The organism is Methylobacterium goesingense (assembly GCF_022179225.1).
Lineage (GTDB): Bacteria > Pseudomonadota > Alphaproteobacteria > Rhizobiales > Beijerinckiaceae > Methylobacterium > Methylobacterium goesingense.
In genome coordinates this window covers 1-42,555 of record NZ_BPQL01000005.1, presented here as the reverse complement: position 1 = coordinate 42,555, position 42,555 = coordinate 1, and the positions used below count along the sequence as shown (strand labels likewise).

The 42,555-nt window shown below is 70.3% G+C and carries 38 protein-coding genes and 2 pseudogenes; 19 read left to right on the top strand and 21 right to left on the bottom strand.

All coding sequences use genetic code 11. The features are described 5' to 3' along the window. From MFF30_RS00770 to MFF30_RS00745, 6 genes are all read right to left on the bottom strand, one after another. Nucleotides 1-1,364 (bottom strand): FAD-binding oxidoreductase (locus tag MFF30_RS00770; RefSeq protein WP_238275309.1); only part of this gene is annotated, 1,364 nt, incomplete at its 3' end. Between the two features lie 109 nt (nt 1,365-1,473). Next, complete coding sequence (locus MFF30_RS00765; RefSeq protein WP_238275307.1) at nt 1,474-3,084, bottom strand: ABC transporter ATP-binding protein; 1,611 nt, start codon at nt 3,082-3,084, stop codon at nt 1,474-1,476. A gap of 2 nt (nt 3,085-3,086) precedes the next feature. After that, nucleotides 3,087-4,508, bottom strand: coding sequence for a M20 family metallopeptidase (locus tag MFF30_RS00760; RefSeq protein ID WP_238275305.1), 1,422 nt, complete (start codon nt 4,506-4,508; stop codon nt 3,087-3,089). Between the two features lie 42 nt (nt 4,509-4,550). Next, on the bottom strand, nt 4,551-5,504 hold the full coding sequence (locus MFF30_RS00755) for an ABC transporter permease (protein WP_238275303.1): 954 nt from the start codon (nt 5,502-5,504) through the stop codon (nt 4,551-4,553). Further along, nucleotides 5,501-6,415 carry an ABC transporter permease gene (locus tag MFF30_RS00750; protein ID WP_238275302.1) on the bottom strand — a complete coding sequence of 305 codons (915 nt, stop codon included), beginning with the start codon at nt 6,413-6,415 and terminating at the stop codon, nt 5,501-5,503. The genes MFF30_RS00755 and MFF30_RS00750 overlap by 4 nt, the downstream gene beginning before the upstream one ends. Before the next feature lie 247 nt (nt 6,416-6,662). Further along, nucleotides 6,663-8,189 (bottom strand): ABC transporter substrate-binding protein, encoded by a 1,527-nt coding sequence (locus tag MFF30_RS00745; RefSeq protein WP_373320811.1) that lies wholly within the window; start codon nt 8,187-8,189, stop codon nt 6,663-6,665. Between the two features lie 152 nt (nt 8,190-8,341). Here MFF30_RS00745 and MFF30_RS00740 point away from each other — a divergent pair, with 152 nt between their 5' ends. Continuing rightward, the gene (locus MFF30_RS00740) at nt 8,342-9,250 is read left to right on the top strand and encodes a LysR family transcriptional regulator (RefSeq protein ID WP_238275301.1); all 909 of its coding nucleotides are present in this window, start codon (nt 8,342-8,344) and stop codon (nt 9,248-9,250) included. Nucleotides 9,251-9,256: 6 nt separating this feature from the next. On the opposite strand, the gene MFF30_RS00735 is transcribed toward MFF30_RS00740, so the two are convergent. Then, nucleotides 9,257-10,267: a 1-aminocyclopropane-1-carboxylate deaminase gene (locus tag MFF30_RS00735; protein ID WP_238275299.1), complete on the bottom strand. Its 1,011-nt coding sequence runs from the start codon at nt 10,265-10,267 to the stop codon at nt 9,257-9,259. A gap of 155 nt (nt 10,268-10,422) precedes the next feature. On the opposite strand from MFF30_RS00735, the gene MFF30_RS00730 reads away from it, so the two are divergent. Both MFF30_RS00730 and dsdA read left to right on the top strand, forming a co-directional pair. Continuing rightward, complete coding sequence (locus tag MFF30_RS00730; protein WP_238275290.1) at nt 10,423-10,887, top strand: Lrp/AsnC family transcriptional regulator; 465 nt, start codon at nt 10,423-10,425, stop codon at nt 10,885-10,887. Between the two features lie 38 nt (nt 10,888-10,925). Further along, nucleotides 10,926-12,188 carry a D-serine ammonia-lyase gene (gene dsdA, locus MFF30_RS00725; protein ID WP_238275289.1) on the top strand — a complete coding sequence of 421 codons (1,263 nt, stop codon included), beginning with the start codon at nt 10,926-10,928 and terminating at the stop codon, nt 12,186-12,188. 27 nt (nt 12,189-12,215) lie between these two features. Here the strand turns inward: dsdA and MFF30_RS00720 are convergent. Continuing rightward, nucleotides 12,216-12,593, bottom strand: a pseudogene (locus tag MFF30_RS00720) (ATP-binding cassette domain-containing protein); the annotation flags it as partial. Between the two features lie 696 nt (nt 12,594-13,289). Between MFF30_RS00720 and MFF30_RS00715 the strand changes: the two are divergent. Continuing rightward, nucleotides 13,290-13,448 carry a hypothetical protein gene (locus tag MFF30_RS00715; protein WP_238275287.1) on the top strand — a complete coding sequence of 53 codons (159 nt, stop codon included), beginning with the start codon at nt 13,290-13,292 and terminating at the stop codon, nt 13,446-13,448. A gap of 118 nt (nt 13,449-13,566) precedes the next feature. Here the strand turns inward: MFF30_RS00715 and MFF30_RS00710 are convergent, their stop codons facing one another. Genes MFF30_RS00710 through MFF30_RS00690 form a run of 5 tightly spaced genes read right to left on the bottom strand, consistent with a single transcriptional unit; the run spans nt 13,567 to nt 18,359 of the window. Further along, nucleotides 13,567-14,529 carry an aliphatic sulfonate ABC transporter substrate-binding protein gene (locus tag MFF30_RS00710; RefSeq protein ID WP_238275278.1) on the bottom strand — a complete coding sequence of 321 codons (963 nt, stop codon included), beginning with the start codon at nt 14,527-14,529 and terminating at the stop codon, nt 13,567-13,569. 14 nt (nt 14,530-14,543) lie between these two features. After that, nucleotides 14,544-15,080 (bottom strand): cupin domain-containing protein, encoded by a 537-nt coding sequence (locus tag MFF30_RS00705; RefSeq protein ID WP_238275276.1) that lies wholly within the window; start codon nt 15,078-15,080, stop codon nt 14,544-14,546. 29 nt (nt 15,081-15,109) lie between these two features. Then, nucleotides 15,110-16,066 (bottom strand): ABC transporter substrate-binding protein, encoded by a 957-nt coding sequence (locus MFF30_RS00700; RefSeq protein ID WP_238275274.1) that lies wholly within the window; start codon nt 16,064-16,066, stop codon nt 15,110-15,112. Next, nucleotides 16,066-17,169, bottom strand: coding sequence for an LLM class flavin-dependent oxidoreductase (locus tag MFF30_RS00695; protein WP_238275273.1), 1,104 nt, complete (start codon nt 17,167-17,169; stop codon nt 16,066-16,068). The genes MFF30_RS00700 and MFF30_RS00695 overlap by 1 nt, the downstream gene beginning before the upstream one ends. A gap of 26 nt (nt 17,170-17,195) precedes the next feature. After that, nucleotides 17,196-18,359, bottom strand: coding sequence for an acyl-CoA dehydrogenase family protein (locus tag MFF30_RS00690; RefSeq protein ID WP_238275271.1), 1,164 nt, complete (start codon nt 18,357-18,359; stop codon nt 17,196-17,198). Nucleotides 18,360-18,705: 346 nt separating this feature from the next. Between MFF30_RS00690 and MFF30_RS00685 the strand changes: the two genes are divergently transcribed. The 3 genes from MFF30_RS00685 to MFF30_RS00675 all read left to right on the top strand — a co-directional run bounded on the left by MFF30_RS00685 (nt 18,706) and on the right by MFF30_RS00675 (nt 23,301). After that, the gene (locus MFF30_RS00685) at nt 18,706-20,184 is read left to right on the top strand and encodes an FAD/NAD(P)-binding protein (protein WP_238275269.1); all 1,479 of its coding nucleotides are present in this window, start codon (nt 18,706-18,708) and stop codon (nt 20,182-20,184) included. 279 nt (nt 20,185-20,463) lie between these two features. Next, the gene (locus MFF30_RS00680; protein WP_238275259.1) at nt 20,464-22,410 is read left to right on the top strand and encodes a heavy metal translocating P-type ATPase; all 1,947 of its coding nucleotides are present in this window, start codon (nt 20,464-20,466) and stop codon (nt 22,408-22,410) included. 75 nt (nt 22,411-22,485) lie between these two features. Continuing rightward, a complete protein-coding gene (locus tag MFF30_RS00675) occupies nt 22,486-23,301 on the top strand; it encodes a universal stress protein (RefSeq protein WP_238275257.1) in 816 nt (271 codons plus the stop codon). 71 nt (nt 23,302-23,372) lie between these two features. Here MFF30_RS00675 and MFF30_RS00670 read toward each other — a convergent pair whose 3' ends face one another. The 3 genes from MFF30_RS00670 to MFF30_RS00660 all read right to left on the bottom strand — a co-directional run bounded on the left by MFF30_RS00670 (nt 23,373) and on the right by MFF30_RS00660 (nt 25,962). Continuing rightward, nucleotides 23,373-23,600: a hypothetical protein gene (locus MFF30_RS00670; protein ID WP_238275255.1), complete on the bottom strand. Its 228-nt coding sequence runs from the start codon at nt 23,598-23,600 to the stop codon at nt 23,373-23,375. Between the two features lie 288 nt (nt 23,601-23,888). Then, complete coding sequence (locus MFF30_RS00665) at nt 23,889-25,292, bottom strand: sensor histidine kinase (protein WP_238275253.1); 1,404 nt, start codon at nt 25,290-25,292, stop codon at nt 23,889-23,891. Further along, complete coding sequence (locus MFF30_RS00660) at nt 25,285-25,962, bottom strand: response regulator transcription factor (RefSeq protein WP_238275251.1); 678 nt, start codon at nt 25,960-25,962, stop codon at nt 25,285-25,287. Before MFF30_RS00660 ends, MFF30_RS00665 begins: the two co-directional genes overlap by 8 nt. Nucleotides 25,963-26,119: 157 nt before the next feature. On the opposite strand from MFF30_RS00660, the gene MFF30_RS00655 reads away from it, so the two are divergent. The 7 genes from MFF30_RS00655 to MFF30_RS00625 all read left to right on the top strand — a co-directional run bounded on the left by MFF30_RS00655 (nt 26,120) and on the right by MFF30_RS00625 (nt 33,692). Further along, nucleotides 26,120-27,499 (top strand): efflux RND transporter periplasmic adaptor subunit, encoded by a 1,380-nt coding sequence (locus MFF30_RS00655; RefSeq protein ID WP_238275249.1) that lies wholly within the window; start codon nt 26,120-26,122, stop codon nt 27,497-27,499. Nucleotides 27,500-27,506: 7 nt separating this feature from the next. Beyond that, entirely contained in the window at nt 27,507-30,635 is a 3,129-nt protein-coding gene (locus tag MFF30_RS00650) for an efflux RND transporter permease subunit (RefSeq protein WP_238275247.1), read from the top strand. A 118-nt stretch (nt 30,636-30,753) separates the two neighbouring features. Continuing rightward, nucleotides 30,754-30,969, top strand: coding sequence for a hypothetical protein (locus MFF30_RS00645; protein ID WP_238275238.1), 216 nt, complete (start codon nt 30,754-30,756; stop codon nt 30,967-30,969). A 20-nt stretch (nt 30,970-30,989) separates the two neighbouring features. Further along, nucleotides 30,990-31,637: a BON domain-containing protein gene (locus MFF30_RS00640; RefSeq protein WP_238275236.1), complete on the top strand. Its 648-nt coding sequence runs from the start codon at nt 30,990-30,992 to the stop codon at nt 31,635-31,637. Between the two features lie 497 nt (nt 31,638-32,134). Continuing rightward, the gene (locus MFF30_RS00635) at nt 32,135-32,950 is read left to right on the top strand and encodes a universal stress protein (RefSeq protein ID WP_238275234.1); all 816 of its coding nucleotides are present in this window, start codon (nt 32,135-32,137) and stop codon (nt 32,948-32,950) included. After that, nucleotides 32,950-33,282: a c-type cytochrome gene (locus MFF30_RS00630; RefSeq protein WP_238275224.1), complete on the top strand. Its 333-nt coding sequence runs from the start codon at nt 32,950-32,952 to the stop codon at nt 33,280-33,282. The genes MFF30_RS00635 and MFF30_RS00630 overlap by 1 nt, the downstream gene beginning before the upstream one ends. Before the next feature lie 206 nt (nt 33,283-33,488). Next, on the top strand, nt 33,489-33,692 hold the full coding sequence (locus MFF30_RS00625; protein WP_238275222.1) for a hypothetical protein: 204 nt from the start codon (nt 33,489-33,491) through the stop codon (nt 33,690-33,692). 262 nt (nt 33,693-33,954) lie between these two features. Here the strand turns inward: MFF30_RS00625 and MFF30_RS00620 are convergent, their stop codons facing one another. The 3 genes from MFF30_RS00620 to MFF30_RS00610 all read right to left on the bottom strand — a co-directional run bounded on the left by MFF30_RS00620 (nt 33,955) and on the right by MFF30_RS00610 (nt 37,571). Further along, nucleotides 33,955-35,193, bottom strand: coding sequence for an MFS transporter (locus MFF30_RS00620; protein WP_238275220.1), 1,239 nt, complete (start codon nt 35,191-35,193; stop codon nt 33,955-33,957). Nucleotides 35,194-35,322: 129 nt separating this feature from the next. Continuing rightward, nucleotides 35,323-35,769, bottom strand: coding sequence for a GNAT family N-acetyltransferase (locus MFF30_RS00615; RefSeq protein ID WP_238275218.1), 447 nt, complete (start codon nt 35,767-35,769; stop codon nt 35,323-35,325). Then, complete coding sequence (locus MFF30_RS00610) at nt 35,766-37,571, bottom strand: PHA/PHB synthase family protein (RefSeq protein ID WP_238275215.1); 1,806 nt, start codon at nt 37,569-37,571, stop codon at nt 35,766-35,768. The genes MFF30_RS00615 and MFF30_RS00610 overlap by 4 nt, the downstream gene beginning before the upstream one ends. 144 nt (nt 37,572-37,715) lie before the next feature. On the opposite strand from MFF30_RS00610, the gene MFF30_RS00605 reads away from it, so the two are divergent. The 3 genes from MFF30_RS00605 (at nt 37,716) to MFF30_RS00595 (ending at nt 39,919) form a co-directional block, all read left to right on the top strand. Beyond that, nucleotides 37,716-38,054 carry a hypothetical protein gene (locus tag MFF30_RS00605; protein WP_238275213.1) on the top strand — a complete coding sequence of 113 codons (339 nt, stop codon included), beginning with the start codon at nt 37,716-37,718 and terminating at the stop codon, nt 38,052-38,054. A gap of 243 nt (nt 38,055-38,297) precedes the next feature. Continuing rightward, the gene (locus MFF30_RS00600) at nt 38,298-39,515 is read left to right on the top strand and encodes an LL-diaminopimelate aminotransferase (protein WP_238275211.1); all 1,218 of its coding nucleotides are present in this window, start codon (nt 38,298-38,300) and stop codon (nt 39,513-39,515) included. A gap of 191 nt (nt 39,516-39,706) precedes the next feature. Beyond that, nucleotides 39,707-39,919, top strand: a complete 213-nt coding sequence (locus MFF30_RS00595) for a hypothetical protein (RefSeq protein ID WP_238275311.1) — start codon at nt 39,707-39,709, stop codon at nt 39,917-39,919. Between the two features lie 22 nt (nt 39,920-39,941). Here MFF30_RS00595 and MFF30_RS00590 read toward each other — a convergent pair whose 3' ends face one another. Continuing rightward, the gene (locus tag MFF30_RS00590; protein WP_238275202.1) at nt 39,942-40,655 is read right to left on the bottom strand and encodes an OmpA family protein; all 714 of its coding nucleotides are present in this window, start codon (nt 40,653-40,655) and stop codon (nt 39,942-39,944) included. A 204-nt stretch (nt 40,656-40,859) separates the two neighbouring features. Between MFF30_RS00590 and MFF30_RS00585 the strand changes: the two genes are divergently transcribed. After that, nucleotides 40,860-41,189: a hypothetical protein gene (locus MFF30_RS00585; protein WP_238275200.1), complete on the top strand. Its 330-nt coding sequence runs from the start codon at nt 40,860-40,862 to the stop codon at nt 41,187-41,189. Nucleotides 41,190-41,195: 6 nt separating this feature from the next. Here the strand turns inward: MFF30_RS00585 and MFF30_RS00580 are convergent, their stop codons facing one another. Next, nucleotides 41,196-41,573 (bottom strand): ribosomal maturation YjgA family protein, encoded by a 378-nt coding sequence (locus MFF30_RS00580; protein WP_238275196.1) that lies wholly within the window; start codon nt 41,571-41,573, stop codon nt 41,196-41,198. 103 nt (nt 41,574-41,676) lie between these two features. On the opposite strand from MFF30_RS00580, the pseudogene prfB reads away from it, so the two are divergent. Then, a pseudogene (gene prfB, locus MFF30_RS00575) lies at nt 41,677-42,555 on the top strand (peptide chain release factor 2); the annotation flags it as partial.

Here is a 42,555-nt window from a genome sequence, read left to right as displayed (position 1 = left end):
ATCAGGCGCAGGCGCTCGGGATCGGAATAGCGCACCAGCAGGTCGCGCTTGAACCGGCCGATGCCGTACTCGGCGCTGAAGCTGCCCCCGAGTCCGATCGCGGCGGCGTAGAGTTCATGGGCGAAGCCGGCCTCGACCGCGCGGGTGAAGTCGAGGCGATCCCGGCCGGCCGGCACCACGAGGTTGTAGTGCAGGTTGCCGTCCCCGACATGGCCGTAGACGGAGAGGCGCACTCCCGGCATCCGCTCCGCCAGGAGCGCGGCACCCCGGTTGAGGAAATCCGTCAGGCGCGAGACCGGCAGGGCGATATCGTGCTTCACCGAGCCGCCGGCATGCTTCTCCCCCTCGGGGATCGTCTCGCGTACCGCCCAGAAGGCCCGGCGCTGCGCCTCCGACTGGGCCAGCACCGCGTCCTCCACCCAGCCGCGCTCCATCAGCATCTCTAGGCAGCCCATCAGCACGTCGTCGAGGGGGATACGCTCCGAGGAGGCGGTGAGTTCGAGGAGCACGGCGCCGCCGGGGCCCGCCTTCAAGCCGGTCTCGGCGCCGCGCATCTCGGCCACGAGACCGAGGGAGGAGGCCGAGATCAGCTCGAAGGTCGAGGCGAGGTCGGAGGTCTCCCGGCGCACCAGGGCGGCCATCTCGGGGATCGGCGCGTCCTCCGCGAGTTCGAGCCAAGCCGTCGCCCGCTGCCCCTGCGCCGGCCAGAGCTTGAGCACCACGCCCGTGATGATGCCCAGCGTCCCTTCCGCGCCGATGAAGAGCTGCTTGAGGTCGTAGCCGACGTTATTCTTGCGCAGGGTCCGCATGTCGGAGAACAGCGTTCCGTCCGGCAGCACCACTTCGAGGCCGAGCACGAGGTCGCGGGCCATGCCGTAGCGCAGCACCTGCAGGCCGCCCGCATTGGTGCCGAGGTTGCCGCCGAGGCGGCAGCTTCCCTCCGCCCCGAGGCTCAAGGGCAGGAACAGGCCCTCGGCGTCCGCCGCCCGCTGCGCATCCGCCAGGATGCACCCTGCGTCGCAGGCCAGGGTGAAGTTCAGGGGGTCGACGGCGCGGATCCCCGTCATCCGCTCCAGACTGACGACGAGTTGGCGCCGGCCGGGCTCCGGCGTCGCCCCGCCGACATAGCCCGTGTTGCCGCCCTGAGGCACGAGACCGAAGCCGTGGCGGCGGGCGAGCCGCACGAGTTCCTGAACCTCTTCGACGCTGCGCGGGCGCAGCACCGCCGGGGTCTCGCCCTGCATCAGGTCGCGCTGGTCGCGGGTGTAGCGCGCCGTCATCGCGGGATCGGCGAGGACCCCGCTCTCCCCGAGGAGGTCCCGGAACGGGGCGAGGTCGTGCGGGTCCGGCGCGGTATCCGTCATGGTTCGGGGCTCTTCAGGTGTTGGCCGGAGCGGTCCGGCCGTCGGGGAGCGACCATGTCGCGCCGGACCGGCCAAAGGAAGTCCCGGCCTTGCGATCCCCGACCGCCTGTCAGGCCCGCCCGGCCAGCAATCCCGGCACGGCGCCCAGAAGATCGCGCGTGTAGGCATGCTCGGGTGCGCGGAACAGCTCGGCGGTTGGCCGCATCTCGACGATGCTGCCGCGATGCATCACGGCGATGCGATCGCAGATCTTGGCGGCCACGCGCAGGTCGTGGGTGATGAACAGCATCGCGAGGTTCAGGCGCTGCTTGAGGTCTTCCAGGAGGTCGAGCACCTGGGCCTGGACCGAGACGTCGAGGGCCGAGACCGCCTCGTCGGCCACGAGCACGTCGGGCTCCATGGCCAGCGCCCTGGCGATGCCGATGCGCTGGCGCTGGCCGCCCGAGAAGGCGTTGGGGTAGCGCTCGGCGGCGCTCGGGGAGAGGCCCACGAGGTCGAGGAGTTCGCGGGCCCGGGCGCGGGCCTCGTGGCGGGGCGTGCCGTGCGCGATCGGACCGGCGGTGATGATCTGCTCGACCGTGCGGCGCGGGTTGAGGGACGCGAAGGGGTCCTGGAAGATCATCTGGATGCGCTTGCGCTCATCGCGCAGGGCGCGTGGCCCGAGGGCCGTGTAGTCAAGGCTGCCGAGGCGCACCGTCCCCCGGTCGGGTTCGATCAGCCGGATCGCCAAGCGGGCGGTGGTGGACTTGCCGGAGCCGGATTCGCCGACGAGGCCGAGGGTTTCGCCGCGCCGGACGTCGAAGGCTACTTCCTTGACCGCCGCGACCACGCGCGGCTTGCCGAACAGGCCGGCGCGGCTGGTGTAGGTCTTGGTCAGGCCTATGGCCGACAGGGCGAGGGGCGCGGCCTCGCGGGAGGCGCGCGCCGGCGGCACCAGGCTCGGCACCGCCGCGAGCAGGGCCTTGGTGTAGGGGTGCTGCGGGTCCTTCAGCACCGCCTCGGCGCTGCCCTGCTCCACCAGCCGGCCGCGCTGGAGCACGGCGACATGGTCGGCGATGTCCGCCACCACGCCGAAATCGTGGGTGATGAACAGGACGCTCATCCCGCGCCGCCGCTGAAGGTCGCGGATCAGCTTGAGGATCTGCGCCTGGGTGGTGACGTCCAGCGCCGTGGTCGGCTCGTCGGCGACGAGGATGGAGGGTTCGAGGGCGAGCGCCATGGCGATCATCGCGCGCTGGCGCTGGCCGCCGGAGAGCTGGTGCGGGTAGGCCCGCACGATCTGGGCCGGGTCGGGCAAGCCGACCTCGGTGGCGAGCGCGATCGCCCGGGCCCTGCGCTCGGCCGGCGTGAGGAGGCCGTGCGCCTCGAACATCTCGGCGATCTGGTCGCCGATGCGCATGACCGGGTTCAGGGCTGTCATCGGCTCCTGGAACACCATGGCGATGCGGCGCCCGCGAAGGCTGCGCCAGCCGCGCTCGTCAAGGGTGAGGAGGTCCTGGCCCTCGAACAGAATCTCGCCGCCAACGGGCTTGAGGGCCCGGGGCAGCAGGCCGGTGAGCGCGTAAGCGCTCATCGACTTGCCCGAACCCGATTCGCCGACGACGCAGAGGATCTTGCCCGGCATCAGGTCGAGGGAGAGGTCCTCGACGGCGTGGGGCCGGTCCGAGCCCTTCGGCAGCGCCAGGGTGAGGTTCCGGATGCGGACGACGGGCTCGCTCATGGTCAGGCTCCCTTGAGGGCTTCGCGCCGGGCCAGCACCGCCGGCCCGGTCTCGGCGAGGTCCCAGTACAGGCCCGCCATCAGCATCAGGGCCTCGCGCGAGGGCGGGCCCAGGAGGTGCTCGTCGGGGCCGTGCTGGAGGCAGGCCGGGTAGGAATGGGGCACCCACAGGGTGGGCAGGCCGAGAATTTCCGAGAAGGCATCGTTGGGCAGGGAGCCGCCGAGATTCGGCAGCAGGGCCGGACGCTTGCCGGTGCTCTCGGCGATCGAGGCCAGCGCCCAGTCGACCCAAGGATCCTCGACGGGAAGACGGGTCGCGCGGAAGACCTCGGTGCGGGCGGCGCGGACCTCGACCATCGGATAGCCGTGCGCGTCGAGATGAGCCCGCAGGGCCGGCAGGATCGCCTCCCAATCGGTGCCGACGACGAAGCGCAACTGAAGCGTCGCCTTGGCGGTGGGCGGCACGGCGTTGAGGGGGCCGTCCGGGTCGCCGGTCTTGAAGGCCAGGACTTCGAGGGTGTTCCAGGCGAAGACCCGCTCGGCGGCGGTCAGCCCGGGCTCGCCCCAATCCGCGTCGATCGCCGGCGCGGTCGGATCGGTGCCGACGGCGATGTCGGCCAGCGCCGCGCGGACGTTGTCGGGGATCGCGGGCGGGCGCAGGGCGTCGAGCAGGATGGTGCCGCGCCCGTCGACGAGCGTGGCGATGGCGTTGGCCAGCACCGTGCCGGGGTTGCGCAGGAGGCCGCCCCAATTGCCCGAATGGTGGCTGCCCGCGCGCAGATCCAGCAGCATCTCGAAGGTGAAGCCGCCCCGCGAGCCGAGGAAGATGGTCGGCCGCTCGGCGCTCACGCGCGGCCCGTCCGACGCGATGAGCACGTCGGCCTTCAGGGCCTGGGCTTCCGCCCGGCAGAGGTCACGCAGGCCCGGCGAGCCGGCTTCCTCGCCCATCTCGATCAGCAACTTGGTGTTGAAGCCGAGGCGCCCGTCGCGCGCCTCCATCACCGCCGCCAGCGCCCCGAGGTTGAGGATGTGCTGGCCCTTGTTGTCGGCGGTGCCGCGCCCGTACCAGCGCTCGCCCTCGATGGTGATGGACCAGGGATCGAGACCTTCGCGCCACTGCTCGGGGTAGCCCCGCACGGTGTCGCCGTGGCCGTAAATCAGGACCGTCGGCAGGTCGGCACCCTCGATCCGCTCGGCGATGAGGAAGGGCCCGTGCGTGCCGTCCGGGTTGTCGAGGAAGCGGCTGGCAAAGCCCAGCGGCGCGATCAGGGGCACGAGAAAGTCGGCGAGATAAGCGCGCAGCTTCGGCAACTGCCCCGAAGTCTGGCTCTCGGTCGGACGAGCGACGGCCTCCTGCAGGACCTTGAGGAAACCGCCCTCGTCGTAGTGGCGCGCGGCGCGCGCGATCGCATCGTGTCGGGACATGGCTGCACTCGGGATGGGGTTGGGTCGGATGCGGAGCGGCGCTCAGCGCCGCCCCTCGGGGGCGGTGACGTCGCGGATGCCGTCACCCAGCAGGTTGATCGCCAGGACGAGGACCAGCAGGGCGACGCCCGGGATGGTGATGACCCACGGCTGGAAGAACATGTACGGCTTGCCCTCGGCGATCATCAGACCCCAGGAGGGCAGGGGCGGCTGCACCCCAAGGCCGAGGAAGGACAGGGCGGCTTCGAGCAGGATGGCGTGCGCCATCTCCAGGGTCGCCACCACGATCAGAGCATTGAGGATGTTGGGTAGGACTTCTTGGAACAGGATGCGGGCCGGGGAGAATCCGGTGGCGCGGGCCGCCGCGATGAAGTCCTGGTCGCGGATCTGCCGGGCCGCCGCGCGGGTGACCACGGCGAAGCGGTCCCAGAGCAGGAAGCCCAGGACGAGCACCACCACCTTCAGCGAGCCACCGACGAGGGACGCCATGGCGAGCGCCACCAGCACCACCGGCATGGCGAGCCGCGTGGTCACGATGTAGCTCACCACCGCGTCGACCCGGCCGCCGAAATAGCCGGCGCAGATGCCGAGCGTGGTGCCGATCACCCCCGAGATGGCGGCCGCCGCGATCCCGATGAGCAGCGAGATCTGGCTGCCGTAGATCAGGCGGCTGAGGTAGTCGCGCCCGAGCTTGTCGGTGCCGAGCACGTGGTCCCAGTTGCCCTTGGCCTGCCAGATCGGCGGGATCAGGCGCCGCGAGACGTCCTGCGCGTAGGGATCGTGGGGGGCGATCAGCGGGGCGGCCAGCGCGCAGAGCACGATGGCTCCGAGGAGACCGGCGCCGATGAGGAAGCCGCCGTGGTGGAGGCCGCGCCGCAGCGCCAGGGCGGTGGGCGAGCGGGCGGCGGGGAGCGCCGCCGCGGTGTCGACCGGGAGGGTCGTCGGCGTCTCGGGCAAGCCGGCGGAGATCGGGGAGGCGGAGGGCTGGAGGGTCATTGGCGCAGCCGGGGATCGAGGAAGGCGTTGAGGAGGTCGGCGGCCAGCGTCAGGGCGATGTAGATCATCGCCAGCACCAGCACGATCGCCTGCACCACGGGGAAGTCGTTGCGGGCGATGGATTCCCAGGCGAGCTGGCCGAGGCCCTGGAGCGAGAACACCGCCTCGATCACGATGGAGCCGCCGAGCATGAAGCCGAATTGCACGGCGGCGAGCGCGATGACCGGGATGACGGCGTTGCGCAGGGCGTGCCGGATCAGGATTTTTCGCGGTGGCAGACCTTTCGCCCGTGCCGTGCGGACGTAATCCGAGGCCAGGACTTCGAGCATGCCGTTGCGGGTGAGCCGCATCACCGCCGGCATGGCGTAGTAGCCGAGCGCGATCGCCGGCAGCACGAAGTGCTTCCAGGTCGTGTTGCCCGAAACCGGCAGCCAGCGCAGGTTCACCGAGAAGATCATGATCAGGGTCAGACCGAACCAGAAGCTCGGCATGGCCTGCCCCAGCACCGAGACCGAGAGGGCGGCCCGGTCGATCCAGGTGTCGCGCTTGACGGCGGCGAGCACCCCGAGGGGGATCGCCACGAAGAGCGCCACGGCGAGGGCCACCACCCCGAGGAACAGGGTGATGGGCATGCGCGCCGCGAGGAGGTCGATCACACTCTCTCGGAAGTAGAACGAGTTTCCGAAGTCGAGCTGGATCGCCCGGGCGGCCCAGGCGAAGAACTGCGTCAGGAGGGGCTGATCGAGCCCGTACTGGGTCCGGATCGCCTCCACCTGCACGGAGGTCGCCTCCGGCCCCGCGATAGCGGTGGCGAGATCGCCTGAGAGGTGCAGCAGCATGAAGCTCGCCACCGACACCGTCACGGCGACCGCCAGGGCGACCAGACTTCGTTGGATCATGAACCTGAGCATGGCCGGGTTCCTTCGTTCAATTGCGCCAATCGCGACGCGGCCTCCCTCCCCAGCGGATCTCGGGCCTGCCCGAGATCCGTCGTACTTTTGGGGAGGCGTTGGGGGTGGGGCGGCTCCGCCAACCGCCGCACCAAGAGGGTCGTCCATTCACCCCCATTCCTGACCTCTCCCCACAAGGGGGAGAGGGACGCGGACTGCTTGCAGAACCGCGATGGCGCCCGCCCTCAAGCCGTCGCCGTTCGACCCCTCACTTCCACGACGCCGCGTAGAAGCGCGGCAGTTCGTCGGGCTGCGCGGTGAAGGCGAGGTCCGTGGTGAAGGCGTAGTTCGTCGAGTAGGAGAACATCGGCAGGGCATAGGCCTGACCCGCGATGCGCTTGAGGGCTTCCGAATACTTCGCTTTGCGCAGCGCCGGATCGGTGGCGCCGTCGCCGGCCTGGAGGGCCGCGATGGTCTCCGGGTCCTTGGTCAGGTCCTCGTCGCCGCCCTTGAAGTACACGCCCGTGAAGGCCGAGACGTCGAGCACCGAGAACGAGCCCCAGGTCTGGAAGGCGATCGAGACCTTGCCGCCGCGGATCAGGTCGCGCAGGGCCGCGTAGCGAAGGTAGTTCAGGCGCGCCTTGATGCCCACCGCGCGCAGGTAGCCGATCACCGCCTCCGCGTAGTCGCGCTCGCGATAGGCGCCGAGATCGATCTCGAACCCGTCCGGATAGCCCGCCTCCTTGAGGAGCGCTTTTGCCTTGGCCGGATCGTAGGCGTAACGCGGCACGCCTTCGTCGGTGCAGCCGAATTGGTCGATGAAGCAGGCCGCGTTCATCACCCGGCTGCCGCCGCGCACGAGGTTGTCGACCATGGCCTTGCGGTCGATGGCGTAGGAGATCGCCTGGCGGACGCGCACGTCCTTCAAGGGCGAATTGGCGGCGGCCCGCCCCAGGGTGTCGAACTGCAGGAAGCCGACCCGCATGGTCTCGGCGCTGAGCACCGCGACGTTCGGCGCGGCCTTCAACTGGTCGGCCTGGTCACTCGGCACGCGCCAGATCCAGTCGATGCCACCGGTGACGAGCTCGGCCATGCGGCTGTCGGCGTCGGGGATGACGCGGAATTCGAGCTTGCCGATCTTTGGCGTACCGATCGGGCTGCCGGGCCAGTACTTGGCGAAGCGCTCCATCTTCACGCCGCGCCCGTTCTCCACCGCGGTGATGCGATAGGGACCGGTCCCCACGGGCGCCTTGGCGAAGCCGTCGAGGCCGACGCGTTTGAAGTAGGCGGCGGGAAAGATCGGGGTCGGGCCGGCGAGGTATTCGAGCGCCGCCGGGAAGGCGGTCTTCAGATGGATACGGACTGTACGGGCATCCACCACCTCCGCCGACTTCATCCAGTCGACGTTCTGCTTCGTGACCGTGCGGGCTTCCGGCGTCAGCACGTAGTTGAAGGTGAAGGCGACGTCCTCGGGCCCGAACGGGTCGCCGTTGTGGAATGTCACGCCCTCGCGAAGGGTCAGTTCGAGGGTAACGGGGTCGACCCATTTCCAGGCGGTGGCCAGCATCGGCTGGTACGCGCCAGTTTTCGGGTCCCGGTAGAGCAGGGTGTCCCAGACGTTGCGGGCCAGGATGACGCCCTCGCGGGCACTGTTATGATACGGGCTGACGTTTTCCGGCTCGGTGTCGGAGGCGTAGACCAGGGTGTCGTTCGCCTTGCCGGCGAGTGCCGGGACGCTGGTCGCCAGCATCAGCAGGGTGAGCGCGGTGCGCGCCGCAGAGCCGTGTCGCGTCATGATCCCGGGTCCTCTCGCTGTTCACGCAACGGCATCGCGCCGCTTGCATCCGTCTGCCGCTTTTTTTGTCGTGCCAGGATGTTGTGCATTTTGCATCGCAACAAGTAGAATTTAGCGATTGCTGCCGTGCCGTTTCGGCAATGGAGGAAGATATGCAAGTCGCGAGCCTGCGTTATTTCCTGGCGGTCGCCCGCACCGGCTCGATCGCGGCGGCCTCCGCGCAGCTGAACGTCGCCGCCTCGGCGATCAGCCGGCAGATCGCCAATCTCGAGGCCGAACTCGACTGCGTGCTGTTCGAGCGTCGTCCGCGCGGCATGGTGCCGAGCCCGGCGGGCGAGCTTCTGGCCGCGCACGCGCACCAGACCCTGATGCGGGCCGAGCAGGTCGCGGCCGAAATCCAGGAATTGCAGGGGCTTGCGCGCGGCTTCATCCGCATCGCCACCTCGGAGGGGTTCGCCCTCGATCTCCTGCCGAACGCGATCGCGGAGTTCCACGCCGCCCATCCGGGCATCCGCTTCGAGGTGCAGATGCTGCCCCCCGCCCAGGTCACGCATGTGGTGGCGGCGGGTGATGCCGATATCGGCATCACCTTCGCGCTCGCCCCATCGAGCCTCGTCGCGGTCGCGTACGACAACGCGGTGGAGATGGTGGCGCTCAGCGCCCCCGATCATCCCCTGGCGCGCCGGCCCTCGATCCAGCTGAGCGACCTCCAGGCCTATCCGATCGCGGTGCCGACCCTCGACACCACCGCCCGGCGGGTCTTCGACGCGGCCTGCCTCGCGGAGGGCATCACCATCGAGCCGACGCTCACGGCCAACATCCTCTCCGCCCTGCTGCCCTTCGTCCGGCGGACGAAGGGGTTGGCGCTGATGTCGGCCCTCTCGGTGCAGACGCCGGTGCGCTTGGGCGAACTCGTCTGCATCCCGGTGCGCTCGCGGGCGAGCCTGACGCGCGGCATCCAGGTCCAGGTCATGCGCGACCGCCGGTTGCCGCACGCCGTCCAGGCCTTCCTGCGGCAGCTGGTGGCGGCCCTGCCGCCAATCGAGCCCGGCGGCCTGTAACACGGCTCAGCCGTTCCGGAAGGTGTAGCTGTAGCCGTTCAGCGCCGGGGCGCCGCCGAGATGGGCGTAGAGCACCCGCGAGCCCTTGGGGAAGAACCCCTTCTGCACCAGGTCGATCATGCCCTGCATCGACTTCCCCTCGTAGACGGGGTCGGTGATCATGCCCTCCAGGCGGGCCGAGAGGCGAATGGCCTCGACGGTCTCCTTCGAGGGCACACCGTAGACCGGGTAGGCGTAGTCCTCGTTGAGTACGATGTCATCGGCCGTGATGGCCGGGGCGCCGATCAGTTCGGCGGTGTTCCGAGCGATCTCCAGCACCTGCGCCTTGGTCTGGGCCGGGGTGCAGGAGGCGTCGATGCCGATGACGTTGCGGGCGCGCCCGTCGGCGGCAAAGCCCACCACCATGCCCGCATGGGTCGAGCCCGTGACGGTGCAGACCAGGATATAATCGAAATGCAGGCCCATCTCGGCCTCCTGGGCGCGGACCTCTTCCGCGAAGCCCACGAAGCCGAGGCCGCCGAACTTGTGCACCGAGGCGCCGGCGGGAATCGCGTAGGGCTTGCCACCCTTGGCCTTTACGTCCTCAAGGGCCTTCGTCCAGCTCTCGCGGATGCCGATGTCGAAGCCGTCGTCGACGAGCTGCGTCTCCGCGCCCATGATGCGCGAGAGCATGATGTTGCCGACCCGGTCGTAGACGGCGTCCTCGTGGGGCACCCAGGCCTCCTGGATCAGGCGGCACTTCATGCCGATCTTGGCCGCCACCGCCGCCACCATGCGGGTGTGGTTGGACTGCACGCCGCCGATGGTCACCAGGGTGTCGGCGCCGCTCGCGATGGCATCCGGCACGATGTATTCGAGCTTGCGCAGCTTGTTGCCGCCATAGGCCAGGCCGGAATTGCAGTCCTCGCGCTTGGCGTAGATCAGCACGTCGCCGCCCAGATGCGCGGTAAGGCGCGGCAGGTGCTCGATCGGGGTCGGGCCGAAGGTGAGGGGATAACGCTCGAATTTCGACAGCATGGGCCGGGGTCCTCGGTGGTCAGCCCGGAAAAGCTAGCAAAGAGCCCGCGAAAGGTGCTCTCGAAGTTGGGGCTCGATTTTTGCGTTCCGGCTTGCCGGATGCTTCCAGGCGCCTCAAAATTTCGCGAGATACTTGCTCAACGAAAGGATCTTCCATGCCCGAAGGTCTGGACCGGATGGACCTGAAGATTCTGCGCCTGCTCCAGGCGGACGGGCGCATGGGCAACGCCGAGATCGCCAAGCGGGTGAACACCAGCGCGGCCACCTGCCATCGCCGCATCCAGCGTCTGTTCGACGAGGGTTACGTGCGCGGCGTGCGGGCGCAGGTGGCGCCCGAGAAGGTCGGACGAGGTTCCCTGGTCATGGTCGGCGTGGTGCTCGACCGCTCGACGCCCGAGAGCTTCGCGGCCTTCGAGGCCGCCGCGCGCGCCATGCCGATGGTGCTCGACTGCCATCTGGTGGCCGGCGATTTCGACTACTTCCTCAAGATCCGCGTCTCCGATATGGCGGATTTCAACCGCCTTCACAGCGCGACGCTGATCGCCCTGCCGGGGGTGCGCCAGACCCGGACCTTCTTCGTGATGAAAGAGGTCGTCGACAACGCGCCCCTCGACATCTGAGCGCGCCCGCATCCACCATCCGAGAAGGGAAGCCGCCCATGTCCGATCAGCACGCAAGCATCCCGGAGGCCGTGCGCGCGGGGCGGCCGACTGTCTGGCTCAATCCGCATCGCCGCCCGACGGCCGAGGTGCTGCCCGGGCTCGCCTACGGCCTCGCCGACGTCCAGGCGGCGGAGGCGCGCTGGCGCCGCTTCGATCCGCTGCTGAAGGCCCTGTTCCCCAACCTGGAGACCGGCCGGATCGATTCTGCGCTGCTCGCCCTAACGCCGGAGGTCGCGGCCCATGTCGGCGGCGGCGCCGACGCGGCCCTGTGGGTGAAGGCCGACCACGACTTGCCGGTGACGGGCTGCATCAAGGCGCGTGGCGGGGTCTACGAGGTGCTGGTCTATGCCGAGGCGCTCGCCCTGCAGGCCGGCTGGCTGACGACGAGCGATTCCTATGCCCGGCTCGCCACGCCAGAGATCGCCCGAGCCCTATCGGGCCACACCGTGGCGGTGGGCAGCACGGGCAATCTCGGCTTCAGCGTCGGGGTGATGGCCCGCGCCCTCGGCTTCCAGGTCGAGGTCCACATGTCCCACGACGCCAAGGCCTGGAAGAAGCGGCGCCTGCGCGATCTCGGCGCCCGCGTGGTCGAGCATGCGGGCGATTACGGCAGCGCCGTCGCGGCGGCGCGGGCGGCCTTCGCGGGGCGGGCCGACGCGCATTTCGTCGACGACGAGAGCTCCGTCGACCTGTTCCTCGGCTACGCGGCGGCGGCATTCGACCTCGAGCGCCAGTTGCGGGCCGCGAACGTCACGGTGGACGCGCAGAACCCGCTCCACGTCTACCTGCCCTGCGGGGTCGGCGGCGCGCCGGGTGGCGTGACGCTCGGCCTGAAGCTCCTCTACGGCGACGCCGTGCGCTGCATCTTCGTGGAGCCGGTGGCGGCCCCCTGCATGCTGGTGCAACTCGCCGCCGGTCTGGACTATCCGGTCGATGTCTACGCGATCGGCCTGGACAACCGTACGGCGGCCGACGGGCTCGCGGTCTCGCAGGCGTCGATGCTGGTCGCCGGCACGGTGGGCGCTCTCATCGACGCGGTGGTCACAGTGGAGGACGCCGCCCTGTTCCGCTGGGTGCGCGACCTCTGGGACCGCGCCGCCCTGCGCCTCGAACCCTCGGCGGCCGCCGCTTTCGCGGCCGTGGCCCCGAGCCTCGCGGCCCGACCGGACGCGCGCGGCGCCACGCATGTGGTCTGGACCACCGGGGGTGCGCTCCTGCCGGAAGCAGAGTTCCAGGCAGCGCTCGGCATGGGTTCCTAGATCCGCGCGTGCGGACGAGAATCGGTCCTAATCGTGCAGCGAGGACAGGAACTGGCGCAGTTCCAGGGTCTTCGGCGTCCCGAAAATCTCGGCGGGCGGTCCGATCTCGTGGACCGAGCCCTGGTGCATGACGATAACCCGGTCGGCCACCTTGCGAGCGAAGCTCATCTCGTGGGTCACCATCAGGAGGGTCACCATCGGGAGGGTCATGCCCTCCTCCGCCAGCGATTCCACCACCCGCAGGACCTCGCCGACGAGTTCGGGGTCGAGGGCGCTGGTGATCTCGTCGCAGAGCATGATCGCCGGGTCCATGGCCAGCGCCCGGGCGATGGCAACGCGCTGCTGCTGGCCGCCGGAGAACAGGTTCTGGTAGCGTCCCGCTCCGCCGCGAGGCCGAGTTCGGCGGCGAAGCCTTCGATCGCCTGCATCGCCCGCTCCTCGCCGCCCCGTAGGCCTCGCGGGTCACGCCGAACGCGTCCCGCGACAGGTCGCCGACCGCCGCGAGGATGCGGTCCGCCCGATCGCGCGACCGGCTCATGCGCCGACCCCCATGGGCGATCGACCACGCCACCGGGTCCGCCGTGAAGGCGTCCAGGGTCGCCTCGGTGTCCGGGCTGAGTTCTCCGGCCTCCCGCAGGGCGGTGAGCAGATCGCGCCAAGTGGTCAGGCCGTGCAGGGCGAGGTCGTGCTCGGCCCAGCGCGCGGCGGTGTCGGGATAGTGGCCGTAATCCATCGGCTTCTTGCGCAGGTAGAGGAGCGGCAGCCGAAGGCGCTCGGCAATCCAGGCCGCTAAGGCGATGCTGGAACTCTCCGCGCCGATGATCGCATTGACGGCGCGTTCCGCGACGACGTCCGCCAGCCGTGCAGCCGCGATGTCCATCGCCAGGGTGCGCAGGGCGACATCCGACATCAGCAGGCGGATGTCGACATCGAGCGGGCTCGCCCAACCGGAAGTTTAGATGAAGGGCTGGCCGGCAGCGAGGCGCACGGCGCCGACCCGGACGAGGGCCCGGGCCACCTGCGCGGAGGGCACGGCCGGCGGGGACAGGGGGGACATCAGGGCGATCTTCCGGTGCGGCCGAACTCACCGACGCCTGGGCGGTGAGCGCCCTCAACCACTACGCCCGCGATTTCTCCGAGCTGTCGGGGCCGGCCTCGCGGTTCGTCGAGGACCTTCTCGCCCGAGGCTCATTCGGCGAACCCCTGCGCCGGGCTGCGAACGCGGCTCCGATCCTGCGCGCGCAGTTCTCCCTCTCCTAAAAGGAGAAGGTCGGCCGCGGTGTGGTTGATCTCCAGGAAGGCCCACACCGAACCCTGTTGCTCCCTCGGAGGAGAGGCGACCCGCGCCGGGACCCGAACGATCCGGCCGCAAACCGCCTCAGAGGGCGGGCGGCGCCCAGATCGGCAGCGCCGCGGCGTCGACGGGGCGGGGCAGCAGGCCCTCGGCGCGGAAAGCGTCCGCGATGGTCTGCTGCTCGGATAGCCCCGCGCGAGTCACCGGCTCGACGGCGTAGCTGCGCCGGGCATTCGCCTGGGCGACGATGGCCGGGTCGAGCTTCCACAGGGCTCCGAGGCGGGCGGCGGCGGCCTCTGGGTCGGCCTTTACCCAAGCGCCGGTCTCACGCAGCTTGCCGAACAGGATCGCCAACACGTCCGCGCGCCGCGTCGCGTAGTCGGCGCCGGCCAGATAGTAGCGCTTGTACTGGGACAGGCCGGTGCCGTCGCGCAGGGTCCGGGCGCCCGTCTGCCGCTCGGCCGCCGACAGGAACGGATCCCAGGCGACCCAGGCCTCGACGCTGCCGCTGGCGAGCGCCGCGCGGCCGTCCGAGGGCGTGAGATAGGCGGGCTGAATCGCCTTGAACGACAATTTCTCCGAGGTCAGGGCCGCCAGCAGCAGGTAGTGGCTACCCGCGCCCTTGGTCACCGCGACCTTGCGGCCCTTCAGGTCGGCCACCGACCGGATCGGCGAATCGGCGGCCACCAGAATGGCTTGTGCCGTCGGCGAGGCCGCCTCCTGCGCCACGTAGATGATCCGCGCCCGCGCCGCCTGGGCGAAGATCGGCACGGTGTCGGCGACATCCGCCGACACGTCGATCTGCCCGGCATTGAGCGCCTCCATGATCGGCAGGCCGCTGGTGAACTCGTGCCACGAGACCGTGACGTTCAGCGGCGCCAGGGCCTTCTCCAGGGCGGCATCCTCCTTGAGCAGGGCGATCAGCGTCGAGGATTTCTGGAAGCCGATGCGGAGTTTGTCCGCATCGGCGGCCCGCCCGGCGCCGGGCACCAGGGCGAGGAGGCTCAGGCCGGCGGCGGCGCGCAGGGCTTGGCGGCGATGGATCATGGCGTCTCGTCTCGTCAGGGATGCTTGTGGATCGGGTCGACCCAGTGGACGGTCTCGGGCCGCTCGACCGGCTCGACATCGGTGATGTTGACCACCACGGCCTCGTTGTCGGAGCGCACCAGCACGCAGTTTAAGGGCTGGTCCGGATCGGCGTTGATCTCCTGGTGCGGCACGTAAGGCGGCACGAAGATGAAATCGCCGGGGCCGGCCTCAGCCACGTATTCGAGCTGGTCGCCCCAGCGCATCCGGGCGCGGCCCGAGACCACGTAGATCACGCTCTCCAGGGCGCCGTGGTGGTGGACACCGGTCTTGGCGTCCGGGGCGATCGCCACGGTACCGGCCCAGATCCTCTGGGCGCCGACGCGGGCATGGTTGATCGCCGCCTGCCGGAACATGCCCGGCGTCTGGGCCGTGTTGGCGTCGAGCTTGTCGCCCGGGATCACCCGCACGCCGTCGTGCTTCCAGCGTTCGGCCGGAGCCGCGTGCGCTTGGTCGTCGGGGTGGTGGGCATGATCGTCGTGCGGGTGGGGATGGTCGTGGTCGCCGTGCATGGATCGCCTCTCGCGCTTTGGGTGGCGGCCTATCGTACCGCAGCCGCGCCCGGTTCGAAGCTGCGATCGAGGATCGCCTCGGCCTTCGGCGCGCGGCCCGCCGGGATGAGGCCCGCGCGCACGTAGAGGTCGATGTTGCGCTGCTCGTCGGTGATCACGGCGTCGTCGATCGGCACGGCCCGGTACTGGGCCCGCGCGAACCAGCGCAGGGGTACCGCCTCGGGCAGGCCGATGAGCTTCGACCAGACGGCGGCGTAGGGGGCGGGGTCCTTCAGGGCCCAGTCCCGCGCCGCCACGAGGCGCCGGCCGAAATCGGCGAGCTGCGCCCGCTTGGACTTCAGTGCCGCGTCGCTCGCCACCGCGAAGCTCAGGCCCGGGGTGATGCCGTTGCCGTCCCGTACCACCCGGGCGAGGCCGGCAAGCTCGGCGGTGGAGGTGTAGGGCTCCCAGGTCGCCCAGGCGTCGACGCTGCCGCTGGCGAGCGCGATCTTGGCATCCGCCGGGGGCAGGAAGCGCAGGGTCACGGCGCTCGCCGGCAGGCCCGCCTCTTCCAGAGCCGCGAGCACGACCTGATGGCCGATCGAGCCGCGGTTGGTGGCGATGCTCTTCCCCTTCAGGTCGGAGACGGATCGGATTGGCGAATCCTTGCCGACCAGGATGGCGAGGCCGTCCTGCCGGTTGCGGAAAGCCAGATACGCCTTCACCGGCACCCCGGCGGCCGCCGCGAAGGTGAAGGGCGCGTCGCCCACCCCGCCGGCATCGATCGCCCCGGCATTGAGCGCCTCCAGCAGCGGGGCCGCGGCGGGGAACTCGCTCCAGTCGAGGCGGTAGGGCAGGTCGGCCAGCACGCCGGCCGCCTCCATCAGTGCGCGGGCATTGCCGCGCTGGTCGCCGACGCGCAGCACCGTCTCGTCGGCGCGGGCGAGCCCCGCGAGGGCCACCAATGTCGGGGCGAGGAGCGCGAGGACCGCGAGGCGGAACCGCATCACGCCGCCTCCGCTCGGGAAGCGCGCCGGGCCAGCAGCCGGCGGACGGCCGGGATGAGGTCGCGGCCATACGCGATGGCGTCCTCCAGCGGGTCGAAGCCGCGGATCAGGAAGGTGCGCACCCCGAGGTCGTGATAGGCCAGCAAGGCTTCGGCGACCTGCTCGGGCGTGCCCACGAGGGCGGTGGAGTTGCCCGAGGCCCCGGTCTCCCGCGCGATGGCGGTGTAGAGGCGCGCGTCGAGGCGGTTCCCCTGCGCGGCCGCCGCCAGCAACCGGCGCGAACCCTCGTTCTGGGGGGCGGCCGCGGGGCCGAGCCCCTGCGCGGTCCGGGTAGCGCGGGTGCGGGCCAGGATGTCTTCCGCCCGCGCCCAGGCGGCCTCCTCGGTGTCGGCCAGGATCGGCCGGAACGACAGGCTGAAGCGCGGGTCGCGCCCGTGCGGGGCCGCCGCCGCGCGGACCCGCGCGATAGCCTCACGAACCTGGTCGAGGCTCTCGCCCCAGAGGGCGTAGGTGTCGGCATGGCGGCCTGCCACCGCGATGGCGGCCGGAGAAGCGCCGCCGAAAAAGACCGGGATGCCGCGCGGATCGACCGGCTTCACCTCGGAGAAGGCCCGCTCCACCCGGTAATGGGCGCCGGCGAAGTCGAACGGGCTCGCGGCGGTCCAGACCTGCCGGGCGATCGTCAGGAACTCGTCGGTGCGCGCGTAGCGCTGGTCCTTGGTGAGGTGGTCACCGTCCTGGGCGAGCTCGCGGTCGTCGCCGCCGCTGATCGCGTGGATGGCGACGCGCCCGCCCGTGAGCTGGTCGAGGGTCGCGAACTGGCGTGCGGCCACGGTCGGGGCGGTGAAGCCGGTGCGATGGGCGATCATCAAGCCGATCCGGTCCGTCACCGCCGCGATCTGTGCCGAGAGCAGAAGCGCGTCGGGCGCGGTGGCGTAGAACGCCACCAGGATGCGGTCGAACCCGCCCCATTCGTGGGCCTGGGCGAGGAGGCGCAGGTAATCCCGGTCGATGGCCGGGCCTTCCGGCGCGTGGGTCTCCGACTGATAGCGGGGGGCGGCGAAACCGATGAACTCGATCGCGTCGGGGCTGGGAAAGCGCATGGGATCTCCTTCGCTCAAGGGTTCGGTCAGAGGCCGAGGGCGGCCCGGCCGGCGGCGGCGCGCACGGCATCGCCCTGCGGCCAGTGGATGCGCCCGCACAGCACGTCGCGCAGGTGCCGCTCCAGCGGGTTGGCCCGCGACAGGCCGGGATTGCCGGCAAGCTCCACTGCGCGCTGCACCACCGCGACGGCGTTCTCCGTCACGGTGAGCTTGAGGAAGCCGGATTCCTGCACGGAGGGCGGCTGCCCGCGATCCGTCTCCTCGGCGAGGGCGCGGATCAGGCGGGCGTCGAGGGCGAGCAGCCGGGCGATCTCGCCCGCTGCCTCCTGGAAACGGGGCAGGGCCGCCAGATTCTGGCCGAGGCTGCCGGGCCGGCGCTCCTGTGCGAAGGCCGTGAACCAGTCTTGCGCCGCCCGCGCCACGCCGTCGTAGAGGGCGGCGAGCAGCACGGCGTTCCAGGCCTGCTGGACGGGGTCGGGCGCGCCCCAGCCTTCGGGTGCGCGCAGATCCACGGCATGGTCGGCGGGAACAAGGACATCGTCGAAGACGACGTCGTGGCTGCCGCTGGCACACAGGCCGAGGTGGTCCCAGGTTTCGACTATACGCAGGCCCGGCGCGTTCATCGGCACCAGCAAATTGCCGATGCGCGGCTCGGCCTCGTCGGTCGCCACGAAGACGAGGCCGTAGGCCAGGGCCTCGCAGCCCGTGGAGTAGATCTTTCGCCCGCTGACGCGCCAGCCCTCCGGGGTTGCCCGCGCCACGGTTGCGGGGCGGCCGCCGCGCGCGGGCGTGCCGAGTTCGGGCTCCACCCGGAGGGCGTTGATGAGCGCGCCATCGGTCACGGCCGCGCGGCCGACTCGGTCGGCGAGGGCGGGGGGCCAGGCCTCGCGCCGATGGATCAGCCCGTGCTGGATGAGGTGCATGGTCAACACCAGGGCGGTGGAGGGATCGCCCTGCGCGAGCATGCCGATGACCTCGGCCGCCCGCGCCAGCCCGGCACCGGCGCCGCCGAGGCGCTCCGGCACGGTCAGCCCCATCAGGCCCACCGCCCGCAGATCCGCGATGTTGTCCTGCGCGAGGCGCCCCGCGCGGTCATGCCCGGCCGCCCGCCCGGCGAGGAGCCGGGCGAGGTCGCGCAGGACGGTGTCGTGCTGATGGGGGGCGGGAAACGTCGGGATGGGACGGCTCAAAGGTGACAGGGGGCCAGGGAACCCGGGGACGAAAACGTCCGGGGAGAAAGCGCCCGCATCGTCCCGCCGGCCGCCGCCCGAGTCAACGGGAACGTTCTTTCTTTAGAACTAACCCCTGGGGAATACTCTTCCGATCCAGCGTCCACGACAAGGATTATCTTGTGGTCCAGGGGTATTCACGGGCCGATAATGGTTCTGTCGTATTCAAGATACTCCGCACGACCATGCCGGGAGAACCTTCCCCCCGTCGTCTTGTTCTCTATAACGAACGCTCCCAAGTGACGCGCCACGGATTGAAGACCCCGGACGCGCAACAGCGAGCACCACTGGACATGGAGCACACGCGATGACAGCGATCGAGGGGCCCGATCCCGTTCTGGTCGTGGGGGGCGGCTTCAGCGGGCTGATGGCGGCGACGCAGTTGCTGCGCGTGCTGCCGCCCGAGTGTTCGGTGCTGCTCTATGAGCGCGCCCATCCACCCGGCCTCGGCCTCGCCTACGGAACCCCGAACCCGGACCACCTGCTCAACCTCAGGGCGGCGCAGATGAGCGCCGATCCCGAGCGACCGCAGGATTTCGCGGACTGGCTTGCCCGCACGGTGTTCGATGCGGCCGAGCGCGCCGGCATCCGCATCACACCGGCCGGCACCTTCGCGGCGCGGGGGCTCTACGGGCGCTACCTCTCCGAGCACATCGCCCGCCTGGAGGCGAGGGCCGGCGCGCGACTGCGCGTTGTGCGCGAGACCCTCTGCGATCTGGAGCTCCGCGCGGGCGGCCTCGTCGCCCACGCGGCGGACGGCACGCGCCGTGCCGTCTCGGCCGCAATCCTCGCCATGGGCAACCTGCCCGGCCCCGTCGCCGCGCAGAGCCGGCACCAGCGCGATCCCTGGGACGCCGGGGCACTCACCGACCTCGATCCCGCCAGCGACGTACTCATCGTGGGCACAGGCCTGACCATGATGGACGCGGTCGCGACCCTGCGCAGCCAGGGCTTTGCCGGCCGCATCGTCGCCGTGTCCCGCCGGGGCCTGGTGCCGAAACCGCACGCGCCGGTAGCGGCCGGGCCGCGCCCGTGCTTCGACGCGGCGACCCGCGCCTCCGTCCGGAAGCTCCTCGCCTGGGGCCGCGCCGAGATCGCCGCCGCGCACCAAGCCGGCACCGACTGGCGCAGCGTGATCGACGCCCTGCGCCCCATCACGGACGAACTCTGGACGGGTCTGCCCCGGGCCGAGCAGGCGCGCTTCCTGCGCCACCTGCGCCCGTACTGGGACGTCCACCGCCACCGCACGGCCCCGCCGGCCGCCGATACCATCGCACAGGAGATCGCGCGCGGCACCCTGGTCCTCCGGGCCGGGCGCATCTGCGCCGTCGCGGACGACGCGGTCGGGGCCGTGGTCACGGTCCAACCGCGCGGGGGTGGCGACACCCAGGTATTCCCGGTCCAGGCGATCCTGGACGCGACGGGGTTCAGCCGCTTCGCGGAGACGCAGGACACTCTGGTGCGCAATCTGCTGGCCCGCGGCCTCGCCCGGCCCGGGCCGTTCGGTCTGGGCCTCGACGCGACGCCGGAGGGGCGGCTGCGCGGCACCGATGCGCCTCTCTGGGCGATCGGCCCGCTCCTGCGCGGGATTCTCTGGGAGTGCATCGCCGTGCCCGACATCCGCGACGCCTCGGTCGGCCTCGCAGCCGCGATCGCCGGCCACCTCGCGCCGGCCCGGCAGGACAGGCTGAAAACGGTTTGCCACCCGGATCGTTCGGGTTCAGGGGCGGGTCACCCTTCTTTTAAGAGCGGGACGGGGGGAGGCGTTAGCTACCGCTCCGGTTGATCGCTTCGGTCGGTCTGGTCTGAACGGCCCCCCTCTCGCGTTCGGGAGAGGGTCCGGGTGAGAGGCGCGCCCCGTCCGGAAAGATCACACACCCCAACCCTCTCCTTTCGGGAAAAGGAGCGCGTCGTCCGAAGGCAGCCTCCGGCCGACCGCGTCGAGGTTGCCGGCACCCGCACGGCGCAGCCAGGGCTCGCCCGCTGGCGCATTGATCGAGCGCATGGCGCTCCAGACGGCACGAGCGCACGTCAACACCGGTAACAGCCGGAAGCGACCCCGAGGATGACGACGGCGGCCATAGACCCAGGGGAGGCGCGGCAGCCGGCGACCGTCGGGGGCCTGGAGCGCTTGCGCGGAAAGCTGCCGGTCCTGCCCCTGGTCGGCCTCTGCGCCGGACTGTCGGCCCAGGCGCTCGGCCGTCCGGACATCGCGGTCTGGGCCTGGACGCTTCCGACCCTGCCGATCCTCGCCATCCTCGCGCATCAGGTCGCCACCAGCCTGGCGCGCGGCGATGTCGGTCTCGACCTCGTCGCCCTGCTGGCGATGGGGGGTGCGCTCGCCCTGTCGCAGCCGCTCGCCGGCGTCGTCATCGCCCTCATGTACGCCGGTGGCCAATCGCTGGAAGCCTACGCCTCCGGACGGGCCGAGCGGGCGATGACGGCGCTGCTCGCCCGCCAGCCGCGCTCGGCCCTTCGCGAGGCGCACGGCTCGGTCAAAGAAGTCCCCATCGCGGCGCTGGCCCCGGGCGACCGCATCCTCGTGCGCGTCGGCGACGTGCTGCCGGTCGACGGCCGCGTCGCTGCGGGCCGCGCCGTGCTCGATCAGGCGACGCTCACCGGCGAGGCGGTGCCGGTCACATTCGAGGCGAACGCGGCCGTGCTGAGTGGCACACTCAATGTCGGGGCGCCCTTCACGCTCCTGGCCGAGCGGAGGGCGGCCGAGAGCACCTATGCGGGCATCGTCCGGCTCGTCGAAGCGGCCCGAAGCCAGAAGGCGCCGATGGCGCGCCTCGCCGACCGCTACGGCCTGGCCTTCCTCGGCCTGACGCTGCTGCTGGCCGGGGGCGCCTGGGCGGCCACGGGCGATCCCCTGCGGGCCCTCGCGGTGCTGGTCGTCGCCACGCCCTGTCCGCTCATCCTCGCGGTGCCGGTAGCCTTGATCTCCGGCCTCTCGCGGGCGGCCGGCATCGGCGTGATCATCAAGGGCGGTGGCGCCCTGGAGGCGCTGGCACGGGTGCGCGTGCTGGTGGTCGACAAGACCGGGACCCTCACGCACGGAACGGCACGGCTGACCGCCGTGGAGATCCTCGGTCCCGTCGGGGAGCCGGACGCCCTGAGGCTGGCGGCCTCCCTCGACCAGGCCTCCGGCCATCCGACGGCCCGCGCGCTGGTCGACGCGGCCCTCGCCCGCGGCCTCGCGCTGACGCAGCCGACGCGGGTGGCCGAGATCCCCGGCGAGGGCGTGTCGGGCCTCGTGGAGGGGCGGCCCGTCCGGGTCGGCGGGCCCCGCCTGATGCGGGCGCACGGTATCGCCTTCCCGGAGACGGAAGCCGCCCGGAGCGCTGATGCCGTCGCCGCGACAGTTCTGGTGGCCGTGGACGGCAGGGCCGCCGCGATCCTGAGCTTCGCCGACCCGGTGCGCACGGATGGCGGGCGGACGCTCGCGGACCTGCGCCGGTGCGGCATCGACCGCATTGTGCTCGCGACCGGGGACCGGCGTGGCGTCGCGCAGGCGCTGGTGGCGGGCCTGCCCATCGATGCGTTGGAGGCGGATCTCGATCCGGCGGGCAAGACGCGGGTCGTGGCGAATGAACGGGTGAACGGACCGGTGATGATGGTGGGCGACGGCGTCAACGATGCGCCTGCGCTGGCCGCCGCCGACCTTGGGGTTGCGCTCGGCGCCAGGGGCGCGGCCGCGGCGGCCGAGGCGGCGGACGTCGTCCTGCTTGTCGACAGCCTCGCGCCGCTACCGCAGGCCATCCGCATCGCCCGGCGGGCCCGTGCGATCGCGCTCCAGAGCGTGACGGTCGGCCTCGGCCTGTCGCTCGCCGGCATGGTGGCGGCGGCCCTCGGCTTCCTGACGCCGCTGCGGGGCGCCCTCCTGCAGGAGGCCATCGACGTCGCCGTCATCCTCAACGCCATGCGGGCCCTCGGCGGTCCGGTGACCGCCCCGGTATCCGAGCCCCGAGGGTCGGTGCGACCCGGCCCTGTCCCGCGAGCCGCCCCTTGAGCTGGATCAAGGCCCCCGAACCGGGAAAGCCCCACCGTTCCCGTCCGCCGGATCGGTCGGTTTGGGAGGGCGGCCGTGGATTACGCGAACATCCTGGTATCCGTGGACCTGGATCGCGGGTGTGCAGACCGCGTCCGCCTCGCCGCCGGCCTCGCCAGGCGCTTCGAGGCGGACCTGACGGGCGTGGGCGCCCGACCGACGCTCGGACCTTCAGCATTCACGAACCCGCAGGAGGACGCCATCCTGGGTGCCGCCGAGGAACGCCGATCGCGCGACGAGGCCGCCCGGGCCCGGGACCTGTTCACGCGCCATTCCGGCGAGGCACTCAAAGCCGACTGGCGGTTCACCGAGGGCTCCCCGACGGCCAACCTCGCCCGGGAGGCCCGCGCGGCGGATCTCGTCGTGGTCGGGCGCCACGGCCCCGCCGACGGTGTCCCGGGCGCGATGGCGGTGCTGCCCGGCCCGTTGCTGTTGGAGGCGGGTCGCCCGGTCCTGGTCGTTCCACCCAATGTCGAGCACCTCGGTGCCGACCGCATCGTGGTCGCCTGGAAGGATACCGGCGAGGCCCGCCGGGCGCTGGCGGCCGCGATGCCTTTCCTCCGCCAGGCGGACCACGTCTACCTCGTCTCGGTCGGGCGCGAGGCGTCGTCGCAGGGGACCGAAGCGGTGGCGGCCCACCTGATGCGACACGGCGCCAACGTCACCCGGCATGTCCTCGCCCCCTCGTTACGCAGCGAGGCCGAGGACGTCGTCCGGTTCGTGCGGCGCGAATACGTCGACCTCATCGTCATGGGGGCCTACGGCCGCTCACGGCTGCGGGAATGGGTCTTCGGCGGCATGACCCACGAGATCCTTCGGACCGCACCCGTCTGCTGCCTGATGAGCCATTGATGCACCGCTCCGACCTCACCGCGTCAATCGGCTTCCGGGGGAGGGGGGCCAAGCCCGCCCGACCCGGCGCTCTAATGCAGATCCTCTGTCGGCCAGTGTACGAACCGGAACGCGTCCCACAATTCGAATGGCCTGTTCTCTGCCAGCAGCATCGCGATGCTGAGCGCCTCGACGTCATCGACGGCATAGATGTATTTCGCGTGCGACCAATGCCCGTTCATTTCCAGGAAGAAGCATGTGTAGCGGATCGGCGGCCCGTTTGTCGCATCCGCAGGCGGCTCTTCTCGACCGTTTGGCATCGCCTGGCGATCCGGTGACCGGCCCTCTCTGACGCCACCGCCGGCATCCGTATGGAGAGGCCCGGAGGCCGGCGATGGCGGCCATCCCGCTGATAGGACGGCATCCCGAGCTTAACATCGACCGATGTCGCCGTATTGATGTCGATCAATACAGGCGGAAGGAATCAGGATCGCGGGAAAGACATCGCGACGAAATCGAAGATGAACTTCGATTTCGGTCAGGCGCACGAGGACACGCCGGACGTATCCCCTGGCACCAGACCGAACGGCCAAAAGGTCTGCCCCGGGTCAATGCCCGAGGGCCGCGGCGCGTTCAGGCCCGGCCGCGGGGCCTCGGCTGGCCGGGCAGGCAACCGCGAAGCGACAGCCGCCACCGGGCCGCTCGCTCAAGGTCAGCGAGAACCCGTGCAGCTTGGCGATGGCGGCCACGAGGCCGAGACCGAGGCCGTTGCCCTGCGTCTGGCGGGCCCGCTCCATCCGGTAAAAGCGCCGGAACACCTGATCCCGCTCGGCGGTGGGAATCCCGGGCCCCGTATCCTCGACGACGATCACGGCTTCGCCATTCCGGCGCAGGACGCCGACGCCGACCCGGCCGTGCGCCGGCGTGAACTTGACGGCATTGTCCAGGAGGTTCGACACCGCTTCAAAGATCAGGCTGCGGTCGCCCGCGACGGACGGCACCACGTCGTCGATGTCCAGGGCCAGGGCGACGCCCTTCTCCTCGGCCAGCGGCTCGAAGAACTCCACCGCCTCGCTCACCACCAGCCGCAGATCGACCGGGCCGAAGGCGGCACAGCGCCGGCCATGCTCGATCTCGCCGATGCGCAGCACCGCCGTCACCATCTCGAGGGTCTGGTCGATCCAGGCGAGGCCCTGGTCGACGGCCTGGCGCAATTCGCCGATGTCCTGGGCCTGCTGGCGGCCGCGCTCCAGGCGAAGCCGGAGGCGCGTGAGCGGCGTGCGCAGATCGTGCGCCACGGCGTCGCCGACGCCGCGCACCTCCTCAACCAGGCGCTCGATCTCGTCGAGCATCCCGTTCACGTCCCGCGCCAGGCGGTCGAACTCGTCCCCCGCCTGACCGACCGGCAGGCGCTGGCGGAGGTCGCCGCGCATCACGCGGGCGACCGCCGCCTCGGTGGCGGCCAGCCGCCGCCGGGCCCGCCCAGCCAGCAGCACGCCGCCAAGAATAGAGAAGGCCAGGGTCGGGACGAGGGCGAGGCCGAGCGCCCGGATCACCGTGGCCTTGGCGCGGTCGATCTCGTCGGTGTCATGGGCCACCACCACCACGGTGCCGTCGTCCAGGGACCGGGCCGCCGACCAGAGTTCCTCGTGCAGGCGCCGGCCCGCGATGGCGACCTGCGTGGCGATCCGGTGGACCTCGCCGTCCAGGGGCAGGTCCGCCGGCCGCGCCTCGAGATTGCCCGCAAGCCTGCGCCCATCGGCCCCGAACAGCCCGGCGAAGTGCACGCTGTGCAGGTCTTCGCTGACCCAGGTCTCGATCCGGACCGCCGCCTTGGTGGGGTCTTGTGCCACGTAGCGGGCCTCGTGGCGCAGGACCTGGGCAAGCTCCTCCTGCATGAAGGCGGCGGTCTGCCAGTACACGAACGCAAACAGCAGCAGCGACAGCAGGGTCGACCACAGGGCGATGCCGAGGGCCCAGCGGAAGGCGATGGAGCGCGCGAAGCTAGGCATCGGGCGTCAGGGTGAAGCCCTCCCCCCTGACATTCTGAATGAGGATCGGCTCGCCCCCGACCTCAAGCTTCCTGCGCAGGCGGCCGAGATGCACGTCGATGAGGTTCGACTTCGGGGTGAAGCGGTAGTTCCAGACCTCCTCGAACATCATCGCCCGGGTCACGACCTGTCCGGGGCGCCGCATCAGGTATTCAAGGAGCTTGAGTTCGCGCGGCAGCAGGTCGAGGTCGCGCGCGCCCCGGCGTCCGGTTCCGGCGATGAGGTCGATCTCCAGGCTGCCGACCCGCAGGACGGTCTCGCGCGTGTCGGTCGGACGCCGCAGCAGCGCCTCGATCCGGGCCGCCAGTTCGCCGAGCACGAAGGGCTTGCCCAGGTAGTCGTCGCCCCCGGCGCGCAGGCCCCGGATGCGCTCGTCGACATCGCCGAGCGCGCTCAGGACCAAGGCCGGGGTCCGATCGCCCGAGCCGCGAAGGTCCCGCAGCAGGGTCAGACCGTCGAGGCCGGGCAGCATCCGGTCGAGAATGATGGCGTTCCAGGATTCCGCGCGCGCCGCCCGCGCGCCGTCCGGGCCGGTCGAAGCCCAGACCACCGCGTGCCCACGCCCGCGAAGGTCGCCCAACACCTCCTCGGCCGTCGCGGCATCGTCCTCGATCAGCAGCAGCCTCGCCACCCTTTGTCCCCATCGTCCCGGCTATCGGCCACCAGCATATGGGGCGATCGGGGCGAAACCCGCGACCAAACCACGAGTGTGAACCCGAATTTAGTGGCGGACCGTGCCGTCCGGCATACGTGCTGGAATAACTCTAAACTAAGCGCTGGACGGAATCGTGCTGCTGACCGCGGAGACACGCACGCCTTTGGACGACGAGGCGGACACGGCCGGCCAGGGCGCGGCCCGTGGACAACCGGCTGGTCGGGCGTCCGGTAAGGAAGCGCCGCCTGCGCGACCTTCGCTGGCGCGGCGGCGTTGGCTGGCGGGATGCGTCATCGGCTTTCTCGTTCTCGGGCTGGCGGGCTGGTGGTACCGGGACGCTGCCGGGGCCTCCGTCGCCCCAATCCTGGCCCGCATCGGTCTCGCCACGGGCGCGCCTGATGCGGCGGCACCCGGGGCCGCTGCCGCTGAACCGGCCGAAGACAATGTCGTGAGGCTCGACGCCGAGGGCCAGCGGCGCCTCGGCTTGGCCTTCGGACAGGCCGAAACCCGGCGGATCGTCCTGCCCGTGCGGACGCCCGGGACCATTGCGTTCGACGAACGCCGGGTGACCCGCCTGAAGCCCCGGACATCCGGCCGTGTGCTCAGCCTCGCGGTGCAGCCAGGCGACCGCGTCCGCGCCGGGCAGACGCTGGCCACCCTCGACGCGGCCGGTGTCCTCGACGCCCGGAACGGTCTGGCCGCGGCGCAAGCCAGCCTCGGGGAGGCACAGGCCACCGAGAAGGTCGCCGAGACCAACCTCAAGCGCGGCAGCGACCTCGTGAAGGTGGGCGGAATCGCCCAGGCCGAGGTCGACCGCCGGCAGGTCGACCTCGCGAAAGCGCATGCGGCCACCCTGTCGGCCCAGTCCCAGGTCGACCTATACCGGGCCCAGTACGAGCGCCTGGCCCCGGGCTCGGGTGACGCGCCGGGGATCAGCGCCATCGTCTCGCCCATCGACGGGGTCGTGACAGCGGCCGGCATCACCCTGGGAGAGGTGGTCGACACCAACCGGGACGCCTTCACGGTGGCCGACCCCTCGCAGATCCAGGTGCTGGCGAACCTTTACGGTCGCGACATCACCACCGTGAAGGCGGGCGACCGGGCAATGGTGGAGGCCCCGATCCAGGACCATCCTGGTTTCGAGGGCCGGGTGCGCTCGGTCAATGCGGCCATCGATCCGATGACCAACACCGCCCCGGCCCGGATCGAAGTCGCCAATCCGGACGGGAGCCTGCGCGCCAACATGTTCGTGTCCGTGGAGATCGCCGCCGATCTCGGGCGCGAGGGGGTGACGGTGCCGGCGGCCGCGATCCAGCAGACCGAGGACGGACCCGTTGCGTTCGTGCGCACAGGCGCGGACCGCTTCGAGAAGCGGGCGCTGACGCTCGGCGTGCAGCGGACCGACTGGGTCGAGGTCAGGGCCGGCATCGCGGCGGGCGAAACGGTCGCGACGCTGGGCAGCTTCGGCCTCAAGGCCATCCTGCTGCGCGCGCTCCTCGGTTCGACGGATTGAGCGCCCCATGAACGCCTGGTTCGCCCTTCTCATCCGGCGCCGCTGGCTCGTTCTGGTGCTGGCGCTGGCCGGTGCCCTCGGGGGCATCGTCAACCTCGAAGGCTTGTCGATCGACGCGGTCCCGGACATCTCGCCGAAGCAGGTGATGGTCCTCACCCTGTCGCCGGGCCTCGGCCCGCTCGAGGTCGAGCGGCTCGTGAGCTTCCCGGTCGAGAACGCCATGGCGGGCGCGCCGGGGTTGACCGGCATCCGCTCGACCTCGCGCTATGGCGTCTCCGCCGTCTACGTCACATTCGACGACGCCTTATCGATCGCCGAGGCCCGCGCGCAAGTCTTCCAACGCCTGCCGCTCGCCAAGGCGACGATGCCGGCCGGCGTCGGAGACCCGGAGATGGGCCCGATGGCAACCGGACTCGGCGAGATCTACCAATTCGAGGTCCGTGGGCCGGGCTACGCCCCGATGGCCCTGAAGCGCATCCTGCAATGGACCGTCGCGCCGAAGCTCAAGCTCACCCCTGGCATCACCGACGTGAACGTCTATGGCGGCGAGATGCCGACCTACGAGGTTCGCATCGCCGCCGAGAGCCTCCACCGCTACGGCGTGACGATGGGGCAGGTCTATACGGCGCTGGCCGAGAACAACGCCGCGCGGGGCGGCGCCTATCTCGAACACAACGACCAGCAGGAGGTCATTCGCGGGCTCGGGCTCGCCAAGGGCACCGCCGATCTCGCCAACATCGTCGTGACCACGGGCCCCGGCGGCGTGCCGGTGACGGTCGCAACTTTGGGCGAGGTGGTCGAGGCGCCCAAGGTCCGCCTCGGCGCCGTCACGCATGACGCCGTCGGCGAGACCGTCGTCGGTATCGCCATGATGCAGCAGGGCGAAAACGCCAGCGCAGTGGTCGAGCGGGTCAAGCAGACCATCGCGGATCTGGGGCCCCAACTGCCCTTTGGCGTCGAGATCGTGCCGTACTACGACCGCAGCACCCTGGTGGCGCGGACCATCCGCACCGTCGAGCACAACCTCATGGAAGGGGCGGTGCTCGTCATCGTCGTGCTGCTGCTCCTGCTCGGCAACCTCCGGGCGGGCCTCGTGGTGGCGGCCGCGATCCCGCTGTCGATGCTCATGGCCTTCGCGGGCATGCGGCTATTCGGGCTGTCGGGGAACCTGATGAGCCTGGGAGCCATCGACTTCGGCCTCATCGTCGACGGCGCCGTGGTGATGATCGAGAACGTCCTGCGGGCGCGCGGCGAGCACCCGGACCGCCCAGCCGAGACCGTAATCCGGGAGGCGACGGTGGAAGTCGCCCGCCCGATCCTGTTCGCGGTGGCGATCATCATCCTGGTGTACCTGCCGGTCCTCGCCCTCGAGGGGGTCGCCGGCAAGATGTTCCGGCCGATGGCGCTCACCGTCATCCTGGCGCTCGCGGGCTCCCTCGTTCTGACGATGACGCTGATGCCGGCGCTCGCCGCCATCATGCTGGCGGGGCCGGGCATCGGCGAGCGCGAGACCCGCCTCGTCCATTGGGTGCGCCGCGCCTACACCCCGGTCCTGCGGCTCGCCGAGCGCCGCACCGGGCTCACCGTCCTCGTGACCCTCGGGGTCTTCGCCGGAAGCTGCTGGCTGGCGACCCGGCTCGGCGGCGAGTTCCTGCCCAAGCTCTCGGAGGGCTCCATCGTCATCACCTCGGAGAAGCTGCCGGGCATCAATCTCGATGCCTCGCTCAAGGTCATGCACCGCATCGAGCAGACCCTGAAGACCTTCCCGGAGGTCAAGCGGGTCGTCTCCCTGACCGGTAGCGCCGAGATCCCCACGGATCCGATGGGCGTCGAGTCCACCGACAGCTTCATCACCCTGACAGACCCCGCGACCTGGACCACGGCGCGGACCCAGGAGGGGCTCGTCGCCGCCCTCGACAAGCGCTTGCGCGCGGAGGTGCCGGGGGTGTCCTACGCGTTTTCGCAACCGATCCAGATGCGGATGGACGACCTCCTGGAGGGCGTGCGTGGCGACGTGGCGATCAGCCTCTACGGCGACGACCTCGCGGTTCTCAAGGACAAGGCCGACGCCATCGTGCGGGCGGTCTCGGGCGTCTCGGGGGCGGCCGACGTGAAGGCCGAGGCGCAGGCCGGCATGCCCGCCCTCTCGGTCCAGGTCGACCGGGCGGCGGCGGCCCGCTACGGCGTCAACGTCGGCGACATCCTCGACGTGGTCGAGAGCATCGGCGGTCGCAGCGCCGGGATGATCTATGGCGAGGACAATTCCATCACCGACATCGTGGTCCGGCTGCGACCCGGGGACCGCGGCGACATCGCGCGCATCCGCGACCTGCCCGTGGGGCGCAGCGGCAAGGCCCTCGTGCCCCTGTCCCTGGTCGCCTCGGTGGAGGTGGCGACGGGTCCGGCCCAGATCAGCCGGGAACGCCTCCAGCGCAGGATCTCGGTCCAGGCCAACGTGCGCGGCCGCGACGTGCAGAGCTTCGTGCGCGACGCGCAGGCGGCGGTGAAGGCGGAAGTCAGCCTGCCGCCGCGCTACGCCCTGCAATGGAGCGGCCAGTTCCAGAACCTGCAGGAGGCCACGGCCCGGCTCTCGGTGGTCGTGCCGGCCGCGATGGCGGCGATCCTGGTGCTGCTCGTGGTGATGTTCGGCGACGTCCGCCTCGCCGGTCTGATCTTCCTCAACGTGCCGGTAGCCGCCACGGGGGGCATCGTCGCCCTGTACCTGCGCGACCTGCCATTCTCGATCTCAGCGGCCATCGGATTCATCGCGACCTTCGGCATCGCCATCCTGAACGGGGTGGTGCTGACGAGCTACATCCGCGACCTCGAGCGCCTCGGCCTCGACCCGCGCGAGGCGGCGACCCGCGCCGCCGAGATGCGCCTGCGCCCCGTGCTGATGACCGCCCTGGTGGCGACCCTGGGCTTCCTGCCCATGGCGCTCTCGACCAGTGCCGGCGCCGAGGTGCAGCGTCCCCTGGCCACGGTGGTGATCGGCGGCCTGGTCACGGCGACGCTGCTGACGCTGGTGGTCCTGCCCGCGCTTTATCCCTACCTGGCGCACCTCCGGCTGCCCGGGCGCCGCCGTCACGCGGGGCAACCCGTCCGGCGCGGCCGGCCGGTGCGCATCGACAGCTAGGACGCGGACCAGCGAAGCCCGGCATGCGCGGCCGGTGCCGGACGACCTTGATCCATCTCAAGGCGACGTCCGGTCCCTCGCTCGACACTGCCCCCGTCAACAACGACGGGAGCCTGTGATGACCCTGGTGCTTCGATCCACCTACGTCGAGACGGTGAGCCACGCGCGGGTGCCGGTGCGCGAGCGGTTGCCGCGCGATGGCATAGCCCCTGGGCTCGTGACGGACGTCTACCGCTACCGAAGCATCGGTAGCCTGAAGGCCCTCGGGCTCGCGGTCGCCGCTGCGGTCGTGACCACTCTGCTGCTCTGGCTGGCGCTCGGAACCCCTGCATAGGCTCGAACCGGAGACGGACGATGAATGACAGGACCCTGCACCAGCACGTGCTGGCGGAACTGGAGTTCGATCCGAAGGTGGACGCGGCCCATATCGGCGTGGCCGTTCGGGACGGCATCGTGACGTTGTCCGGCCACGTCGCCACCTATGCGGAGAAAGTCGCCGCCGCGCGAATCGTGCAGCGGGTCCGCGGGGTCCGGGCCGTCGTCGAGGAGATCGAGGTCCGCCATCCCGCCGACCAGAATACCGGCGACGAAGAGCGCGCCGCCCGCGTCGTGAAGGTCCTGGCCTGGAACGTCCAGGTCCCGGATGGAACCGTCAAGGTCAAGGTCGAGGATGGCCGCGTCACCCTCGATGGCTGCGTGCCCTGGTACTACCAGAGGGCAGCGGCGCAATCCGCTGTCGCAAAGCTCGCGGGCGTCCGGGAGGTGCTGAACCTCCTCGCGGTGAAGCCGCCGGTCCGGCCAAGCGACGTGGAGGCCAAGTTGCGCACGGCCCTGAATCGAACAGCCCGCGACCCCGACACGATCACCGTGCGGGTCGAGGGAGACACCGTGATCCTCGACGGATGCGTCGACCTGTGGCGGGAGCGGCAGCTCGCCGAGCGCGCCGCTTGGTCGATCCCGGGCGTCCATGCCGTCGCCGATCGCCTCAAGCTCGCCTGGTGACGGAGCCGCCCGCTCCGGCACCCGTCGTTGCGGACGCCTCCACCCCCCGAAAATCCAAGCGCATGAGAGACGCCGAATGGCTGTCGAGGATCGGAGCCGGCGCATGGCCCGGCTCAAACCAGGACGTCCCCTGCCGCGCTGGCTGCAGGCGAAGCTGTCCAGGCGGCGCAAGGCAGCCGTCGACGGCGAAGGGAAGGGCCTGCCGGACGATCCGCCGCCACCTCGTCCGATGGACATCGCCGCTTTGTTTCGGATCGTCCGATCCGTGGCCGAAGCGGGTTTTGGCTCTGGGCCGAAATCCCTCGACGCGCGCCGGTGCGACGGGTGCGCGCGGGCGGGACACGATGGTGGCTGTCGCGACACCGGCTCAGGTGGGGCCTCGGGCAAGCGAACGCGGCGGACAACGCCGTGAGGCTTGAGGTGGATCAAGGTCGCCGAGCACGAACGCGCGCCAGGATGCGGCCTCGGACCGGATGTCCGGCGCTCGGGAGGCGGAGATGAAGATTTCGAACGTGATCGTGTCGCTGGATCTCGGTGCGGCGGCGGCCGACCGGGTCCAGCTGGCCGCCAGTGTCGCGGAGCGCTTCGAGGCGACGCTGACCGGCGTCGCCGCGCGCCAGGTCCCCGCCCTCATCGCCGTCAACGACATCCGGGAGGCCGAACGCATCTACGAAATCGAGGACCGGCGTGCGCGGGAGCAGCTCGTCGAGGCCCGGGCCCTGTTCGAGCGCGCGGCCGACCGCGGCATCCAGACGGCCTGGCGCGCCGCGCTCCACGAGCCCACAGCCTACCTCGTCGCCCAGGCGCGTGCCGCCGACGTGGTCGTCGTGGGTCGGCACGGACCGGCCGACGGCGATCCCGGCCTCCTGGCCGTCTCCGCCGGTGCGCTCCTGATGGAGGTCGGCCGACCGGTGATCGTCGCGCCGCCGGGCATCGAGCGCCTCGCCGCGCGCCGGGTCGTCGTGGCTTGGAAGGACACCCGCGAGGCGCGCCGGGCGGTTCAGGACGCCCTGCCGTTCCTGAGCCGGGCCGCTGCGGTCCATGTCGTGGCGCTGGGTCCCGGCGCGCACGAGGAGGGGGCGGAGGACGTGGCGACCTACCTGGTCGGGCATGGCGCGAACGTGACCACCCATCTGCTGCCCAGCCCCGCCGTCGCTGCGAGCGAGGAACTGCTGCGGTTCGCGCAACGCGAAGGCGCAGACCTCATCGTCATGGGCGCCTACGGGCACAGCCGGCTGCGCGAGTGGACCTTCGGCGGGGTCACCCGCGACATCCTGGAGGGGACCTCCCTCTGCTGCCTGATGAGCCACTGATGCGCGCCACGACTCAATTCGCCGCCGGAATCCTCCTCCTGGCGTCCCTTCCCGCTACCGGGGCGGCGACGGCCTGGGATCGCCAGGAGCAGCAGGGCGCGACCCTCGCTCGCACCAATTGCGCCCGATGCCATGCCGTCGGGCGCACCGGGGCGAGCCCCTTGCGCGCGGCGCCGCCGTTCCGCGAGCTCCACACCCGGTACCCCGTCGAGGATCTCGGCGAGGCCCTGACCGAAGGGATCCGCACGGGCCATCCGAGCATGCCGGAATTCCGCTTCGATGCGGACGAGGCCGAGTCCCTGATCGCCTACCTCAAGAGCCTGGAGCGCTGATCCGAGAAGGGACCCATGTTCCTGCGCTGCCTCCTCGTCCCTACGGCGCCCGGCATCGAGGCCACGCGGCGGCTCGACGCCGCGCTCCGCCTCAGACGCTGCCTACACGCACATAGCGCAGTCGTCTTCATCGCCCCCGGGCCTGAGCGCGTCCTGGCCGGCAAAGGCGCACCACGGGCTCACGCACGCGGCGGGGCGTGCCGTTCATGCCGACCGGTGCACGCCTCGACGCCACCTTCGCGATCCGGACGGAGCATTCCGGCGATATCGAACCGGTCCTGACGCGCCTTGGCCGATTCACCGACCTCGTCGTCGTCGACCCCCCGGTCCGACGCGGCCGTTCACGGCACGTTCTGGACACGACCCTGTTCTCCGTCGGACGACCGACCCGGACGATCGGCAGCCCGTGAGCGACGACCCGCTATACCATGGGGGCATCGCCTGTACTGGAAGCTTGGCGGGGACGCTGCTAATCGGCCAAGCCATCACCTTCCTGAGCGAAGGCACGCGCATCACCGTGCTTCACGCCAGCGTTGAGTGATTGGCGAAGGCGTGCGCGGACGACTCCGCGAAGTACCTGCTCGGGCACGGCATCGTGGCCGAGACCGTGCCCATGGCGGCGGGATCGGTCGATGCGGCGATCCTGGCGGAGGCCTCGGGCGGGCCGCGCCCTCAGGGTCGCGACGCGGCCGGCCCGAGGCGGGTCGACAGGACGAGCATGACGGGCACGGCGGCGAGTGCTGTCGCCGCCGCCGCCAGCATCGCGCCGCGCGGTCCCACCGCATCTCCGAGGGGGCCGTAGAGCAGCGGAGCGGCGAGCGCGCTGCCGCCCAGCGTCCAGGTGTAGAAGACCGCGAAGGCCCGCTGGACCTGCCCGCCGGGCGCGAGTTCCGGCACCGTGCCGTAGAGGACGGAGGAGGTCCCGTTCAGCATCACGCCGAGCACCGGCAGCACGACGAGGATGGGGGCGAGCGGCAGCAGGATCACGGCGAGAATCGCGAGCGCGGTGCCGGTCTCGGTCAGCACCACCGTGCGCGTCACGCCGAGGCGCTCGCCGAGCCGTCCGCAGACCGCCTTGCCGAGGGCACCGCCGACGAAAACGGCCGAGAGCGCGAAGCCCACTGTGGTCAGGGCCGCGCCCTTCTGTTGGAGCAGGAACGGCAGGTAGAGCAGGAAGGCCGGGCGCGCGGCGTTGTCGAGAATGCCGATGGCCACCAGAAGGGGAAATCCCCGCGCCGGTTCCGTGCGTGGATCCCCGGTCGCCGGGGCGGGCGAGGTCCGCGCCGCAGCTTCGGCTTGCGCGCCGTGATCGCGGGGCAGGAGCCACGGCAGGCTCACGGCGACCGCGACGCCGAGTGCCGCGATCAGCCACAGGGCGGTGCGCCAATCCGTCAGTGTCAGCAGGAGTCCGACGAGGGGCGGCACGCTCGCTTTGCCGAGGTCGCCCGTGAAGTTGTAGGTCCCGAGGGGGCCGCGGGCGTTGCGGCCGTAGGTCCGGGCGATCAGCGTTGAGGCGAGGGGATGCTGGGTGCTGCTGCCCGTACCCCCAAGGGTGAGCGCGACGCTGAGGCCGACGAGCGAGCCCGAGAAGCCCGCCAGGGCGTATCCGACGGCGCTGAGCAAGGTGCCGAGGATCAGTACTGTCCGCACCCCGAGGCGTTCCGCGAGGCGGCTCGCCGGCATCTGCAGGGCGGCGAGCGCTCCGTTGTAGAGGCTGCGCAGCAGGGCGAGCGCCGCAAAGCCGAGACCGAACTCCGCCTGCCAGACCGGCAGCAGCACGTAGATGAGGTCGGTGTAGCCGTCATGCAGAGCGTGATTGATGCCGACGCCGATCAGCGTGCGGCGGGTCTCGGGCGGGCTTGCGGGTTCGAGGGACGGGCGCGGCGATGTCAGGTCCGGTGCAAGCGGCATGCAGGCGCTTTCTGTTTTTGCCGGCTCAAGATCGCGTCCGAGGGCCCGGTTGGCAAACCCTTGGCGACAGGCGCCCCGACGGCCTGACCCGCGCTCGTGGGGCGCCGACCGGACCGGCCGGAGATCGGCTCACGCCAACGGTACCTGTCCCGTCAGGCGCTTCACGTAGAAGATGCGGTCGTGGCCCGGCGGGTAATCCGTGATCCGCCCGCATTCCGAGAAACCCAGGCGCTCGTAGAAGGCCGGCGCCTGGAAGGTCCAGGTATCGAGCCAGATGCCGGCAAGCCCGCGCCGCCGCGCCGCGTCCTCGGCCAATGCCATCACCCGGCGTCCGAGGCCCTGGCCCCGGGCGGGACCGAGGGCGAGCAGTTCAACGAACAGCATGCCGTAGCCGGTGCGACCCCAGAGGCCGCCGACGACGGCGCCGCCTTCGTCCCGGACCGTGACGGCGAGCAGGCCCCAGTCGCCGTTGGGCACCTGGGCCTCGTTGTGGGCCACGAGGGGCGCCAGGATCTCGGCCCGGATCGCGGGATCCGGGTCCGTCTCCAGCCGCAGGGTCCAGCCTCCGACGCTCACGCCTTCATGCGCACGTAGGTGCCGGGGGCGGGGCAGATGGCGGCGAGGCCGCCGTCGCCCGGTACGCGAGCCGGCACGCGGGCAGGCGCCTGATGCTCCAGCCACTGGAACCAGTAGGGCCACCAGGATCCCTTGTGCTCGGTGGCGGCCGCCACCCAATCCTCGAACCGGCCGGTCGCCGGGCCGCCGGTCCAGAAGCCGTATTTCGGCTTGGCGGGCGGGTTCACGACCCCGGCGATGTGACCGGAGCCCGCGAGCACGTAATCGACCTGGCCGCCGAACTTCGAAGAGCCCTCGAACACCGACAGGGCGGGTGCGATGTGGTCCTCTTTGGTGGCGAGGTTGAAGATCGGGATCTTCACCTTCTTCAGGTCGAGGCGCACGTTGCCGAGGATCATCTTGCCCTGCGCGAGCGTGTTGTCGAGGTAGCAGTTACGCAGGTAGAATGAGTGGTTGGCTGCCGGCATCCGGGTCGAATCGGCGTTCCAGTACAGGAGGTCGAAGGCCATCGGCGCCTGACCTTTGACGTAGTTGTTGACCACGTAGGACCAGATCAGGTCGTTCGGGCGCAGCATGTTGAAGGCGGTGGCCATGCCGGTGCCCTCGAGGTAGCCGCGCTTCTGCATCCGCGATTCGATCAGACGGATCTGCTCCTCGTCGGCGAACACCTTGAGGTCGCCCGCATGCGTGAAGTCCACTTGCGTGGTGAGGAAGGTGGCGCTCTTGATGCGCTTGTTGCCGGTGGCCGCCTGCATCGCCAGGGTCACGGCCAGCAGGGTGCCGCCCACGCAGTAGCCCGCCGCTGCGACCTCGCTCTCGCCGGTAGCGACCCCGATGGCGTCGATGGCGGTCTCGATGCCCTCGCGCATGTAGCTCTCGAAGTCCTTGTCGGCGTGCCGCGCGTCCGGATTGACCCAGGAGATGCAGAACACCGTCAGGCCCTGCGAGACCATCCAGGCGATCAGGCTCTTCGCGGGGTTCAGGTCGAGAATGTAGAACTTGTTGATCCACGGTGGCACGATGAGGAACGGGCGCTTGAGCACCGTCTCGGTCGTCGGCGAATACTGGATCAGTTCCATCAGGTCGTTGCGGAACACCACCTCGCCCGGCGTCACCGCCACGTTGACGCCGACCTCGAAGCCGGCACCCGGGTCGGTTTGGCGCACGCGGAGCTGGCCCTGGCCGGCCTCGATGTCCTCGGCCAGCATCTTCATGCCGCGCACGAGGTTGGCGCCGTTCTCCTTCAGGGTGTGGCGAATGAGCTCCGGGTTGGTCATCACGAAGTTTGAGGGCGAGAGCGCGCCGGAGATCTGGCGAAGGTAGAACTGAGCCTTGTGGCGGGTGTGCTCGTCGATGCCCTCGGCCTCGTCGACCATCGTCTCGGCCCATCGGGAGGTGATGAGGTAGCTCTGTTTGATGAAGTCGAAGATCGGGTTGGTGGACCATTCCGCGTGGGCGAAGCGGTTGTCCTTCGGCTCGGGCTGGGCCACGGGCGGCGCGTTCTCGCCCTGAAGGCGCTGCCAGGTCGAGCCCCACAGGGTGATGAAGGCCTCGCTCAGCCTCGTCTGAGCCTCCACGGTCCGCTTCGGGTCGGCGAGCCACGTCTCGGCCACGCTGCCGAGGGTGCGGACCACGTCCTTCACCTCCTCCGGCGGCTCGACGGGCTGGACCACGAGGGCGTCAGGGGTCGTGACGGGCTTCATGTATCGGGAAGCCGCGCGCCCGAATTCCTCGACCAGCAGGCTCGCATTGCGGGACAGAGCCTCGATATCGGGCAGCGGCGTCGTCCGTTCGGTCGTCACGCGTGCATCTCTCCCCGTTCCGGCTCAGTCCCTTCGCCGCGCGACATCTGCCACACGGCCCTGGGGAGCCTCGTTTCCGACAAATTAACGCGCCATCGCGCAGTTCCGCCAGAGCGCCCGTCCTCGAATCGGCCGACTGCCCCCATGTCCCGGCTTCACAACCCCCAGTTTGTCGCTGCCCTGGCCGCCGTCGCGCTCCTCGGCGGCTGTTCGGGCGACCTCAACCCCATGCGCATGGCCTACGGCACCGGCGAAGCCGGGCCGCCGGCCAAGACGCCCGACTTCGTGGCGCAATCCCGACGCGACGGCGGCGACTTCATGCCGGTGGGCGTTTCAGCGCCGGCCCGGCCCGTGCGCGCTAAGTCCGCCGAAGGCACCAAGGCCCTGGAGGACGAACTCGTCGCCGCGCGCGGCCGCAACGAGGCCAAGGGTCGCTCCGCCGAGAGCGCCGCCGGCAAGACCGGGCAGCCCCCGAAACCCTGAGCCGTGCAGATATCGTTCGGCGCCGTGGCACAAAACTGCTAGACACGACGCCGACGTGCGAATTCACCGACGGGCCTGCGCGGCGAGTCCGTCGGCGACGGCCGGATGCCACCCGAGGGACATCCGATCTAGACCACGTTTCCGGCTCGGGTCGATGACAGTTCCGCGCGATCAGGCACGCCACGCGCACCCAACCTCGTGCTCTCGGACCGAAATTCTTATCCCCCGGATATTGTGAAGGCCATGACCGACTTCCACCGCATCAAGCGCCTGCCCCCCTACGTGTTCGAGCAGGTGAACCGGATCAAGGCCCAGGCCCGCGCCAACGGCGCGGACATCATCGACCTCGGCATGGGCAACCCGGACCTCGACGCGCCGAAGCACGTGATCGCCAAGCTGGTGGAGACCGCGGGGCGTCCGCGCACGGACCGCTACTCGGCATCGAAGGGCATCGCGGGCCTGCGCCGTGCCCAGGCCGGCTACTACAAGCGCCGCTTCGGCGTCAGCCTGAACCCCGACACCCAGGTGGTGGCGACTCTGGGCTCGAAGGAGGGCTTCGCCAACATGGCCCAGGCGATCACGGCGCCGGGCGACGTGGTGCTGGTGCCGAACCCGAGCTACCCGATCCACGCCTTCGGATTCCTCATGGCCGGCGGCGTCATCCGCTCCGTGCCGGCCGAGCCGACGCCCGCCTTCTTCCCGGCGGTGGAACGGGCGATGCAGCACTCGATCCCCAAGCCCGTCGCGATCGTGGTCTGCTACCCCTCGAACCCGACCGCCTACGTGGCGAGCCTCGATTTCTATCGGGACCTCGTCGCCTTCGCCAAGCGCCACGAGATCATCATCCTGTCGGACCTCGCCTACGCGGAGGTCTACTTCGACGGCGAGCCGCCGCCCTCCGTGCTGGAGGTGCCGGGCGCGATCGACTGCACGGTGGAATTCTCGTCCCTGTCGAAGACGTTCTCCATGGCCGGCTGGCGCATGGGCTTCGCGGTCGGCAACGAGCGCCTGCTCGCGGCTCTGACCCGTGTAAAATCCTACCTCGATTACGGGGCCTTCACGCCGATTCAGGTCGCCGCCACCGCCGCCCTGAACGGGCCGGAGGACTGCATCGTGGAGATGCGCGGGATCTATAAGAAGCGCCGCGACGCGCTGATCGAGTCCTTCGGCAAGACCGGCTGGAAGATACCGACCCCCTCCGCCTCGATGTTCGCCTGGGTGCCGATCCCGGAGAAGTACGAAGCCCTCGGCAGCCTCGAATTCTCGAAGCTCCTGCTCGAGAAGTCGGACGTGGCGGTGGCACCCGGCATCGGCTTCGGCGAGCACGGCGACAACTATGTCCGCATCGCGCTCGTGGAGAACGAGCAGCGCATCCGCCAGGCGGCCCGCAACATCCGGCGCTTCTTCGATTCGGCGGACAAGACGCTGCACAACGTCGTGCCGCTCTCCAAGGCCGGCTGATCCCGGCGCCTACGACGGCCGCCGGGACTGCGCCCGGCCGTTGTTGCGGCCGGGAGACAGCCGCCCGCAAAGCGGCGCGGCCCAACCGGTCGCGCTTGTCACGGGCCGGCTTGGTCCGCAGGGTCGGCACGAGGCCGCGCCGCATCTGTGGCCGGCGGTTGAGGCCCGAGGATCGTATGCGTGGTTCGATGATGCGTGGTTTGACGCTCGCCGCCGCCCTGGCGCTGGCCGGGACCGCCGGTGCCTGCGCCCCGAAGCCCATCGTCGCTCGCGATCCGGTGCCCGCACCGACCCCGGGCGTCGGCTATGCCTGCGATTCCCGTCCGACCGTGCTCAACGCCTTCCAGACCGCGTGCGAGCCCCTGCTGCGCGAACCCCAGGTGGTCGTGCGGGCCAAGGGCTAAGGCGGAAGGCTGGGACCGTCGCTCACGCGAAGGGCGAAGGAGGCGAGGATCGGTACCGGCCGAGGTAGAGCGGCCCGAGGATACGTTCTCCCTTCGGCGGTCGCGCGAATTGGATCGCCAGCCGCAATCCCGGGTCATGCGCCGTCGCCAGCGAATCCCAAAAGTAGCAGGCGACTCCACGGAAGGCCGCATCGTGGGTCTTGTCGGCCTCGCCGTAATATTCGTCGGCGAAGCGCTCACCGAGGCCGGCACTGGAACACAGGTGGATCTCGGACAGTCCGAGGGCGGCCTTCACGGCGGTGAGGGTGCTGCGGGCGCGGGCGGCCGACAACGTCATGTTATAGGTCTCACTGCCCGCACGATCCGTCACCCCGTAGAGTTCGAGGTTTCCCTGATCGCGACCGAAATTGGTCAGCACCTGGGCGACGGCCAGCTTGATCCCGATGCCGTGCTGCGCGCTGAGGGACGCACTGTTCGTCTTGAACTTGTTCAGAACGAGCAGACCGCCGCCTCCGAAAACCGGCGGATCGAGGAAGAATTTCGACGGGATCGGCGAGAACGAAAAGTATCCCGCCGGATCATCGAAGGGCTTCAACATCGGCGACTGCTCCCAAGCAAATTCAATCGAGTCGGACCATTCGACAATGGTGAAGCGCGTTTTTCCGCGCGCAAGTCGCTGACCTCCCATCGAATGCAATAAATCTCGCGACGAGATTTGAGGAGGCCGCCGTGTCATCCCTCAGGACGAGACATCGCGATCCGTTTTGACCGCCAAAGTCGCCGCGCACGGCGTGGCGCCCATGGATTTCGGTGGAGTGTCGCCGAGCCCGTGGAAAATCACCCCGTTGCGGCAGCCCGGACACGGACAGCGGGATCACGTTCGGGCATAAGGGCAATGGGCGCGTCTCCATCGATCCACGCGGCCCGCCGGAGTGCCGTCGTGTTGCTGACCCTGCGAACCCTCCTCGCCACCGGCCTGATCGGTCTCGGGCTGACCTGCGCGGCCAGCGCCCAGACGCTCTTCCTCGGTGCCAACGGCCCCGTGGTGCTGCCGACGAGCCCCTATTCGGGCCGTCCGGTGCCGGACGATCCGCGCGCCGTGCCGGTTCCGCACGTGATGAACGGCGGCGGCTTCGGCCTGACGGGCACGGACTATTACAGCGACAGCCTCACCGAGGGACCGCTCAACAAGCGCCGCCGGCCCCGCGAATTCGTGCTGGCCCCGGCCCGGATCGGCCCGCAGGACTTCGTGCGTCCCCCACTTCCGTAAGCGGCGCTACCCCCGCCGGTCGGCGAGGCGTGCGGCGAGGATGCCGCTCGCGTAGGCGACGAGGTTGAGGGGCGAGAACACCCGGCCGATCAGGAGCTTGCCGGCCAGCGTCAGCCGGAAGGCATCGAGGCCGGGCGTGTGCACCAGCCGGAAGACCTCCACCGCCAGCGCGATCGACGCCGCTACCGCGAGGATGCGCCGGCGCGGCTGCGGCAGGACGAGCCCGACGAGCCCGTAGACCATCGCACCCCAGAGCACCGATCCGCCCCACTTCGTTACCGCTTGAGGCAGGCCGAGGGGCAGGAGGCGCAGGCTCAGGCCCGCGGCGATCACCGCGAGCGTGAGAGCCAGAAGGCGCAGCCGGGCGCGCGGGTCGTGTGTCATCGGGTCAGCGATCCGGAGCGCGGGGCCGCAGGCCGTTTACACCACCGGGGCGTCCCGGTATCACCCGGTCCCACACCCCGAAAACACGAGCCCGAAACACCAGATGCGCGCCGAGATCGAACAACTCTCGGATGCCGCCAAGCAGTCGATCGGACTGCTGAGGAGGCATCTTTGACTGGGATACCGTCGAGAAACGCCTCGCGGAGCTGAACGCGGCTTCCGAGAACCCCGAGCTTTGGAACGATGCCGAGGCGGCCCAGAAGGTCATGCGCGAGCGCACCCAGCTCGATGACGCCGTCAACGCGATCAAGAAGTTGTCTCAGGACCTCGAGGACGCCCATACGCTGATCGAACTCGGCGAGATGGAGGACGACGAGGCCAGCATCCAGGAAGGCGAGGCCGGCGTCCGCGCCGTCGAGAAGGAGGCCGCGCGCCGCCAGATCGAGACCCTGCTCTCCGGCGAGGCGGACGGCTTCGATACCTATCTCGAAGTCCATTCGGGCGCCGGCGGCACCGAGAGCCAAGACTGGGCCAACATGCTCCAGCGCATGTATGGCCGCTGGGCCGAGCGCCGGAAGTATAAAGTCGAGATCGTCGAGTGGTCGGACGGCGACGAAGCCGGGATCAAGGGCGCCACGCTCCTGATCAAGGGCCACAATGCCTATGGCTGGCTCAAGACCGAGTCGGGCGTGCACCGGCTGGTGCGGATTTCGCCCTACGATTCGAGCGCGCGCCGCCACACCAGCTTCGCCAGCGTCTGGGTCTATCCCGTCATCGACGACCGGATCGAGATCGAGATCAAAGAATCCGATTGCCGTATCGACACCTACCGGTCGTCGGGCGCGGGCGGCCAGCACGTGAACACCACCGATTCGGCCGTGCGCATCACCCACATCCCCACCGGGATCGTGGTGGCGTGTCAGCAGGAGCGCTCGCAGCATGTTCCAGGCGGTGGCCCGGTTCTTGTGCTGCGAGCGCTCCT

Excerpts from the sequence above, each read along its gene's own strand:
- MFF30_RS00765 (WP_238275307.1), bottom strand. The coding sequence starts at position 3,084 with ATGAGCGAGCCCGTCGTCCGCATCCGGAACCTCACCCTGGCGCTGCCG.
- MFF30_RS00760 (WP_238275305.1), bottom strand. The coding sequence starts at position 4,508 with ATGTCCCGACACGATGCGATCGCGCGCGCCGCGCGCCACTACGACGAG.
- MFF30_RS00755 (WP_238275303.1), bottom strand. The coding sequence starts at position 5,504 with ATGACCCTCCAGCCCTCCGCCTCCCCGATCTCCGCCGGCTTGCCCGAG.
- MFF30_RS00750 (WP_238275302.1), bottom strand. The coding sequence starts at position 6,415 with ATGCTCAGGTTCATGATCCAACGAAGTCTGGTCGCCCTGGCGGTCGCC.
- MFF30_RS00745 (WP_373320811.1), bottom strand. The coding sequence starts at position 8,189 with ATGACGCGACACGGCTCTGCGGCGCGCACCGCGCTCACCCTGCTGATG.
- MFF30_RS00740 (WP_238275301.1), top strand. The coding sequence starts at position 8,342 with ATGCAAGTCGCGAGCCTGCGTTATTTCCTGGCGGTCGCCCGCACCGGC.
- MFF30_RS00735 (WP_238275299.1), bottom strand. The coding sequence starts at position 10,267 with ATGCTGTCGAAATTCGAGCGTTATCCCCTCACCTTCGGCCCGACCCCG.
- MFF30_RS00730 (WP_238275290.1), top strand. The coding sequence starts at position 10,423 with ATGCCCGAAGGTCTGGACCGGATGGACCTGAAGATTCTGCGCCTGCTC.
- dsdA (WP_238275289.1), top strand. The coding sequence starts at position 10,926 with ATGTCCGATCAGCACGCAAGCATCCCGGAGGCCGTGCGCGCGGGGCGG.
- MFF30_RS00710 (WP_238275278.1), bottom strand. The coding sequence starts at position 14,529 with ATGATCCATCGCCGCCAAGCCCTGCGCGCCGCCGCCGGCCTGAGCCTC.
- MFF30_RS00705 (WP_238275276.1), bottom strand. The coding sequence starts at position 15,080 with ATGCACGGCGACCACGACCATCCCCACCCGCACGACGATCATGCCCAC.
- MFF30_RS00700 (WP_238275274.1), bottom strand. The coding sequence starts at position 16,066 with ATGCGGTTCCGCCTCGCGGTCCTCGCGCTCCTCGCCCCGACATTGGTG.
- MFF30_RS00695 (WP_238275273.1), bottom strand. The coding sequence starts at position 17,169 with ATGCGCTTTCCCAGCCCCGACGCGATCGAGTTCATCGGTTTCGCCGCC.
- MFF30_RS00685 (WP_238275269.1), top strand. The coding sequence starts at position 18,706 with ATGACAGCGATCGAGGGGCCCGATCCCGTTCTGGTCGTGGGGGGCGGC.
- MFF30_RS00680 (WP_238275259.1), top strand. The coding sequence starts at position 20,464 with ATGACGACGGCGGCCATAGACCCAGGGGAGGCGCGGCAGCCGGCGACC.
- MFF30_RS00670 (WP_238275255.1), bottom strand. The coding sequence starts at position 23,600 with ATGCCAAACGGTCGAGAAGAGCCGCCTGCGGATGCGACAAACGGGCCG.
- MFF30_RS00665 (WP_238275253.1), bottom strand. The coding sequence starts at position 25,292 with ATGCCTAGCTTCGCGCGCTCCATCGCCTTCCGCTGGGCCCTCGGCATC.
- MFF30_RS00650 (WP_238275247.1), top strand. The coding sequence starts at position 27,507 with ATGAACGCCTGGTTCGCCCTTCTCATCCGGCGCCGCTGGCTCGTTCTG.
- MFF30_RS00645 (WP_238275238.1), top strand. The coding sequence starts at position 30,754 with ATGACCCTGGTGCTTCGATCCACCTACGTCGAGACGGTGAGCCACGCG.
- MFF30_RS00640 (WP_238275236.1), top strand. The coding sequence starts at position 30,990 with ATGAATGACAGGACCCTGCACCAGCACGTGCTGGCGGAACTGGAGTTC.
- MFF30_RS00635 (WP_238275234.1), top strand. The coding sequence starts at position 32,135 with ATGAAGATTTCGAACGTGATCGTGTCGCTGGATCTCGGTGCGGCGGCG.
- MFF30_RS00630 (WP_238275224.1), top strand. The coding sequence starts at position 32,950 with ATGCGCGCCACGACTCAATTCGCCGCCGGAATCCTCCTCCTGGCGTCC.
- MFF30_RS00625 (WP_238275222.1), top strand. The coding sequence starts at position 33,489 with ATGCCGACCGGTGCACGCCTCGACGCCACCTTCGCGATCCGGACGGAG.
- MFF30_RS00620 (WP_238275220.1), bottom strand. The coding sequence starts at position 35,193 with ATGCCGCTTGCACCGGACCTGACATCGCCGCGCCCGTCCCTCGAACCC.
- MFF30_RS00605 (WP_238275213.1), top strand. The coding sequence starts at position 37,716 with ATGTCCCGGCTTCACAACCCCCAGTTTGTCGCTGCCCTGGCCGCCGTC.
- MFF30_RS00600 (WP_238275211.1), top strand. The coding sequence starts at position 38,298 with ATGACCGACTTCCACCGCATCAAGCGCCTGCCCCCCTACGTGTTCGAG.
- MFF30_RS00595 (WP_238275311.1), top strand. The coding sequence starts at position 39,707 with ATGCGTGGTTTGACGCTCGCCGCCGCCCTGGCGCTGGCCGGGACCGCC.
- MFF30_RS00590 (WP_238275202.1), bottom strand. The coding sequence starts at position 40,655 with ATGACACGGCGGCCTCCTCAAATCTCGTCGCGAGATTTATTGCATTCG.
- MFF30_RS00580 (WP_238275196.1), bottom strand. The coding sequence starts at position 41,573 with ATGACACACGACCCGCGCGCCCGGCTGCGCCTTCTGGCTCTCACGCTC.